The sequence below is a fragment of the Candidatus Schekmanbacteria bacterium RIFCSPLOWO2_02_FULL_38_14 genome (genome assembly GCA_001790855.1).
GTDB lineage: Bacteria > Schekmanbacteria > GWA2-38-11 > GWA2-38-11 > GWA2-38-11 > 2-02-FULL-38-14-A.
Genome location: MGDH01000028.1, coordinates 1 through 57671, shown reverse-complemented (window position 1 = coordinate 57671; position 57671 = coordinate 1). Strand labels below are relative to the sequence as shown.

Genomic DNA, 57671 nt, shown 5'->3' with positions numbered 1-57671 from the left:
GCAAAGTGGAGGTTTTCAAAGGAGAGAAATTTTAATTCTTTTATTGCTTTATCAATGGTGGTTTTTCCAGACTTGACATCTTTTAAAATATTTTTTAAATTTCCAGTATTCAATTAATAATTTTCTCCAGCAAAAAGGTTCAATGTTCCAAGGATTGAAGGGGTTGAGTAAAAATACAAAATAAAAAAAATTTAATTTTTGACTTTTGAGCTTCTTTCAAAGAAGTCCTTCCTGAAATTCACTTTTCAAATCTCTTCCCATGAGGTCTGAAATTGCCTGTTTAGGTTCTTTGTTTTTAAAAAGGACTTCATAGACCTGCTCACAAATCGGCATTTCTACATTATATTTTTTTGTAAGCCCTACAACGGATTCCGCAGTTTTAATTCCTTCAGCAACCATTTTCATATCCTTCAATATTTCATCCAGCTTCATACCTTTTGCGATTTTCATTCCTACAGAACGGTTACGGCTTAAGTCCCCTGTGCAGGTCAAAACAAGGTCTCCGATTCCTGCAAGCCCTGCAAAGGTTAGAAGTTTTGCGCCCATTGCAATCCCAAGCCTTGACATCTCTGCGATTCCTCTTGTTATAAGGGCAGCCAAGGTATTGTGTCCGCATTCAAGCCCTGCTGTTATGCCTGCGGCAATAGCCATAACATTTTTAATTGCTCCGCCAAGCTCAACGCCTGTCAGGTCATCGTTGGTATAAACACGGAAATATTTATTGCTCAGGATTCTCTGAACATATGTTCCTACAACATGGTCTTCCGCAGCAAGAACAGTAACAGTCGGAAACTTCTTGCCGACTTCTGCAGCAAAGGTTGGACCTCCCAGAGCTGTAAATTTAATGTCACTTCTTTCAGCAAAAATCTGATAGAATATTTTTGACATAGTAAGAAGCGTTATATTTTCTATCCCTTTTGAAGCGCTTACAAAAATTGTTCCGGGTTCAATATATTCTTTTGCCTGATTTAAGATATTCCTTACATATTGAGACGGGATTACAGAGACTATAATCTTGGCGTTTTTGCAGGCATCTTCAATGGAGTTTAATGGAATGATTTTTTCTGAAAGAGGTATTCCCGGAAGATAGATTGGGTTTTCATGTCTGAGCCTTATCTCTTCAGCAAGGTCTTTTTCATATACCCAGAGCTTTGCTTCAAAACCGTTGTCAGCCAGAACATTTGCCAGGCTTGTACCCCAGCTTCCAGCCCCAAGAACAGTTATGTTATCCAAAAGAGTTTCCTTTTTACTATGTTTATCAAGCGGAATTACAAAGTGTTTTTTGCTTCAATGCGTTTAGAGTATCTGGTATTTTAATACTTTTTTCAAAAATGCGGTTAAAATGCAAGTGAAAAAATATTTATTTCTAAACAGAGGCTATGAACAAGCAATGCAAATCAGTTAGCTTCTCAATTTTATTTATTTTAAATCCGTTATCAGCAAGAAGCCATTCTATGTCTTCAAGCGAGTAGCGGTTATGTTCTGAGAACCTTGTATAAAGTTTTTCAATATCTATATTCATTGGCAGGGACTGATGGAATTCAAGATATGCCTTAAGAGGCGACCTGACCCAGTCATAGATTAAGAAAATTCCTTTTTTCTCAGCGAGAGATTTTATTATTTTTTTAAGCAGCGGCACAGGATAATTGATATTGTGAAATGTGAAGTTAATTGTGATTAAATCAATGTCATTTCTTGGGAATCTGAATGATTTATCTACAATATCCTTTAATTCAAACTTTACTTTTGCGTTTTTGAAGACAAGTTTTTCCGCTGTTTTTATCATCACCTTGCTTGAATCATAGCCGTAGAGTTTTGCTTTGCTTAATCTTTCATCAATATCCTTTAGAAACAGCCCGGGTCCTGTTCCAAGGTCAAAAATAACCGGTTCTTTTGATAAATCTGGTTTAACTGTTTCATCAAATACTGACCAGAAATTCTCCCTGAATCGCATAGGATGGGTATTTATCATCATTTTGGACAGAAATTTCATATCGACATCTTTGCTGTACATTTTTTCTCCTTACTTTTTAGGATTACAGAGATTTAAGAAAGATTGCAGTGATTGAATTATGCAAATAATGCTAAAATATATTCTAATTATAATTCATTTGTAAAGATATGGTTTTCATACCATAAAAGTTTTACTGATATGGAATTTTAATAGCCTTTTTTGAGAGAATTTGACTTTTGTATGCCAAGTGCATATAAATGTATGCAAAATAGATACAGGAATAAAAAGTAAATCCAATGAAAGGATTAAATAAAAACTTGAAAGTCTTCATCCAGACCTATGGATGCCAGATGAATGAACATGATTCGGAGAAGATTGCTGGGATTCTGGAGAGCGCTGGTTACGGGTTTGTTCAGGAAAAAGAAAAGGCAGACCTGATACTCCTCAACACCTGCACTATAAGGGAGAAGTCCGAGCAAAAGGTTTTTTCTGAGATTGGAAGGTTGAAGAGATTAAAGAGAAAGAACCCGAACCTAAAAATAGGCGTATGTGGGTGCATTGCCCAGAGGGAAAAGGAGAAAATAATTGAACGGGCGCCAGAGGTTGACCTTGTGTTCGGGACATTGAATTTTTCAAAATTGCCTCAGTTTTTAAAAGAGCTTGGACAAAGAAAGAAAGTGGTTAACGTTGCGCCTTCCCGCGATTCTGAATCATCTGAGGATATTAACGAGGCTGGTTTGACACAGTCTTTTGGCATTGGTGCAAAGAGAGAGGACGGGGTTAAAGCGTTGGTAACAGTAATGGAGGGGTGCAACAACTTCTGCTCTTATTGTGTTGTGCCTTATGTGAGAGGACCGGAAAGGAGCAGGAGCGAGAAAGAGATTGTAGATGAAATAAAAAATCTTGCAAAGGATGGGTTTAGGGAAATTACACTGCTTGGACAGAACGTTAATTCCTATAAAGCAGAGAATGGAAATGGAAGAGATTTTATAAATCTTCTTGGGAAAATTAATGAGATTAGCGGAATTGAAAGAATAAGGTTTATTACATCCCATCCAAAGGATTTTTCTGTTGAGCTTATCAATGCAATGTCAGGGCTTCCCAAAGTTTGTGAACATATGCATCTTCCTGTGCAGTCAGGGTCAAATAAAATCTTAAAACTCATGAAGAGGAAATATACAGTTGAGGAATATAAAGAGAAAGTAGATATGCTGAGAGAAAGAATCCCAAATACAGGAATTTCTACAGATATAATTGTGGGATTTCCCAGTGAGACAGAAGAGGATTACAATGGCACTTTAAGGATTCTTGAAGAAGTAGAATATGACTCTATTTATTCCTTTAAATATTCTCCAAGACCCCAAACTGTTGCTTTGAGCCTGAAAGAGACTCTTTCTGATGAAGAAAAAAGCAAGCGGTTTTCAAAGTTACAGAATCTGCAAAAAGCAATAACGCTCAGAAAGAATAAGATGGAAGAGGGGAGGATTAAAGAAATTCTGGTTGAAGGGGAGAGTGCGAAAGGAGATGGAAAGCTGACAGGAAGAACAAGAGAAAATAAAGTTGTAAATTTTGAAGGGGACAGGAGTCTGATAGGCAAATTAGTTGAGGTTAGAATCAAGAAAGGTTATAGCAATAGCCTGTTGGGAGAAATTGCAAATAATACTGTACTCGGCAATATAAATACGCAATGTCATTGCGAGGAGTGAAACGGTTGCGAGGCAAAGCCGAAGCAAACCCTGAGCAGATTCCTTCGCTTCGCTCGGAACAAGCTCCACAATCTCAATAATACCAATAGCGAAAAAAGAGATTGCCACGCTCCCTGTGGTCGCTCGCAATGACAAAAGAAAAACATAACACAGTTTCTTCAGCCTTAGCTTTTGCCAACAACATTCTCAAGCCTTCCAATCCCGCTTTTTTCCTTAATTTTTTGAAAACATCAGGTCGTCATAGAATGCTTCTGCCTCGCTTTCAGTATCATCCGAGTCAATCCAGATGCAGATTTTTACCGTTTTTACAGGTTCTTCATTAAAAAGTTTTTTATAGTCCTCGCAAACATTTCTCTTCTCTGTTATCCACTCGCCGAGTTTTTCTTTTCCGCTTTCAACTACAACATTTTTTGTGTTACCTCTTTTAGGGCTTGTTGTCATCAGACCTTTAGGAGCATTGCTTTCCCAGAGATAAGAAATTATTTTACTGCGAAGTTGTTCAGGGAAACCACCGGGAAAGACAAGGTAGATGTTTCCTGCCTGGTCATCAGTGCTTTTCGATCTAACATCTCCATTCGGAGGAAGTTTGGACACCTTCCACTTCCATGAAAAATATGGATACTGTTTTATATCTATCTCTAAGGTTTTATAAATTCCAACTGATGTGCCTTTACTTTTTATATGAAACACTAAGTTGCCTGTTTCATGCTTTGCAATTGAGCAATCTACTTTGCCTTCATTTTCCTTTGCTTCCCAACCAGGAGGTATTACGTTTTTTGATATAGTTTTTGAAAAGTTGTCAATTATTATGCTTGAAGGAGTTAATGATGGAACTATTGGAGAATATGAGGTTAGTAAAAAGAGATATATGGTGGAAAAAATAACTATTAAAAAGGATTTTGAAAGTTTATTCATCTATTATTTACCCATTTTCATAGTTTGAAATTCTTTTACTTTTTTGAGAATTCCAGTTTTTACTTTTTCCCAGGTTAATTTTTTATCAAAAATTTTTATTCTCTTCACTTCAAGGTCATCATCTGCATCTTTAAAATACACCAACCCTCTCAATCCATGATAAATGTCAAATTATTCATATTTTTTTTGGGTAAATTTTAATATTTCTTCCAAAGAAAATATATTAAGTAAGTAATAAATATCAATACAATCTCTTCTGTTCCCTCTCTGAGAAACAGCGACCATTTTCATTGCAGCAATATCTTTTATTGAAGCGAGCAAAACCCCCTGAACATTAACAAATCCTTCTGGCATTGGATAATCATAGCAAAAAAAGACAGCTTCTTCCTGCTCATCTGCTTAAATCCTCAATCTCTTTTTTCAGAACACTATTTTCTGGTTCAACTTTTGAATATTTTTTAAAAACCTCTAATGCATTAACCTTATCACCTTTAGCTTTATAAACTAAACCAAGATTCCAATAAGCTTTATAAAACTTTGGATCAGTTTTAACAACTTCTTTGAATTCCTTTATAGCCTCATCAAATTCTCCTTTTAAATAATATACATTACCTAAATTTAGTTTTGCCATTATATTACTGTTATTATAGCCCAGAGCCTTCTTGAAAAAATCCTCTGCCTTATTATACACATTATCCATCAACTGAATCGCTCCAAGGTTATAATAGCTGTCAGAGAGCTTCTTTTTTATTTCTTTGGCTTTTACCGGGTCTTTCATTTCCTCATTCATTACTTCTCTCTGTTTTATGACCTTAATCAGCACTCTCCTGATAAGTTCATCATCAGGCTTCAGACTCAGCGCTTTTTCATACTCAATAACTGCCTCATCAAGCAGTCCCATTTTTTTATATGTTGTCCCGAGGTTAAAATATGCTGCATCAAGTTCCGGGTTAATTTTTATAGCAATCTCTAATTCTCTGATGCCGTCCCTGAAGTTGTTAAACCTTGAAAATACTGTTCCGAGATTGGCATGAGCCTTAACATGGTAAGGCTCTATCTCTATAGCTCTCCTGTAAGCAGCAATGGCTTCATTAAACATCTCCTTTTTTTCATAACCTACTCCTAAGTTCAAAAATGCTCTTGCATTTAGAGGAGATTTTTTAACAGTATCTTCCCAAAGGCTTATCCAGTCACTCCATACTAAATTCCGTTGGTATGTATCAATGGAAAAGAACAAAATAATTAATGCTGAGACAATAGTAATGAAAGGAATCCTTCGTAAAAATCCCCCCAGCCCTACTTCCTGCCTGCCGTCAGGCAAGGTAATAAAAGGGGGTGAGGGTGGATTGCTTCGGCTAAAGGCATAGAAGTAGGGGCGGACGTTCCTGTCCGCCCAAAAAGAGGGACGACACAGAGGTCGTCCCCTACAAAAGATTCGATAAAGAGACATGGAAAGGAAAATTGAAAACCCTATTGAAGGAAGATAAAGCCATCGTTCACTCATCACATCCTCAAGAGGGATAACTGACGTGGGAGAAATAGTTATAAAAAACCAGAGAATAGAAAAAGAAATCTCACTACGGTTTTTAAAACATATAAAGGCTAAGCAGAAAATAAATAAAATTATACCGGAAAAGCAAAGGGTAGTAAAATTAAAACTTGTGGTTAAAGGGAAATGACGGTCCACGTTAAGATTAACAGGAAGGAAAAGAAGCTTTATATAAGATATTGTTACGTTAATCTGGGTTAAAAAGTTTACATAAGGATTCCGTGTAAATGTAGGATGAAAAAAAGAACCGATAGTGTAATACCTCACAATAAAAGCCATAAGAATTATTGCAAAAAAAGGGAGATAAAAGATTTTATTTTTGAAAGCAGAAAACCATGAAAGAGCTTGCTCATTTTTATTAAAAAAGCAGAATTCATACAGGATTAAAACCACCGGCAAGGTAATCCCAATCTCCTTTGACCCGACTGAAAGTATATAGGAGAATATCATCAAGAAATAAAACAGGATTTTTTTATTGAAGCTAAAATCTGAATTCCTGAATTCCATGAAAAGATAAAATGACAACAGAAAAAAGGTTGTGCTCATCAACCCTGCCCGGCTTGAAATGTAAGTTACTGACTCCACATTAATTGGATGAGAAACAAAAATTAAGGCAGAAACAAACGGTATTAAAGGGATAGACGTAAAAATTAAGTTTAAAATTAAATAAACCAATATCCCATTTAAAATATGAAAAAACAGATTCACCAAATGATAGCCAAAGGGTTCAAGTTTGCAAAAATAGTAGTTCAAAGAAAAAGAAAGGTTTGAAACAGCTCTTGTAGGATTGGATAAGAGTATTTTGGGAATGTTATCTAAATGTCTTATTGAATAATTGGTTACGATTGCCATCTGGTCATCGTAATGAAATGGGACTTCTAAAGAATCTGAATAAATAGTAAGGGATAGTAAAATTATTAAAAAGGTATAAAAAATTAACAGTCTTTTCTTTTTATTTTCTGTTTCTGATTTCATCTCCGGAGTTACTCTCAAAGTTTAATTTATAAAAAACACTGCTGAATACTCCCCAGCTTGATGGGGAGATGAAAGCAGTCCTCGATTAATGAATTGATATATGCCATAATTAATTGCATGAGTCCAGTTAGAAGATGGAAACATGCAGTATATGATCTGAAATATCATTTTGTATGGATACCAAAATATAGGAAGAATTTGTTTACAAAGGAGCTTGAAGAATTTACCAAGAGAGTTTTCGAAGAGATTGCACATGATGATCAACTCGATTTAAGTTTTTAGATGCCCCCCAGCTTGCTGGGAGGGTAATTCACTTATAAAAAATATTTACTCTTAATTAATTATTAAACATATATTTATTTGGGTAATGTGATGTAATAGAAATATTGAGAAAATCCAGAGAAAGTCGTAAATGAAAATATGAAATTCTACCTTAGTTTTAACTAATTGATGATAAAGGAAAATCCCTTGACAATTAAAGAATTCTTTCTTACTCTAATTGAAAAAAATCAAAATTGTCAGTAATGAAAGGTGGTTAATTGTGAATCAGCTCTATAAAAATATTCTTTTATGGGCAATACTGATTATTTTTACCATTGTTCTCTTCAATGCCTTCAGTACCCCAAAAGATGATAAAAAAAAGATAAATTATTCTGACTTTATCAAAATGATTGAGCAGGGAAAGATTTCTGAAGTAACGATTCAGGAAAATAATATTGAAGGTAAAAAGGATGATGGTACAAGCTTCAAGACCTATACACCCAATGATGCGCAGCTGATAACAATGCTCCGGGAAAGAAATATCCGTATAACAGTTGAACCTCTGCCAACAAGCCCTTGGTATCTGGTATTCCTTTCATCATGGCTTCCAATATTAATACTTTTCGGGATATGGATATTCATGATGCGGCAGATGCAGGTAGGGGGGAATAAAGCTCTTTCGTTTGGTAAAAGCAGGGCAAAGCTTTTAACAGAAAATAAAAACAGGGTTACTTTCGAAGATGTTGCAGGTGTTGATGAAGCCAAGGAAGAGGTTGAGGAAATTATTGAGTTTTTAAAAGACCCGCAGAAGTTTCAGAGATTAGGGGGAAAGATACCAAAAGGGGTTCTGCTCATAGGTCCTCCCGGGACTGGAAAGACATTGTTGGCAAGAGCGATTGCAGGTGAAGCAAATGTCCCTTTTTTCACGATCAGCGGATCTGATTTTGTTGAAATGTTTGTTGGAGTAGGAGCATCAAGAGTAAGAGACCTCTTTGAGCAGGGGAAGAAAAATGCCCCGTGCATAATTTTTATTGATGAAATAGATGCTGTTGGAAGACACAGAGGCTCGGGTTTGGGAGGAGGGCATGACGAAAGAGAGCAGACTCTTAACCAGCTGCTTGTTGAGATGGACGGGTTTGCATCAAATGAGGGAGTGATTTTAATTGCAGCAACAAACCGCCCCGATGTTCTTGACCCTGCCCTGCTCAGAGCTGGCAGGTTTGACCGTCAGGTAGTTGTTCCAAGGCCTGATGTTAAAGGAAGAGAAGGAATACTGAAAGTACATACAAAAAAGATACCGCTTAACGGCAATGTAGATTTAAGGGTAATTGCAAGAGGGACTCCAGGCTTTTCCGGCGCAGATCTGGCAAACCTGGTAAATGAAGCTGCGCTTTATGCAGCAAGGGTTGGCAAGGAAAAAGTGGAAATGCCTGATTTTGAGCAGGCCAAAGACAAGGTTCTGATGGGTGTTGAAAGAAAAAGCATGATTATAAGTGATGAGGAGAAAAAGAATACTGCCTATCATGAGGCAGGCCATACTTTGGTGGCAAAGTTGATTCCCGGAACAGATCCTATTCATAAGGTTACAATAATTCCAAGAGGAATGTCTTTAGGATTAACTCAGCAGCTGCCAATTGATGAAAAACATACTTATCCTGCAGAGTATTTAAATAGCAATATTGCTATTCTTTTGGGAGGGAGGGCTTCAGAGGAGATTGTCTTATCCCATCCTACTACCGGTGCCGGAAATGATATTGAAAGAGCAACAGAGCTTGCCCGTAAAATGGTTTGTGAGTGGGGGATGAGCGTAGAGTTGGGACCTTTGTCTTTTGGCAAAAAAGAAGAAGCGATATTTCTTGGAAGAGAAATTACCCAGCACAGGGATTACAGCGAGGCTACGGCAGTAGCAATAGACAAAGAGGTTAAAAAGATTGTAATGGAAAATTTCAACAGGGCAAAATCCCTTATCCTTGAAAGAATTGATACTCTTCATGCTCTTGCAAAAGCACTGCTTGAAAAAGAAGTGCTTGAAGGTCCGGAGATTGATGAGATAGTAAATGGAATAAAAGCTGTTGCCCCTGTAGCCTGAAAGACTGGATAGCCCATCTTTTCCTATAATCAAACAAGAGTGAGGTTAAAAAACTCTAAATTCTAAATCCGAAATTCTAAACAATATCAAAATTCAAAATTCTAATGTTCCAAACCGTTTTGAATTTTGGACTTTGGTCATTTGAATTTGTTTAGGATTTAGTGCTTCGAATTTAGAATTTAATGAAATTAGGGAATAGCGGGACAAGAATGTCCCGCCTACCTGCCTGTCGGCAGACAGGTCGATAGGCGGGGTTTTCTAACCCCGCATTTTCTGAAGGGAAAGAGGCAAAGATAAAAGAGGTAAAGATAATGGGAAGATCTTTGTTGATAGGAGATAAGGTCTTTGATCTCGGGAAAAGAACGTTGATTATGGGGATACTGAATGTAACTCCGGATTCTTTCTATGATGGTGGAAAATATATGAATTCTGATATTGCACTGAAACATGCTCATGATATGGTTAAAAACGGGGCTGATATAATTGATGTAGGCGGTGAATCAACAAGACCCGGGAGCAGGAGAATTCCTGCTAAAGAAGAACTGTCAAGGGTAATTCCAATTATAAAAAAACTCAGGAAAGAAATTAATGTTCCCATTTCTATTGACACGTATAAAAGTGAGGTTGCAAGGGCGGCACTTGATTCAGGGGCTGATATTGTTAATGATATTAGCGGATTGAAGTTTGATGGGTCTATCTCAGAAGTCGCAGGGGAATTCAATTGCGCTCTTGTTCTTTCTCATATAAGAGGCACTCCAGAAGATATGCAAAAGAATATCAGCTACAATAATCTTATAAGTGAAATAAAAGATTCGTTGAGGAATAGTATAATAAAAGCAGAAAGCTCCGGAGTGAACCGTAATAAAATTATAATTGATCCGGGTATCGGATTTGGAAAGGGAGTCAGGGGAAACCTGCTTATATTAAAAAAACTTACTGAGTTTAAAGACCTCGGAAAGCCATTAATGATTGGCACTTCCAGAAAATCATTCATAGGAAGCCTTCTTTCAGCTGAAAAAGGGGAGAGACTGGAAGGCACATTGGCAACAGTATGTGCAGCGGTTCTTAACGGAGCGGATATAGTAAGAGTTCACGACGTTAAAGAAATTTCTATGGCTGTAAAAATTATTGATGCGATAAGGAATATCTAATATTGTAATTGATATTCTCATAAAGAGGATATAGATAGCGAAGTAAAAAATAATTAAAGAAATGTTTGCAGATGCGTTGTTAGCTGTTGCGAACTTTGCAAGAGATTTGAAGGTTGGAATAATTTATCAAAATTTAAATTGTTTTTGAATGGAGGTAAGAGTCTTGAAGCTTGGAGTTAATGTTGATCACGTGGCTACTTTGAGACAGGCAAGAAAAACAATAGAGCCTGACCCCGTATGGGCTGCCATAGAGGCAGAGCTTGCAGGAGCTGACGGGATAACAATCCATTTGAGAGAGGACCGCAGGCATATACAGGAAAGAGATTTGAAAATTCTAAGAGAAGTTATCAGGACAAAGTTAAATCTTGAAATGGCTCCAACCAAGGAGATGGTGAAAATTGCCTGTTCCGTAAGACCGGATACAGTTACACTTGTTCCTGAGAGGAGAGAAGAAGTTACAACCGAGGGAGGGCTTGACATTGCAAGTATGTTGGATAAGCTGAGAAGAACAAATGAGAATCTTAAGTTGAGCAAAATCAAGGTCGGTGTTTTTATAGACCCTGTTATAAAACAGCTTGCAGTCTGTAAAAAAATCAATTTTGACCATATTGAAATCAATACAGGAAAATATTCAGAGGCAAAAGATCCTGCTGTTGCGGAAAAGGAATTGATGGCAATCAGGAATGCTGTTGTTGAAGCACTTGATAATAATATTAAAGTTAATGCAGGACACGGGCTGAATTATAAAAATGTTATAGATATAGTCAGAATAGACGGGATAGAAGAGCTCAATATAGGACACAGTATAATTGCGAGATCTGTTTTTGTCGGGATTCGCAGAGCTGTAGAAGAAATGGTATTGACAATTAATAAGGCAAGTGAGAGTAGAGACAGATTAATTTAAAAAATTAATAATTTTGTGGAGGCAATTTGATAATGTCTAAAAAGTTTAACGTTGCAATAGCAGGTGCTACCGGAGCAGTAGGGAGTAAATTTATTTCAATACTTGAGGAAAGAAAATTTCCAGTTAACGAATTAAGGCTTCTGGCTTCAGAAAGGTCAGCAGGGAAAACTCTTAAATTTAACGGTCAGGATATAAAAGTAAGAAAGTTAGATAATGATTCATTTAAGGGCATAGATTATGCCCTCTTTTCAGCCGGGGCATCAAGGAGCCTCGAATTTGCCCCAAAGGCTGTTGAATCAGGGGCTGTTGTCGTTGATAACAGCAGTGCTTTCAGAATGGAAAAACATGTTCCTCTGCTCGTTCCCGAGGTTAATCCCCATGCCCTGAGAAAGCATTCCGGTATAATTTCAAACCCGAACTGCTCAACAATCCAGATGGTGGTTGTTTTAAAGCCTCTCCATGATTACGCAAAGATTAAAAGAGTAGTTGTTTCTACATATCAGGCAGTATCAGGTGCTGGCGGGAAGGCTCTGGAAGAGCTGATGAAACAGACAAAGGATATGCTTAATTTCAAAGAGGTTGAGAAGAAAGTGTTTCCTCATCAGATTGCATTTAACTGTATACCGCACATAGATTCTTTCCTTGAAAACGGCTATACAAAGGAAGAAATAAAAATGGTTAATGAAACGAAGAAAATAATGGGAGATGATTCAATAGCAGTTACAGCAACTACAGTAAGAGTCCCTGTTTTCCACAGTCACTCAGAGTCAGTGAATGTTGAGTTTGAAAGAGAGATTTCTCCTGAGAAGGCAAGAGAAATTCTCAAAAAAGCGCCAGGAGTAGTAGTGGTAGACAATCCATCGGAAAAGGAATATCCTCTGGCAATAAATGCTGCCGGAAAGGATCCAAGCTTTGTAGGGAGAATAAGAAGGGATGACACAGTTAAATATGGATTAAATATGTGGATTGTGTCAGATAACCTCCGTAAAGGAGCAGCTCTTAATGCAATTCAGATAGCTGAACTGCTTATTAAAGGAGATTATTAAAGCCTTATTGCAAAGGTCTAAAAAGGTGAAAGATCTTAATCTTGACAAGCGGTGGATACCTGTTCTATAAATTAAGAGGACAAAAAACATCCTGCTTTTAAGGTTTATGATATTAAAATAATCCACTTAAGTAAATATAAAGATGAATCTTGCCAACTGGATTACAATTATAAGAATTCTGTTTGTTCCTTTTTTCATAATTCTATTAGCTTATGGATGGAAATCCTACGCACTGCTGCTTTTTTGTCTTGCTGGAATTACAGATGGAGTTGACGGTTATATCGCAAGAACCAGGGGAATTAAGACCGAACTTGGTTCAATTCTTGACCCTCTGGCTGACAAGTTTCTTCTTATATCATCATTCGTTGTGCTTACAATTAAAAATCCAGTATTGATTCCGTTATGGTTTACAATTATTCTCATCAGCAGAGAACTCGTTATAGTCATGGGCGCAGTAGTCATACAATTTATAACAAACAATTTTAAAGCCAGTCCAACTATTATTGGAAAGGTTACTACTGCTTTTCAAATATCAACTGTATTTATTGCATTGGTGATTAACGGAGTTGAAGTTTCTATTCCTGTGAAGTTACTCAAAATATTTATTATTTTTACAACTATTTTAACAATAACCTCAGGTTTTCATTATATTTATCTCGGGACAAAGCAACTTAACGGGAAGTAGATATTATTTTTTAAAACTTATCCTTATTGGTATTCCTGCAAATTCAAAGTCATTCCTGATGTTTTTTTCCAAATAGCGGCAATAGTGCGTTGGTATTCCTTTTGGATAATTTACAAATATCTGAAATCTTGGAGGAGCTGTGTTTATCTGGTGCATATACTTTATTTTAACTTCTTTTCCCTGGAACATAGGGGGATGGTGTTTTAGTATCCAGGAGGAGAGGCGGTTATTAAGTTCAAAAGTTGGTATCCTTTTTGTCGCTTCTTTAAAGGTTTTGGATATCAGTGACAGGATACTTTTGATGCCATATCCTGTTTTTGCTGAAGTAAAAATTATATTTGCATAGTCAATATTGCCTAAGCGGTTTCTGATGAAATCAGCATATTCCTTCTTTGTTATTGTAGTTCTTTCATCTGCAGCTATATCTTTTAAGTTTGAAATACCGGCATTCTGAAGATGCTCAGGTTTTAGATTTTTATCTTTAACAATATCCCATTTATTGGCTACAAAAAGAAAACCTTTCCCTTCATTGTGGATTAGATTTGCAATCTTTAGGTCCTGGTCTGTTACACCTTCTGCGGCATCAACTACCAGGACAGCAACATAACATTTTTTCAGGCTTTTTATTGAATAATAGGTGCTACCCTTCTCAAGGGTTGTTTTTATCCTTGATTTTTTTCTGATACCTGCAGTGTCAACAAATAAAAACTCCTCATCTTCTGTTTTTAATGAGATGTCTATTGAGTCAACAGTTGTTCCCGGTGTCTCACTTACAAGAAAGCGCTGTTTCCCTAAAATGGAATTTATAATAGATGATTTGCCAACATTAGGACGCCCTAACACTGCAATCTTTACCAGCGGTTGCTGAGTATCCTGTTCTTTATGCGGGTCTGCACTTAAATAACTTATAATCTCATCAAGAAGTTCTCCAATTCCTAATCCGTGTATTGATGAAATGTAAAAAAAATTATTAATCCCTAGCTCATAAAAAGGGAGAGCCATTGCTTCATCTTTAGGGTTGTCAATTTTATTTACAACATAGATGATTTTTTTATTGGATTTTCTCAAGAGGTCTGATATCTCTCTGTCGATTGGATTAATCCCTTCTCTCCCATCCAGCAAAAAGATTAAAACACAGGATTCTTCTATTGCTGTTAATGTCTGTTCTCTTACTAACGTTTTAAGTTTTTCTTTCGGATTTAGTTCAAACCCGCCTGTATCAACAAGGAGGAAGCTCTTGCCTGACCAGAAGCATTTGGCATAGTTTCTGTCCTTTGTTGTTCCAGGAAAATCAGAAACTACTGCCTTTTTTTCTCCAAGAAGACGGTTGAACAGAGTTGATTTGCCAACATTTGGTCTTCCAACTATGGATACAATATTGTCAACCATGGTGTATTAGATCCATTAAGTTTCCTGTAGCTTGCAGGCTGTCCAAGAATGGTCATTGCGAGGAGCAAAGCGACGAAGCAATCTCATTTTTAGTTTTCAGCATTCAGTTGTCAGCTATCAGCTTTATGATTAGATTGCCACGCTCCCTTCGGTCGCTCGCAATGACGAAAGGAAATTGTCGGACAGTCTGCCTGATTCAGGGTTATTTCCAACTATAATGTTAATAAATTTATTATTTATTCTATCGCTGATCCTGAAAGAATGATGCAGAAGCAGCGTAAGCCGTTTATTCTAAGAAAAGTTTATAGCCTTGGAAAAACAGCTGGTTGCAAAAATGAAAAAAGTCCCGATTTCTCAGGACTTAAAACATTTAGCCTTCTGAAAATGACAAAAGAAAAACTTAACAATTTGATATCTAAGCTTAAGGTTTAGGCTTTTTCTGAAGTATTAACCATTTTTTTAAGCTCTTTACCTGCTCTGAAAAATGGAACTTTCTTGGCAGGAACATAAACTTTTTCTCCGGTTAATGGATTCCTTCCTTCTCTTGGGTCTCTTTTTCTTATGGTAAATGACCCAAAGCCTCTTATCTCTACCTTGTCAGCTTTTTCCAGTGCCTGCTTAATGTTTTCAAAAATACAATTCACTACCCTGTCTGTCTGTTTCTTGTTAAGAAAGCTGACTTTTTCCGAGATTTTTTGAATTAAATCGGTTTTTGTCATACTTTTACACCTCCTCAGAGAGATTTAATTCATATGTCCTTGTTTTTGCCAGAGAGAGCTTTGATGCTTGTATCTAATTGTCCCTGGCTCTCCAGATACTCGTCTACCTCACCTTTTACCTTGGCTTCCGTTAGACTTCTTATACTTAATCCTATCTTTCTTTCAGATGTGTCTATTCTTATTATCTTAGCTTCTATTTCTTGGTCTATTGAGACAGCATCTTCAGGCTTTGAAACGTTTTCTGTGCTGAGTTCTGATATATGGATTAAGCCTTCAATTCCATCCTCAAGCTCCATAAAGGCTCCAAAATTAGCAAATTTTGTAATTTTCCCTCTGACAACATCATCAACCCTGTATGTTTCAGGCACTTTTTCCCACGGGTCAGGCTGAAGCTGCTTGAATCCGAGAGAAAGCCTTTCGTTTTCTTTGTCTATACTAAGCACTTTTGCTTTTACAGTTTGACCCTTTTTAACAACCTCTGATGGGTGTTTAAGTTTTTGAGACCATGACATATCAGAGATGTGAACCAACCCGTCAATCCCTTCCTCAAGCCCAATGAATACTCCAAAGTCTGTAATGTTTCTAGCATTTCCCTCAACAATTGACCCGATAGGATATTTCTTTTCAATTAAATCCCAAGGATTTGGCTCGCACTGTTTAATCCCAAGAGAAATTCTTTTATTCTCAACATCAATATTTAAAACAACTGCCTCTATATTGTCTCCCATTGCCAATATTTTGGATGGGTGGCGGATTTTCTTTGTCCATGACATTTCAGAAACGTGAATCAATCCTTCTATTCCTGTTTCAAGCTCTATAAAAGCACCATACTCTGTCAGGCTGACTACTTTACCTTTGACCCTTGAGTCAACAGGGTATTTTTTCTCTATGGTTGTCCATGGGTCTTCTGTTATCTGCTTTAGACCAAGAGAAACTTTTTCATTTTCTTTGTCAATTTTTAAGACCTTTACATTAATTTCATCTCCAAGAGCAAACATTTCAGAGGGATGGTTTATTCTTCCCCATGTCATATCTGTTATGTGGAGGAGACCATCAATGCCACCAAGGTCAATGAATACACCGTATTCAGTAATGTTTTTTACAGTTCCTTTTATTGTCTGATTTTCCTTAAGGTTTTCAAAGAGGTCAGCTTTCTTTTCTTCCCTTTCTTCTTCCAAAAGTTTTCTTCTTGAAAGAACAATGTTTCCTCGTTTTTGGTTGATTTTAATTATCTTAAGGGGAAGAATTTTTCCTATTAATTTGTCCAGATTCTTCACAGGACGCAAATCAATCTGTGAACCAGGAAGAAAAGCCTTGATGCCGATATCAACAGTTAATCCGCCTTTAATCCTTGAAATGACCTTTCCTCTTATAATTTCATTCTTTTCGTAAATTCTTGTAACTTCATCCCATATTTTTATTTTCTCAGCTTTTTCTTTTGACAGTACAATCTGTCCATTTTTGTCTTCTATTTTATCCAGGTAAACCTCGACTTCATCTCCAACTTTTAAAGACGGAAGTTCACCGCTTTCACTCCTGAATTCATTTATAGGAATAATTCCTTCTGATTTATAACCAATATCAACAAGAACTGTATCCGAGTTTATCCTGATAATTGTTCCTTTAACAACTTTTCCTTCTTTGAATTCCTTCATGGTTTCAGCATAAAGCCTTTCCATCTCTTCATGTAAAATATCTTCGCCTTCAGGGATGGGAGCTTTTTCCTCTGCAGAATCATTTTCCTCAGAGTCTATGCTTCTGGTTTCTGATATCTTTTTCTTCTTGCTTTCTTTCAAAGGCATGAGAATTAATTTACCTCCTAATGTCTTAATGAACCATATTCTTTTTTTTTAGTTTATTTAATTTTTTTTTGCAATGTCTTAATAATGTTTTTAGCACCTCATCAGGTGTCATTTTACTCGTATCTATATAGATTGCATCATCTGCTTTTTTTAACGGGGCTATTTTCCTTCTGCTATCATTATGGTCTCTTTTTTCAACCTTTCTGATTGTATCTTTCAGAGAAGACTTTAACCCCTTCTCTTTTTGTTCTAAATATCTTCTCTTGCTCCGTACCTTTAGTGATGCATCGAGAAAGAACTTTATTTCTGCATCAGGGAAAACAACGGTGCCAATATCTCTTCCATCCATCACTATTCCACCGGTTTCTCCTGCTTTTCTCTGTATACCTAATAAACCTTCCCTCACTCCTTTCTTAGCAGAAATCATAGAAGCTGCCTGACCTATTTGTTCACTTCTTATATCACTTGATACATCCCTGCCATCAATGAACAGTCTGACAGCGTTATTTTTTTTTTGGAATTTCAAGGTAGTATTTTTAGTCAATTCTGTCAATTCTTTTTCTTTGTTTAAATCTATTTTTTTTTCAATAGCCTTAAGTGCTAATGCTCTGTAAATAGAACCGCTGTCCACATAAATGTAATTAAGTTTTTCAGCCAGAAGTCTTCCTGCAGTACCTTTACCAGCCCCTGCAGTGCCGTCAATGGCTATTATAGGCTTTTTTCTCAATGGATTACCCTTTCAGCTTTTCACAACACTTTCCAATATATTAAAAAACCCCGGGAATGAAGTATCTATGCATTTTACATCGTCAATATGGGTTTCTGAGTCTGCCAGTAGTGCAGCTATTGAAAAAGCCATTGCTACTCTGTGGTCTCCGAAGCTGTTAATTTTAGTTCCTCTGAATTTTTCAGCCCCTTCGATTGTTACCTCTCCTTCCCCTTCTACTGCATTGATTCCCATATTTTTTAACCCTTTTACCATTGTAGCAATTCTATCGCTTTCTTTGATTCTCAGTTCCTTTATTCCGGTGATATGAGTTTTTCCTTTTGCCAGAGCTGCAGCAATAAAGATAATTGGAAACTCATCTATTGCCCTTGGAGCTATTTCCTCATCAATGGAAATTCCGTGAAGTTCTGATGTTGAAGCTGAAATGTCAGCAACAAGCTCACCATTTTTTAAACTCATATTTGATATTTCAATCCTTGTTCCCATCTCTTTCAGGATATCCAAGATGCCTGTACGGGTAGGATTAATACCAACATCTTTTATAGTGACTGAAGAATCTTTGAGAAGTGAAGCAGCCACCAAAAGGAATGCAGCAGATGAGATATCTGAAGGGACAAAAATTTTTGTTCCTTCAAGATTTTGCCCTCCGTCAACAGCTATTATTTCTTTGGATTTGGAGATTTTACCTCCGAATGAACTCAGCATAATTTCAGTATGGTCTCTTGTTAAAGCAGTTTCTGTGATTCTTGTTGTTCCTTCAGCAAATATTCCTGCTAAAATGATGGAAGATTTAACCTGGGCACTTGGAACTGGCATAGTGTAACTTATTGATTTGAGTTTTTCTCCTTTTATGGCAAGGGGTGCAAAACGGTTATTTGCCCTTCCTGATATTTTAGCCCCCATCCGGGTAAGAGGGATAATCACCCTGTCCATGGGTCTTTTCAAAAGATACTGGTCACCAGTCAGCACTGAGAAAAAAGACTGTGCTGAAAGAACTCCTGTAAGAAGCCTGATAGAGGTTCCTGAATTGCCAAGGTCCAGAACATCCTGAGGTTCTGATAGGTCCCTTAGCCCTTTTCCTTTTACGATTACGCTTTCTTTTGTAAATGAAAACTCAATCCCCATGTTTTTAAAAGCGGTCACAGTCCTGATGCAGTCTTCACAGGGAGAGAGATTATGGATCTCTGTCAATCCTTTGGCAACTGAGCCCAGAATAACAGCGCGGTGTGAGATAGATTTATCTCCGGGAACTTTTATGAATCCTTCAATTTTTTTTACAGGTGAAATTATCATAAATTCTTAATTTAATTTTCTGCGGATATTTTGTGCCTTTGAAAATTCATTCCTGATTTTTTTCCACTCTCCTCTTTTGATTAAACTCTTAATATTTTCAAGATAAGCAATAAAATAATCCATGGAGGCTAAAATCTGATTTTTGTTTTCAAAAACTATATCATGCCACATCAATGGATTGCTCTTGGCAATCCTTGTAAAATCCCTGAAGCCTCCACCTGTATAAGAAAAAATATTTTTGTTTTTGCAGTTGAGGCTGGAAATCGTATTTATCATGGAAAACGCCAATACATGAGGCAGATGGCTTACAGAAGCAAAAATTGTGTCGTGTTCTTCGGGAGTCATTAACACTACTTTGCTTCCAATTCTTTTCCAGAGATTTCTTACAGACCTTAAAGAGGCAGAGTCGCTTTTTGCGGTTGGAGTAAGAACTGTTTTCATTCCTGCGAACAGATTTTCATCAGAAAATTTGGCACCTGAATGTTCTGAACCTGCTATCGGGTGGCCACCAATGAAGAATATATCATCTGGCAGGATTTTTTCGATTTCGTACATAATAGACATTTTTACACTGCCTGTATCCGTTATAACAGTTCCTTTGTCAAGAACAGGCAGAATATCCTTTACTATCCTGGCTATGCTTTTTACCGGGGTTGCTATTATTACCAGTTTGATATTTTTGAATCCAATTCTCTTGGACTTGAGGTTATATGCATAATCTATTATTTTAAGTTTTTTAGCCACAGATAAGTTTTTCTGGTCAATGTCTATCCCTAAGATTTCTTTGGCTATCTTTTTCTTTTTAATTGCTAACCCCAAAGAACCTCCTATGAATCCGAGTCCAACTATAGCTATTTTATTAAATAAAAATTTCATTGTTATCTTTTCTTATTTCTTGTTATCATTTCTGCCTGCCTGCCAGTAGGCGCAAGCAGGAATCCATGGTTCGACAGGCTCACCATGCATCCTGAGCTTGTCGAAGGACTGGGTTCCCCGTATCAAGTACGAGGCAGGTTTCTCAAGTGCGATCGGAAACTCCCAAAATTTTGTTTTAATAAATTAATGAGATAAAACCTTTTTTAGTGCACTGATAAATTTGTTGTTCTCCTTTGGCAGCCCGATTGTAACCCTTATAGAGTTAGGGAAGTTATAGCTTCTCATGGGCCTGACTATTACACCTAATTTTAAAAGCTTATTTGAGAGGATTGTGCAGTCCTGCTCGCAGTGAACTAATATGAAGTTTGCCGATGTTGGCACATAGGATAGCCCAAGCCTCTCAAATTCATTATAAAGATAGGCTTTACCTTCCTCATTATTTTCCAGACTCCTTTTTACGTGAGCTTCATCAGAAAGGCTTGCAATGGCTGCAACCTGTGCTAATGAGTTAACGTTAAATGGCTGACGGATTTTGTTCAAGAGTTCAATTACTTCCTGATTTGCTATGCCATAGCCTATGCGTAATCCTGCCAGACCATAAATTTTTGAAAATGTTCTGAGAATAATGAGATTATTTCTGGTTGACAGGTACTGAATTGAATTCGGGTAGTTTTTGTCTGTTACATATTCCATATAAGCTTCATCCAAAACCACAAGTACATCTTCAGGCACCAGGTTTAGAAACTGTTCGAATACCTCATCATTGACAATAGTTCCTGTAGGATTGTTCGGGTTAGCTATGAATATTATACGGGTGTTTTTGTTTATACATTCAGCCATACCAAGAAGATTATGGGTGTAGTTTTTAAGCGGAACTATTATTTTTTTTGCCCCTACTGCCTGAACTATCATCTGATAAACAATAAATGCCTGGTCCGCAATAACAGATTCAGACTGTGGGGTTAAAAATGTTCTGGCTATAAGCTCTATAATTTCATTCGAACCATTTCCTATGATAATATTTTTTTCAGAAACTTTCAGATAGCTTGAAAGTATCTGCTTGAGATAATATGTAGTGCTGTCAGGATATAAATGAATCTTTTTTAGATATTTTTTTATAGTTGCCAAGGCTTTTGGAGATGGCCCGAGAGGATTTTCGTTTGAAGCAAGTTTAATGGAATCCTTAATCCCAAATTCCCTTTCTACATCTTCAATGGGTTTTCCCGGGTAATATGGGTTTAACGTCAAAATATTAGAAGGCACTAAATGTCTCATGAGCGCAAATTCTATTCAAAAAGCTTTTTTTGTCAAATAGTTTATAAGAGTTTTCTGAAATCTCTAGTTGACACACCATAGATTTTACATTAGTTAAGTTTGAAAAAACATAGCGAACGAATCAACAAAAAAATGTTCCATACATTTGGATATTTCCTGCATTTTGCTGCAGGGAGCTTGAAATTGACAATTTAATAATAGTGAAAAATAAATGACAAAAATAAAAGATACTGTTCTTGTTTTTCTTTCTAGTTCTCTTCTGATACTTACTTTTCCTAAATTCGATATATCTTCTTTTGCATGGATGGCCTTTGTTCCATTTTTTTATGTCCTTATAAATAAAGGACCTGTTAAGGCTTTTTTTGCTGGATGGACATGCGGAACTTTATTTTTTCTTGGAACTATTTACTGGATAATAAACACAATGATAAATTATGGACATATTTCTGTTGCAGTCAGCCTGATGATTCTTCTTGTATTCTCAGTATATCTGGGGCTTTTCTTTGGATTATTTGCTTATATTGTTTCCTACATAGAGATTAAGCTTAGTCTCCTGGCATGGGTTCTTGCGCCATTTGTGTGGGTCTGCACAGAGCTTCTGAGGACTCATCTTTTCACAGGATTTCCATGGGTTCTTTTAGGGTATTCCCAGTACAGAAGTTTGAACCTGATTCAAGTTGCTGATGTAACAGGGGTTTACGGGATTTCTTTTATAATAGTGGCAGTAAATTCCTGTATTTTTTTAATTCTTTCCAAAATGAAATTCAAAAAAAGGAGTGTTGGTGATTTTTTTTCAAGTGATAAAATTGTTATATCCTATCTTATCTTGGTAGTATTGATGCTGATTTGTTTTTTTAACTATGGTAAAAAACAGATAGAAGAATTTTATTATCATAGCAGTACAACAGAAAAAACTATAAAAAATAAATTGGTAATTGCTGTGATACAGGGGAATATTGAACAGGATAAGAAATGGGACAGAAATTACCAGGAAGAAACAATAAAAAGATATCAGAAGTTAACAGATAAAGCAATAAAAGGAGGAAATGTTGACCTTGTTATCTGGCCTGAAACTGCTACTCCGTTTTACCTGCAGTCAGAGGGAATATACTTGGACTATTTATTGAATTATCTTAGAGAAAAAAAAGTTTATTTGCTCACCGGAAGTCCTGCTTATGACAATACTCAGAAATATGAAACTGAAAGCTTTAACAGCGCATTTCTTCTCTCTCCTGATTTTAAGATTCTTAAAAGATATGATAAAATTCATCTTGTTCCTTTTGGCGAGTTTATTCCTTTTGAGAGGATATTAAAGATTAATCTTTTCCGTGATATTATTGGAGATATCGGGTCATTTACATCAGGAAGAGAAGAGACTGTTTTTAGTTTTTCAAAAGGAAAATTCGGGACTGTTATATGCTTTGAGATAATATTTCCTGAGCTTGTCAGGAGATTCATAAAAAAAGGTGGTGAGTTTATGGTGACTATTACAAATGATGCCTGGTTCGGCAAAAGCGCAGCTCCTTATCAGCATTTTGCCATGACAGTTTTCAGAGCAGTGGAAAATAAGGTTTATATTGCAAGGGCTGCAAATACAGGAATATCAGGCTTTATAAACCCTGTTGGGGAGATTATATGCAGTAGTGGTGTATTTGTTGAAGGGTATCTGAAAAATGACATTTACCTTATGGAAAATAAAACAATTTATACCTTGTACGGCGATATTTTTGCCTGGATTTGTGTTCTGGTTTTAGCTGCTTCAGTTATCGTTGTCAAAATGAAGAAAAAGGATTGCTTTTTATAGACTATTCAGATAGAAATTTTTTGGTTTTTTATACAGGGTTAAAATGAGATAAGTTTCCAGCTGATAAATTAAAAAATGAATTCAGAATTTGATGAGAAGGGAATGATTCTTAAAAAAAACAAAGCAGGATTAAAGATAAATTATTTTTTCATTTGGCTTGTTTTGCTTTCAATACTGCCACTAAACACGTTCAGCCAGACAATAGAAGATGAAAAACAAGCAGTTCCATCTTTTGTTCTGATAGCAAGGGATATCAAGCCATCAGTGGTCAATATTTATACCACAAAACCTCTTGAAAAAGGGAATTTGAAAATTCGAGGCAAAAAATTTAAAAATAAATTTTGGATTAATGACTTGCCAGACAAAGACATTGATAAGCCTTTTGATGATAGCGACAGGAGGAATCTTGGCTCAGGCATTATTATTGATAAGGACGGCTATATTGTAACCAACAATCATGTCATAGCAAATGCAGATGATATCAAGGTTTCTTTAGAGGGTGGGAAAGAATTTGATGCTAAAATAATTGGAAAAGATTTTATAACTGATTTGGCTTTAATAAAAATTGATAAGGCTGAAAACCTCACAGTTCCAAGGTTTGGAGATTCTGACAAGATTGATGTAGGGGAATGGGTAATGGCAGTAGGAAGCCCTGTAGGGCTGGAACAGACAGTAACAGCAGGAATTGTAAGCGCAAAAAACAGGTCTATCGGTGTTAGCCCGTATGATGATTTTATCCAGACTGATGCTTCTACTAACCCCGGAAGCAGCGGGGGACCGTTAATAAACACAAGAGGAGAGGTTATTGGAATAAACACATTGAATTTAAATGGCCTTCAGGGGCTGGGGTTTGCAATTCCAACAAATACGGCAAAAGAGATAATTAAGCAGCTTAAGGAGAATGGAAAAGTGACAAGAGGATGGCTGGGTGTGTTGGTGCCAAGGATTCTTCAGGGAATAAAAACACTATCAGGATTGCAGGATGAAAAAGGCGCTTATATTGAGAAAATCAGAGAAAATGGTCCAGCTTTTAAAGCAGGATTAAAAGCCGGTGATGTTATAGTAAAATTTAATGGCAGGGAGATTAAAGAAAAAAATGATTTACCAAGAATGGTTGCAGATACAACTCCCGGGGAAGAGGTTGATGTTGAAGTATTAAGAGACGGGGAAGAGAAGATTTTAAAAGTTAAAATTGAAGAATCAGAGGGAAGAAAAAACAAAAAACCCGGCGAAACAGAAAATGTTGATATTTAACTTTCAGTAGCAATTAAGAGAAGATGAGATACTATTTTGTTCATAAGGAAGAGAATATATATGTCACCAATGATTATTGACGGGAATGCAGTTTCAAAAGAGATAAGAGATAAAATAAGGAATGAAATCGAACAGCTTAATCCTATATACAAAAGGCCTCCCGGCTTAACCGTTATATTGGTCGGAGATGACCCGGCATCGCAGATTTATGTAGGCAGAAAAAGCAAGGCTTGTTCTGAAGTTGGAATTTGTTCAGAAGTGAAAAGGCTGCCGGGCGATGTTTCTGAAAGTGATGTAGTAAGTTTGATATCAGATTTAAATAAAAATGCAAAAGTTGATGGAATCTTGGTACAACTTCCTTTGCCGGGGCATATAAATGAAAACAAAATAGTGGATGCAATAAGCCCGGAAAAGGATGTTGACGGGCTCCATCCTATTAATATGGGAAATCTGGTATTAAACCGGGCTTTTTTGGAACCTTGTACTGCCGCAGGAATAATAGAACTTATACTGAGAACAGGGAGCGAAATAAAAGGCAAGCATTCTGTTATAGTTGGAAGAAGCAATATTGTCGGAAAACCAACAGCGCTAATGCTTCTTCACCAACATTCTACGGTCACCATTTGTCATTCAAGGACAAAAGACTTAAAAGAGATTACCAGACAGGCTGATATATTAATCGCTGCTATTGGGAAGGCAAAGTTTATTACAGGAGATATGGTAAAAGATGATGCAATAGTCATTGATGTCGGAATAAACAGAATAGATGGAAAACTTTTTGGAGACTGTGACTTTGAGGAAATAAAGAATGTGGCAGGCGCTATAACTCCGGTTCCTGGAGGGGTTGGCCCTATGACGGTAGCAATGCTTTTAAAAAATACATTAGTTGCTTATAAAAATAATTGTGAAAAATAGAAAAACAGTTAAGCCCTGAATTTAAAACTATAAACTCCGTCAGATTTATCATGGCTTTCCAATTGGTAGCTGAAAGGTAAATGTTGTTCCTTTATCTTCCTCGCTTTCAACGCTTATTTCTCCTTTATGGGCATCAATTATAGATTTTACTATTGATAGCCCGAGCCCTGTTCCTTTTATATTGCTTACTTTCTGACTTCTGTAGTACTTGTTAAAGAGGTTCGGCAAATCTCCCTTTGAAATGCCGATTCCTGTGTCTGAAATACAGGTAAAAATTGAACCATTTTTCTCAAAGGCTGAAATTTTTATTTTTCCTCCGTTTGGAGTAAATTTAATGGCATTGCTGAGCAGGTTTTCAAGAACTCTTTCCATCTGCAGGCGGTCGACCCATACAGAAGAAAAGCCAGATGGAATTTCTGTTTCAATCTGCAGCCCTTTTTCAGTTGCAAAAAAGGAAAAAGTATAAGCAGTTAATGAAAGAAGCTTATCATAATTAACTTCATCGAAATTCAATTTTAACATTCCTGCATCGATTATGGAAACACTCAGGAAGTCTTCAATTATTCTGAGAATTCGTTTTCCGCTGTCGTTTATCATCTTTAAAAAATTTGCTTCAGTATCATCATCATGCTTCTGTATTTTTTCAATAAGATAATCAGAGTTTAAAATAATTGCATTCAGAGGGTTTTTAAGATCATGAGTAAACATTGATATGAATTCAGTTTTTATTTTTTCTGTTTCCTTCTCTTTTGTTATGTCATTGAATACTAAAACATAACCAATCAATTCTTTAGTGTGCTCGTCTTTTAAAAGCGAAAAGCTTATTTTATAGATGTTGTTTTTATTAAAGACAAACAAGAGGTCTTCTTCAGAGTTATTACCAGAAAAAAGAATTTTTTCTATTTTCTGTATATTTTCTTTGTTCTCAGTGAGTTCTGAAAGTCTCTTGCCCAATACTTTTTCTTCTTTAATAGAAAAAATATCTTTAGCCACATTATTTATTGTAAGAAGCTGAAGGTTTTTGCTAAGCACCAGAATACCTTCATTCATACTTTCTATTATTGTTCCGGTCTTGCTTTTTTCTCTGATAATTTCTTTTAAAAACTGGTCTTCAATATTTTCTTTTTCTTTCTCAAGCTCTTTGATTTTACTCTGATATAGTTTCTTTGTTGTGAGAATATTTGAAATTATTTTATGGAGTTGATTCGTGGGTGAATATCTGTAAAGAGTGGAATCTCCTGCTTTTTCTGATTGCAGAACACCGCTGTCAACTAAATCTTCAAGGTCCTGTAAAATCTCATCTTTTTTTCTGCTTATCCACTGGCTGATTCCTTCAGCAGAGTCAATGGTTCCAGAATTTTCATTGAAAAAACTCAATATCTCTATTTTGTTGAATGTGTTGGCAATTTCTTTTATAAACTTATCAGATGTAATATGCATCTTATATCTTAATCTCTTCTTCCTTGTCTTTTCCTTTAAGTTTTTTTAAAGTCCTTTCGTATTGTTCCATATTAGCAAGGATATCTTCTATTTTTAAATCTGTTTTTTTGGGGGAACCGCTCATTACTCCCTCTCTTCCTTCAAATTTTGTTTTTATTTTGATTCCTTCATCTGTTATAATATATTCATGTATACCCTTATCATGGTTTGACCCTCTGAATTTAAGCACAGAAAGAGCTCTCCTTACCTCGCTTTCCATTTCAACATATCTTAAGGAGATTAGAGTTGGTATAAGCCCAAAGAGCTCCTGATTGGCAATCCTGAAATTCCCAAACATTTCTGTGACTTCAAGAGTTAATATTGAAGCGGCTTTGAAGGTTGAAAAGAGGTCTATCAGGGTATAGATGTAATCCCGCAAATAGGATTCGTCTGAGATACTGCTCATTAAATCTGATAAACTGTCAAGGACTATTCTTCTGACTTTCATCTGGTTAAAAGTTTTTTTGATTGAGTAAAGCAGCTCATCTACAATCAAGTCTGTCGGGGAACGGTACAGTATTTCAAGCAACCCATCTTTTAAGGCATCTTTTAGGTTTATGTTATATGAAAAAGCCATATTTACTATATCTTCAGGCTTGTTGTGGAGAGTTATAAAAATGCCAGGCTCTCTGTTTTTAAACCCTTCATTTAGAAACTGAAGACCAAGAGTTTTTTTGCCTGTTCCGCTGCTCCCCGCAACAATTGTTGCCATTCCTTCTGTTAAACCTCCGGAAAGCATTTTATCTAATCCCGGTATTCCGGTACTGATTTTTTCATGAGAAGCAGTTTCTATATCTTCTACCTCGTAGTCTCTAATCTGGCAAGATGGGAATATCTGAATACCCTTTGAGTCGAAAACAAAGGGATGTTTTCCTGAAATATGATCCTGTCCACGGCTTTTTATAATCTCAATAAAACGTTCTCTCTTGCGGCTTCCCTTTGCATCATAGGAAACTTTAATAACAGTATCCACTATATATTCCTCAAGAGATATTCCATTTTCGCCTGTAGAATCAATCTCTCTGGTCAAAAGAATCGTTGCAGGTTTTGTGGTGAGGCTGTAAAGAAATTTATTTAAAATTTTTCTGAGTTCAATATCTTCATCTGTAATTCTTCTGAAGTGGCTTAAAGAGTCTATAAGAATCCGTTTTATTTTTAATTCTTCAAAAAAACAGTGAAAGTGGCTCTCAGGATTATTAAGCATATCAATTATTGCTTGCGGGGAGGTTGGAAGTATTTTGAGTTTTCCCTGATTTTCGGGTTCCTTCAGGTTCCATCCAAAGTTTGAAGCATCCCGGTAAAGCATTTTGGGCTTTTCTTCAAGGGTTACTATCAAGCCAGGCTCATTATATTTAACAATTCCATTATAAATAAACTGCATTCCTATTGTTGTTTTACCTGAACCGGCAGGACCTTCAATGAGTATGCAGTTTTCCCTGAGCAAGCCGCCGTATAAAATTTCATCCATACCAGGAATGCCTGTGGGAACTAAATCCATTGTTTTTTTGAGCCCTTTATTTGTGAATTTGTTTTTATAATATGGAATATGGTGAGAAAATCAAGAAAAACTTTATTTTGTTCCGGGATTTAGACAAGACCTATAAGCAGGACATCTTTGGTTGAAGTTGTAACTTTGAATTTATCACTTATCCTTTCCCCAACAACCCACATTATTTCTTCACTGGAAACAAGAAGAGGGATTTCTTTTCTCCTGCATTGAGGAAACTTTATGTCAATTAAAAATTTTTTTAATTTTTTTTGTTTATCCATTCCAAGAGGGATAAAAATATCACCATCCCTTTTGTTCCTAATGGTTAAGGGAAGTTTAACTTTCTGGTAATCGAATAATCCGAGATTTTTATCTTTTGTAATAAATTTTACAGAATTTTTCTGAAGAACAACAGTGTTTAAGGTTTTATTCAAATACAAGAGTTTTGTTCTTCCTGGCACTGCCACTTTTGTTTCTTTGAGGGATTGAAATTCTTTTTTATCTGATTTTGAAAAAATTATTTTATTGTAGAGTTTCTGGGCTTTAATTTTACCTGGAAGATTTAGAGAAGCACCTGTCCTGCCTTCAGTAATTAATGAAAAAACCTTGTCTGTATGGGAAAAGGATAGATTTGTGATATTGCTGTTTAATCTCCATAAGGCTTTTCTGATTATTCTGTAAACAATTGGAACAGGGATGACTTTCATTAAATTAATATTTAAAATTAATTCATTGATGTCTTGCCTGTTTAGTTTAGTTGTGGACCAGAGGTCATTAGAGCCTTTGGTGAGAATAAATTTAAAAAATTCTTCAGCCTGTGTCTCAAGATAGACGTCTTCTGCTGAAAGTATCTGGGCAGTATCTGCGATTCTTTTTCTGATTTGAGGGTTAAAGGAATTTTCAAGTAACGGGATAAGTTCAAGGCGAATTCTATTTCGCAAATAATTTTTTTTTACATTGGATGAATCTGTTACAAATTTTATTTTCTTTGAGCTGAGATATGTTTCAACTTCTTTTCTTGTTATATCCATCAATGGCCTTATTATAGAATATTTCTGATTAAAAAAATCCATTCCTGCGATTCCTGATACTCCGCTTCCCCTGATGAGGTTTATTAAAACAGTTTCAACCCTGTCATCAAGGGTATGTCCCAAGGCGATTTTTGATGCGTTTATTTTATTTTTCAACCTTTGAAGAAAATCAATTCTTGCTGTGCGGGCTGCTGCCTGAGTTGATGTTTTGAGTTTTTTCTTAAGTGCCTTGATATCTCTTTTTTCTATAGTGAAGGGAAGTAATAATAATTCTGCTGTTTCCCTGACAAACTCTGCATCCCTTTCTGATTCTTTTTCCCGCAGGAGATGGTTTAAGTGGGCTATATGAATGGATATGTTAAGGTCTTTTTTAAGGGAGTTTAAAATATTGAGAAGGCAAACTGAATCAGCCCCACCTGAAACTGCAACAATGATTTTATCTCCGGGCTCAAACAGATTATATTTTTCTATAGTCTGTCTAACTTTTTTTAAAATCTGGATGTCAGATGGAATCATTTGTAAATATAATTGTGAAGAGTGATATCTTTCAACTTTTAGCTGAGATTATCTCGCTTATCTCTCAATGACAATAAATCAGGTTTCTCAAGAACTCAGTAAATGTCATTGAAGAAATTCTTATTGGGTTAAACAACAAAGTTTAAATTTCAAATCAAGACAAAAGGTGTTTAATAAATATAAAAAAAATTATACAGAAGGGATTTTAAAAAAACAAGAAATAAAAAAGCCCCGGATAAACCGGGGCTTTTAATAAAACTTTTTTGTCACGGAACTTATTGTATAGTGAGAGTTCCTTTCAGCGTCTTAAATAGTTTTCCACTGTATTTTGTTGGCATGTTAGAGAGCGTCCAAGTATAATTATAATTACCAGTTTTGTTGGTAATTGTATCAATTTTACTTTCAACGCTGTCAAGGAGAGAGTTCATATTAACTGTAATAGTCTTTAATTTGCCTTTAACAGCTGTTGGGTCGACTTCAGCATCACCCTCTAATGATGCGCCCTTACTATCTGTACCATTATAGTGGAATGAGTTATCTATTATAGTTAAGCTAGAAATTTTACTCCCTGCTTTGTTAGTTTTTATTGTTAAATCTGCAGTCAGGACAAGTTCTCTTACATCACCAGCCACTTTTGATGTATATGTTTGAGTCAGTGTAGCGTTTGTAGTACCTTTTTTGAGTGCACTGTAGACAATCGTCATATTTGGCCTAGAACCCGCTGTCCCAGTAAGGTTTTTAGTAACTACTCCTTTAGCAGAAGGTTTTGCCAGCGTAAGTTTTTTCGTCCCCTGCTTAACGAATTTTACAACGAATTGTTTGCTTGCTGCCGAAGCCATTGTTGTAGATAATGTAAATACTACTGCCAAAACAAGAATACCCAATAAAACAAATAATTTCTTTCTCATTTTCCACCTCCTAAATTTTTTTTTTAAAACCTTTTATCTTAAACTATTTAAAACAAACTCACCTTATCAGATTGGTTTAAACCACCTCCTTAATTAAACAAAATTTTGTAATTATTAATTCGATAACTTGAAGCATATAAAAACTTTGTCCCTAATTAAAGCTGAATGCACAGCTTTTGTCAACTTTTTTAAATACTATAGAGGATTTTCTAATGATTTATTAAATAAACCCCTTATAAATTTCATAATAATTATTTTCTGTGATTATGTCAATACTTATTTTGAGATTCTTTTAAAAGCTCTTTGCAAAGTTTAATATTATTACAGATTTTATTTTGTGGAATACTATCTTATAAGCTGGATTAATGTCAACATTTATTTTAGGAATGTCAAGCCAAAATAGAAATGTCCTGTTTTTGCCAATTTAGAAATGCCCTAATTTACGGATGCTATAGCACTGCATGGATATATTAGGGGATATCATTATGAAATGGGGAGAGATGGGAAACCGGTACGGGAGAGGATAAAAAACAGTTTTGATTATGTAAAAGTTGACCGGTATGCAACCCCTGCATTTTTAAAGGATAAAGATAAAATATATCTCTTTGTTGGACAGCAGGATGGTAAAATAAATATATTTATTGCTGATAGCCTGAATTCAAAACCTCTGTTTTTTTATAAGAAGGGTTATCTTATAAGTGATTAAAAAAATAACGGTAAGATTATTATTTGTTGACACAGTTTTAAAAAGAATATTATAAATGAACACCTAATTTATCATTTTGAAATTGAGTAGTTAGCGTATTCTTCACAGCTTGTTTGGAGGCTCTATGCAACTTGCTGCGGGGAACTTTAGATGGAATTTAGCACAGGATTTACACTATTTTTTATTAATAAGAAAGGTGAGAGACTTTTAGTATGAGTAATAAAGAAAAAAGCATAAACGGAGTTCCATTCCTTGACCTTGCAACACAATACAGAGCCATTAAAAAAGAGATTTGGGAGAGATTTGATGAGGTTTTGGAACTGCAGAATCTGATTTTAGGTCCACAGGTTGAAGAGTTGGAAAAGGCTGTTGCTGATTATTGCGGTGCAAAATTTTCAATAGGAGTCGGTTCTGGCAGTGATGCCATTCTTTTATCGCTTATGGGTTTTGATATAGGCAACGGAGACGAAGTAATTACAACTCCCTTTACCTTTTTTTCAACTGCGTCTGCAATTTCAAGAGTTGGCGCACGTCCCGTTTTTGTTGATATAGATATTGATACATTCAATATTGATCCAAACAAGATTGAGGAAAAGATTACCAAAAGGACAAAGGCTATAATTCCGGTTCATCTTTTTGGGCAGTGTGCTGATATGGAGGCTATTGTTGCAATTGCAAAAAGATATAATCTGAAAATTATAGAAGATGCCGCGCAGGCAATTGGGGCAGAATACCAGACTAAAGATTCCAACCGGGTGAAGGCGTGCAGTATAGGAGATACTGGGTGCCTTAGCTTTTATCCTTCAAAAAACCTCGGTTGTTTTGGCGAGGGAGGGATGATTACTACCAATGATGAAAAATTGTCAAAAAAGCTGAAAGCCTTAAGAGCGCACGGTTCCAAGGAAAGATATTATCATTACATGATTGGGGTAAATAGCAGGCTTGATACAATGCAGGCTGTAGTTTTGTTGGTTAAGATTAAATACCTTGATGAGTGGACAAAACTGCGTAATAAAAAGGCTCAGGTTTATAATGAAGGTCTTAAAGGTATTGTAAAAACCCCTTATTGCAGGAATGGTAATTTCCATGTTTATAATCAGTATGTAATAATGAGCAGTAAAATAAAATTGATTGAAGAAGTATTCAGGGAAGGAAGAATTGGATATGGAAGATATTATCCTCTTCCTCTCCATATGCAGAAATGCTTTGAATATCTGGGATATAAAAAAGGAGACTTTCCTGACTCTGAACTTGCCTCTGAAAAAGCTCTGGCTCTTCCAATCTATCCTGAATTAGGCAATGACCAGCAGGAGATAGCGATCCGGGCTATAAAAAAAGCAGTATAAAAGTGAAAAACATGAACAGGTTTTCCAAGTTAAATCTCAAGAAAATCAAAAAGTACCCAATAAAAGACAGAAAAAATTTGGTTTCTGTAAAAGACTTTGCTTGTTTAAAGAGAGGTAAAAGCGTTTCTTCGTTGATTGAATCAATGCCAGATATTTTGGGAGGGAAGGACCTGAAGTATCTTATTGATGGTGTCTTAAGGGCAAAAAAATATAATAAAACGGTTGTGTTAGCTATGGGGGCGCATGTAATTAAATGTGGTCTTTCACCATTAGTAATAGAATTGATGAAGAATGGAGTTATAAAAGCTATAGCGATGAATGGAGCAGGAGCTATTCATGATTATGAGATTGCTTTGATTGGCGGAACTTCTGAAGATGTTGAGTCCCAGATAGAAGAAGGTTTTTTTGGAATGGCTTTAGAAACAGGGAAGGCATTGAATAAAGCTGTTAAAAATGGAGCGTCAAAAGGCACAGGTTTTGGAAAGGCTCTTGGAGAAATAATCAAAAAAGAATCTTTGCCATATAAAGATTTAAGCATTGTTTATAATGCACTGATTCTGGGCATCCCTGTTACCATTCATGTTGCAGTAGGTACTGATACTATTCACATGGACCCTGATGCTGACGGGGAGGCAATCGGAAAGGCAAGTCTTTTAGATTTCAGAGCTATATGTTCAGTGGTAAGCACACTGGATGGTGGGATATGGATTAATATGGGTTCAGCTGTAATACTTCCAGAAGTGTTTTTAAAAGCAGTTACAGTATGCAGAAATATCGGGATTAAATTAGAAAATTTTCTTACAGTTAATATTGATATGATATCACATTACAGACCTCTTACTAATGTTGTCAGAAGACCAACATTAAAAGGTGGCAAAGGTATAAATTTAATAGGACAGTATGAGATATTATTCCCTTTACTTGCAGCTGCCATTCTTGAAAGACTTAAAGGTGAAGGTTGATACTGCGGAATGACAACCAACCGCGAGGATTAAAAAAAAGAAAATGGAAAAATTAAGAAATTTACTAGCAAGAAGAAATAAAATTAAAATTTTAGTCATTGGCGATATTATGCTCGATGAGTATATCTGGGGGAAGGTAGACCGCATTTCTCCTGAAGCTCCTGTTCAGATAATAAAGGTAGATTCTAGAAATTATGCCTTGGGTGGTGCAGCAAATGTAGCTCACAATCTTATAGATATCGGGGCTAAAGTGGAACTGTGCTCTGTTGTAGGGGATGATGCGAATGGAAATCTTTTAAAAGAACTTATTTTAAGAGCTGGAATTGGGAATAAAGGGATATTTCTAGATAGTAAAAGAAAAACAACTTTAAAGACAAGAGTAGTTGCCCATGACCAGCAGGTAGTAAGGATTGATCAGGAGACTACAGCTCCAGTAAAAAAAGAAGTCCATGAAAAAATTCTTTCTTTTATAGACAGGAAAATAAAGTTTTTTGATGGGGTAATTCTGTCTGACTATGCCAAAGGGCTTCTGACTGAGGATTTCATTGCGAAGTTGATGAAAATTTTTAAAAGAGAAAAAAAAGATGTTGTTATAGACCCAAAAGGCAGAGATTACAGAAAGTACCGAGGAGCCACAATAATTACGCCGAATCTAAAGGAACTTGAGCTTGCGTCAGGCACAGAATTAGACTTTTCACACAGGACTTGTAGCGATGATGAGATATATAAAGCCTCTGAGAAGATAATGAAAAAAACTCATTGTGACATGCTGGTTATAACCCGCGGTAAGGATGGAATGTCAGTATACAGAAAAGGAGAAAAAGCAGTTAATTTAAAAGCAGAAGCAAAAGAGGTTTATGATGTCTCAGGTGCAGGCGACACAGCAATAGCGGCTCTTGGTTTTGCATATTTTTCAGGCGTTGATGTTATAAACTGTGCCAAGCTTGCTAATATAGCCGCAGGGATAGTTGTAGGAAAAGTTGGAACAGCCATTGCTTCAAAAGAAGAAATTTTAAAGAAAATAGATGATTTTACTCTGGTGAAGAGACTGTTGACGGATAAAGAACTTCCATCAACCGTAAGCAGACTTAAGGCTAATAATAAAAAAATTGTATTTACCAACGGATGTTTTGACATTCTTCATACTGGTCATGTCTTTTTACTTCAGAAGGCTAAATCTTTTGGTGATGTTCTTATTGTCGGACTTAACAATGATGAATCGGTTAGGAGGCTTAAGGGAGAAAAGAGGCCTCTTGTTTCTGAAAAAGAAAGAGCTCTTGTTTTATCTGCCCTTGACTGCGTGGATTATGTTGTTTTGTTTTCAGAGGATACACCATTGAGATTAATCAACGAAATAAAACCTGATGTTCTTGTCAAGGGTGGGGACTATAAGCTTCGCGAGGTAGTCGGGCATAAAGAGGTAGGGGCTTATGGCGGAAAAGTAGAACTGATTCCTATTTTTCAAGGATTTTCAACTACACAGTTAATAGAGAAAATAACAAACAAATACAATAATTCTTAGAAACTAAATATGCATAAAATAATTATTGCTTTTGGAACAAGACCAGAGGCTATTAAATTAGCTCCTGTAATTAAAAAACTGGAAGAGGATAAAAAGAATTTTAAGACACTAGTCTGTGTTACTGCTCAGCACAGAAAAATGCTGGACCAGGTGCTTAGCCTTTTCAAAATAAAGGTTAAGCATGATTTGAATTTAATGAGAGACAACCAGAGCTTAGATGGAATAACCCAGCTGATATTGAGCGGGATTTCCAAAGTTTTAAAAAAAGAAAAACCTGACTTGGTTATAGTACAGGGAGATACAACAACAACCTTTGCTTCGTCTCTTGCTGCATTTTATGAAAAGATAAAAATTGCCCATATTGAAGCAGGTTTGAGAACTGATAACAAATATAGCCCGTTCCCTGAAGAGATAAACAGGAGAATGACAACAGTTGTAGCAGATTATCATTTTGCTCCTACAGAAACATCAAAAACGAATCTTATTGATGAAGGAATAGATTCAAAAAGAGTTTTTGTGACAGGAAATACAGTAATAGACGCATTGCTGATGACTGTTGATATGTTAAAAGGTTCAAAGGTTAAAAAGTTCAAAGGGTTAGCAGGAATTAATTTCAATAAAAAAATCATTTTAGTTACTGGTCACAGAAGAGAGAGTTTCGGAAAAGGGTTTGAGAATATCTGTAAAGCTTTGAAAAAAATTGCAGATAGAAATCAAGATTTGACAATCATTTATCCTGTTCATTTAAACCCAAATGTTAGAAAACCGGTAAACAGAATTCTTGGCAATGTCCCGAATATAGAACTGATTGAGCCACTGGACTATAAGCCTTTTGTTTGTCTTATGATGAAATCACATCTGATTTTGACTGATTCTGGCGGGATTCAGGAGGAAGCCCCAAGCCTAGGAAAGCCGGTATTGGTAATGAGGGATACTACTGAAAGACCTGAGGGAATCAGGGCTGGCACAGTCAGGTTGGTAGGTACTGGCGAGAACGAAATAGTAAAAAAAACTCAGAGACTGCTTGATGGAGAAAAAGAGTATAATAGGATGTGCAAGGCTCATAACCCCTATGGTGACGGAAAAGCGTCTAACAGAATAGTATCAATTTTAAAAAGAAGCTTAAGATAATGAAAAAAATCTGTGTTCTTGGTTTAGGCTATATTGGTTTACCAACAGCAAGCATGCTGGCAACAAAAGGGTATGATGTACTTGGTGTAGATTATTGATAGGAAGATAATAGATACTATCAATATGTTAAGGTTAATAAAACTTTTAATATGGCTGACTATAGATACGGTTTTGGAGAAAAGTGATATTCTGGTTATTCTTGTAAATCACAGGGAATTTTATAGTATAGACAGGGAGAAACTTAGTGGAAAAGTGTTGATTGATGTGAAAGGAGTTTTTAAATGAAAGGAGTTATTTTAGCAGGAGGTCATGGTACCCGTCTTCATCCCCTGACAAAGATAACAAACAAGCACTTGCTTCCTGTGTTTGACAAACCAATGATTTATTATCCTTTGCAGGCTTTGATTAATGCAGACATTGATGATATTTTAATAGTTACAGGAGGGAATCATGCTGGTGATTTTTTAAAACTCCTTGGAAACGGAAAAGAATTTGGTCTAAAACATATTAACTATACATACCAGGAAGGTGAGGGAGGGATTGCAGAGGCTTTGAGATTAGCAGAGCATTTTGCAAAGGAGCAAAAAATATGCGTCATTTTGGGAGATAATATAATTGAAAAGAACATAAAAATACAAGCGGAATCCTTTAGAAACCAAAAAAATGGCGCAAAAATATTACTAAAGGAAGTTCCTGATCCTGAACGCTTTGGTGTTCCAGAATTGTCAGGAAATAAGGTTGTTGGCATCGAAGAAAAACCAAAAATCCCAAAATCTAAATTTGCAGTCACAGGAATCTATATGTATGATAACACTGTATTTGAGATTATAAAAAAGCAAAAACCATCAGACAGGGGAGAGCTTGAGATTACGGATGTAAACAATGAATATATAAAAAAAGGTGAGATGAAATGGGAGATATTGGATGGATGGTGGACTGATGCTGGTACATTTGAGTCATTAAGAAGAGCAACAAATTTAGTGGCTGAAACAGGAGCAAATAGGTTGAGGTGAATATTATTCACAACTAAAAGGATAGCTATATGAAATTACTTGTTGCAGGCGGAGCAGGATTTATAGGCTCAAATTTTGTCAGGCATATAATTAAAAAATATAGCAATTATTCAGTTATAAATCTTGACCTTCTTACTTATGCAGGGAATTTAGAAAATCTTGATGATATTAAAAATTTTCCAAATTATAAATTTTTAAAAGGTAACATAGCTGATGAAAAGCTTGTTAATGAAATTACAATCAATGTAGATGCAGTGGTAAATTTTGCAGCTGAATCCCATGTTGACAGAAGCATTGAAGGGCCATCTGTCTTCATAAAGACAAACGTTCTTGGCACCCAGGTTCTTTTAGAGGCAGCAAAAAAAAATAAGGTAAAAAGATTTATGCAGATATCAACTGATGAGGTGTACGGGACTCTAGGAGAAACAGGTTGTTTCTCAGAAAATTCTCCAATTCAGCCTAACAGCCCGTACTCAGCAAGCAAAGCAGGAGCGGATTTAATAGTCAGAAGCTATTTTGAAACATATGGATTTCCTTCTATTATAACAAGATGTTCTAATAATTATGGACCAAATCAGTTTCCTGAAAAATTCATACCTCTACTCATAACAAATGCTTTTGAAGGCAAAGAATTGCCTATTTACGGAGACGGTCTTAATGTAAGGGACTGGATTCATGTGAAGGATCACGGTGAGGCTATAGATGTTGTTCTTCATAAAGGGAAAGATGGAGAGGTTTATAACATTGGCGGTAATTGCGAGAAGAAGAATATAGATATAGCAAAACTTATTTTAAATAAAACTGGTAAGGGGGAATCCTTAATCAAGTTTGTCAAGGATAGACTTGGTCATGACAGGAGATATGCTATAGATTCAACCAAAATAAAGAATGAATTAGGGTGGAGTCCTAAGTATGACTTTGGGAATGGAATTTCAGATACAATAAACTGGTATAAAGAAAACAGGAATTGGTGGTTAAAAATAAAAAGTGGTGAATATATGCGATACTATGAAAGGATGTATAAAAACAGATAAGCGATATGAAAGTTTTGCTTTTAGGTGCAAAAGGTATGCTCGGTTCAGAAATAGCAATGTGTTTAAAAAGTTCTTTTAACGTTATTCCTTATGGAAAAGAGGAGCTTGATATAACTAATGAATTTTTAACAAGAAACAAGATAAAAGAAATTTCTCCTGAAATTGTTATCAATACGGCTGCTTATACTGACGTAGAGGGATGTGAAAGAAATAGTGAGCATGCTTTTAAGGTAAATGCGCATGGAGTTAAAAATATAGCTGAATCGTGCAGAGAATTCGGTTCTAAAATTGTGCATATCAGCACTGATTACATTTTTGATGGAACTAAAAAACCCCCCTATGATGAAGATGACCAGCCAAATCCTCTCAATGTTTACGGAAAATCAAAACTTGAAGGAGAAAATTTCATAAAAAAGACTTGTGAAAACTTTTTAATCATCAGAAGTGAATGGCTTTATGGAATGAGAGGAAGAAATTTTGTGAGTTTTGTAATTGATACGGCAGCAAAGGAAAATAAACTAAAAATTGTAAATGACCAGGTTGGTTCACCTACGTACACAAAAGACCTTTCAGAAGCAATCAGAGCTCTTTTGAAAAAAGATTGCAAGGGAATATACAATGCTGCTAATAGTGGGAAATGTTCGTGGTATGAATTTGCGCGTAAGATAAAAGAATTTAAAAAAATCAGAACAGAAATTCTGCCCATTGCATCAGATGAATCCAACAGGGTTGCCAAAAGACCTGCGAATTCTGTTTTGAACTGTAATAAACTTAAAACTAATACCGGATTTGTATTCAGAAACTGGACTGAAGCGTTAAAAGAATTCCTTGAAAGTGCATAGTAAGTGGATTTCCCCTAGCTTGCTGCGGAAAGATTCAAAAGTCATGTTTTTAAAAAAAAACATTCTTGTCATAACCCTTTCTCTGCTGTCATTATTTTTTCCATACTACACAATGGGAGGAGGTAATGACAAACTCCAGTTTAAAGCATTTGAGGAGCTATTTTTCAAAAATGCCTCTTTTGTTGGAAGCAAAACTTGTTTTCCGTGCCATCAGGAAGAATATCTCCAGTGGGAAAAGAGCCGTCACTCAAAGGCTTTTCTTTCATTGACCTCCAGGGGAAAAGAATATGAATCTAAATGTGTAATATGCCATGTCCTTGGCTTTGGGTCTGAGTCAGGGTTTAAAAACATAAAAGAAACACCGACGCTAACCAATGTTCAATGTGAGTCATGCCATGGACCCGGAAGTCTCCATATAGTTTGGAAAGATGTAAAAACATTTTCTGAAAAAATCTGTGCCGAATGTCATGATTTAAGCTTAAATAAAGAAAAAGGTTCGCAATGTGATGAGTGCCATCCTGATTTTGCAAAGCATATTAATAAAATTCAAAGAAATAAAACTATCCTGAAAACACCATCAAAAGAAGTCTGTCTTGAATGCCATAATGAAGAAAATGACAGAAATTTTAATTTTAGCATGAAGCTTAAATCAATCTACCATATGCCCATTCTTGCTCAGATTGATGAAGAGTTGAGAAAAGAAAATAAAAATGTAGTCCTTCTCAAATCAGCGCCAGAAACTAAAATGTCTTCATATGTTGGGGATAAGGTATGCAGAGACTGTCATAAGAATGAATATAATTCATGGAGTAAAACAGGGCATGCGAAAAGTTTTGAGACACTCGTGAAAACAAACGAGGAAAAAACCGTTCGCTGCCTGAGATGCCATACTACAGGTTATGGAAAGGCTTCGGGGTTTATAGATGAAGAGAACACACCTTACCTGAAAGAAGTTGGGTGTGAAAGCTGCCATGGACCCGGCAGAGACCATCTTGATGCAAGCCCGGACAAAAAGTTATCCTCTCTTACCGGCATTACAAAAGATTGTCCTACCTGCGGTATGCCGCGTACATGTAAACGATGCCATACTATACGCCAGGATCCCGATTTCAACATTGATAAAGACTTGGAATTAATAAAGCATGGTGTAAAGTGAATAGTCGTCACTGCTTCACTTCGTTTTCATTGTAAACACTCCATCCCAATCATCTGGTGGAGGGGCTGATTTAAAAGCAATACATCGCTCTAAATAGATTTTGGAAGGAATGTCATCCGGGTCAATTTTCAGAGCCTTCTGAAACTCTTCTATTCCTTTTTCCCAGGACCGCTTCTTGTAAGATTTAAGCCCTGTATGAAAAATTTCAATAACATCAGATTTATCAGAAGATAATGGTTTCTCATCAATCAATTCAAAAATTTTAACAGGTTTAACCTTTCCCTTTACTCTAACACAGTCAAGTTCCCGCGTTACAAATTCATTTTCTAATGTGCTGAGAGTAAATTCACTTATTATTATATTTATCCCATAAGTCCTGGTTAATCCTTCGAGCCTTGATGCCAAATTTACTGAATCTCCCATTACCGTGTAGTCAAACCGGCTGTCTGAACCCATATTGCCAACTACTACCATGCCTGTATTGATTCCGATTCCTATCTCGACTTTTGGTTTACCCTCCTGAATCCATTTTTCCTGAAGTTCTTTAAGCTTTTTTATCATTCCCAAAGCTGAAAGGCATGCTCTTAGAGGATGGTCTGGTAAGTCAACTGGCGCTCCCCAGAATGCCATTATGGCGTCACCGATAAATTTATCCAGTGTTCCTTTGTGGATATTGGTTATAACTTCTGTCATAGCATTGAAGTATTCATTTAAGAGTTTTACGAGCTCATCCGGTTTTAGTTTTTCAGAGATAGTTGTAAAACCCCTGACATCAGAAAAAAGTATTGAAAGGATTTTTTCCTCGCCTCCAAGTTTTAATTTTGATGGGTCCTTTATTATTTCCTGTACCACCTCAGGGCTTAAATACTGCTGGAAAGCTCCTCTTATCTTTCTTTTTTCCTTTTCCTCAGTAAGAAAGCGGTAGGAGGTTATTACAATGTAGGAGGATAATGTTGTTAATGTTGGAAACACAGCATTTATCCATGTGCTGTAAAAGATGAAAAGCGTGACGGTAAAAAGAAGATAAATAAAAATCATTCCTGTTGAAAAAAAAGTACTGTTAAGAGGGGATAGCTTTGGAAGTATTACAGAGGATATTACTCCTAAGATTAAAAGAGCCAGCATTTCAAAGATAAAGGCATTTGCAGGACGATTTAAGAAATTCTGGTGGATTATGTTTTCTATTACTGTTGCCTGCTTTTCAACTCCAAACATTATTTGAAATGGTGTTGCCCATTTATCTCCTAAGCCGGTAGCAGCATATCCGATCAAAGCAACTTTTCCTGAAAACTCTTCTTTTGGAAATTTTCCATCAAGGACATCAGAGAAAGAGTAATACTTGAAAGTATTCTGTGGTCCATTGAAGTTGATAAGATATCTTTCTCTTTCATCTGTTGGAATAAAAATTTTATCTAGCTTAATCCCTTGACCAAATATGATTTTCAGCTTTTCAAAAGGAATATCAAGATATGCCCTTGCTATTTCAAGCCCAAAAGGAGGATAGTAAAAGTCTCTGTATTTTACTACCAGAGATTCCTTTCTAGAGATTCCATCAAGGTCTGTTATAATTGCCTGTGCATTTCCTACTGATAGAACTTTTTCCATAAAAGGGATAAGTGGTGGCAGAACAGTTCTGGCTTCAGGGGGTTGCAGAGCATTTTCTATAAGACCAGGGTCTTCAGTTAAAAAGTAAGAGAAGCGGCTCAAATTCTCTAAAACATCATTTTCTGCGGCTTTTGATTCTTCAACCCTTGATTCCGGGTCAAGGGCAACAGCCAGCACCACATTTCCTGCTTTTTTAAAGGAATTTCCGAGGAGATTATCATTGTCAATTGCTTCTAACGAATTTATTATCTTTTTATAAAACACTGATGAATCTTTGTTCAGAGATTGAAGGTTAAGTTTTTTAAAAGACTTCTCCAGTTCGTTTAATTTTTTTTGTTCCTGTGTTATCTGAGGCTCACTGAAAATAATATCAAAACCTATTACTTTAACTTTAGCATCAATGAGAATATCAATTAGTTCTGAAAATTTTGCTCTGTCCCATGGCCATCTACCAAGTTTTGTTATACTTTTATCATCAACTGCAATTATCTTTACTTCATTTCCTGGATTCTTTTTCCCTCTGAGCTTAAACAGTGTGTCAAGCCAGGTTAATTCAAGTCTTTCAATCAGAGTAATATTAGTTTTTGGACCATGAAGAAGGCAGATTACAAACAGTAGTAATGTGGCAACAATCCCTATTTTAGAACCTGAAAGTTTAAAGCCATTTTTTTTCATAAGAAAATATTACTTTCTACAACCATACACTGTCAATATATCAGATTCTCGGCTACTTTTAAAACAGTTCTGCAACCAGCTTTCAAACTTTTTCTAAATACCTGAGAAGAAAACCCTGGATTCCATCTGCAGTCAAAAAGTTCATCAGAAACAATCATAAGACTTGCAAAAGGGATTTTTCGAAATGCTGCAACAGAGCACAGGGCTGTAAATTCCATATCAACTGCCATTGTTCCTTGATTTGCAAGATTTATTACTTTATCCTTAGTTTCACGATAAGGGGCATCAGTTGTCCATATTTTTCCTTTCTTGATATCTAATCCTTCTTCAATAAAAGTTTTTTCTAATACTTTGATTGTTTTTTTATCAGGAAGAGGAATTTCATTGTCTTTAAGGTAATGTTGTGATGTTCCTTCCCCGCTTATTCCTTTTTCAGGTATAAAAAAATCTCCTATTTTTAAATTCCTGCTTAGCGAACCACAGCAGCCAACCATTAAAATCTTTTTTCCTCCGCAGGCTATCACTTTTTCTATGATTGCACTTGCCATTGGGGCGCCCATTCCAGGTCCGACAAGCGCTATTTTACCTTGTGAGTCTTTTAAAATTGCAAGAAGGGTTATGTCAAATCGCCTGAACCTTGTTACTTTCCATTTACTCAGTCTCAACAGAATTCCTGCAATCTGCAGTGTGGGAGTAAAGATAACTCTTTCGGGAAGTTCAGGGTCATTCCTGTTTTTAACCGGGCTTATTATTGTATCATCCACTTTAGCTCCTCTTGTCATTTGACATTATAACATCAACTCATTATAGTTCATAGAAAAAGATAATGGAAAAATATGATGAATCACAAAGTAAGCGTCATTATACCTACCTATAATAGAACTTTTTATTTAGCTGAAACTTTAAACTCTGTTCTGTTACAAACCTATAAAGATATTGAACTTATTGTTGTTGATGATGGCTCGTCAGATAATACAGAAGAGACAATAAAAAACACAAGCCAAGAAATTAGATATTTCTATCAGGAAAATCAAGGAGTATCTGCTGCAAGAAACAAAGGGGTGCTCAACTCACAGGGAGATTTTATAAGCTTCCTTGATTCAGATGATTTGTGGAAAAAAAGAAAATTAGAAAAACAGATGGACTTTTTCAGAATGAATAAAGAAGCAAAGATATGCTACACAGATGAAATATGGATTAGAAAAGGGAGAAGAGCAAACCAAATGAAAAAGCATATAAAATATTCTGGTGATATTTTTGAAAGGAGTCTGCCTCTTTGCATAATAAGCGCATCATCTGTTATGATAAAAAGAGAAGTTTTTAATAAAATCGGGCTTTTTGATGAGTCTTTGCAAGTGTGTGAAGATTATGACCTGTGGCTTAGAATAAGCAAAGAGTTTCCTGTCTGTTTTTTAGACGAGAAACTAATCATAAAAAGAGGAGGTCACCATGACCAGCTTTCTAAAAAATACTGGGGAATGGATAGGTTTAGGATAAGCGCGCTGGAAAAACTTTTATCAAATGGAGGGTTAACACCTAAACAGAGAGATGCTGTGTTAAGGGAACTTGAGAGGAAATGTAGAATTTTTGCAGATGGATGCTTCAAGAGAGGAAAGATTGAAGAAGGTAAAAGATATGCGGGAATACCATTGGAATACGTATTAAATCCTAAATTCGAAATCCTAAATTCTAAACAATATCTAAATCCAAAATCCTGATGTCCAAAACTGTTTTGAATTTAGAATATTTGAATTTTGAATTTGTTTAGGATTTAGATATTAGGATTTAGTATTTAATTTAGAGCCTTAACTTAAATAATAATGATGGAATAATGATAAAAGTAACTTTTCCTGAAAAAGTAAGATTAGAAAATATTGATACAGAAAATGATACCTTTTCCATGTCTTTTCCAAGAGAAATTGAAAAACTAAAGGCATCAATCAGAGAAATCGGTTTACTTACGCCTTTAATTTTAAGGGGAAAAGATGCAAATAGTCCATTGCAAATCATTTCAGGCTATAAGAGAGTAATTGCCCTGAATGAGCTTGGAATCGATTTTGTCCCTGCCCATATTTTTAAAATTACGGAACTTGATGATGAGCAGGCTTTACGACTTAGCCTCCTAGAAAATCTTCATTCCCGGGAGATAAACTGTATTGAGATTTCTAATTTCCTTTCTAAGCTAAAGGAAAAACTAAATATTGAATCAGAAAAAATAATTGAAGTTTATTTACCATTGCTTGGACTTGCGAAGAGCCTCCTTATCCTTAATAAATATCTTTCATTGCAAAATCTTTTGTATGGTTTCAGAGAATTAGGAATTGCAAAAAAATATAATGTAAAAATATTATCAAAACTATCTTTTTTATCATATAAAGATCAGGAACCTATTCTTGAATTGGTGAAAAAACTGGAACTTGGGTTTAATTTAGTTAATGAATTGCTTACTCTTTTAGAAGAAATTGCAGGAAGAGATAACATCAGCATATCTGATTTGATTAAAGGCAAAAGCATCAATGAAATTCTTATAAAAGATAAGGTTAGCAGGGATCAAAAAGCAGAGCTCATCCTATCTTTCTTAAAAGAAAAAAGATACCCTCATATTAAAGAGTTTGAGAGAAAAATAAAAAATCATATTAAACATCTTAATCTCCCAGATGAAATATCAGTTGAACTTCCTGAGAATTTTGAAGGTGACAGTGTTACCATGAGGTTAAAATTTAATAATAAAGAGGGTTACCGGAAGATATTAGATGTTCTTATAAAAATATTTGATTCAGAAGATTTAAAGAAGATAATGGAAATGATATAAAATGATGGATTGAAGTGGTTATGTAGAGGTTACCCTCTGGGGTAATGAAAGATTATCCCAAAACACTTCTTGAATTTGAGACAAGGTTCAATTCTGAAGAAGCTTGCCGTGACTATCTTTTTAAGTTGCGCTGGCCGAATGGTTTTTGTTGTCCACGCTGTAAGCATGAGACGGTAGCCGTAACCCCTTGACACTTTGGTTTAGAACGATAAAGAATTATAGGTTTGGGCAGTAAGCACCTTTGGAGGAAAACTGTCGGAAAAATGAACAGATTTTAAAGAAAAAATATATAAAAAAAAATACTAACATATTGATTTTAATTGTTATCCTATTTTATGTTTTAAAAATAACAAAAATAATATAAAATAATATGTTGGATTTTTGAACACTTTTAAAAAGTCAAGGCTCTTTATTCTTTGAATGTTTTTCTCTTTAAATGCAATTTCTGCATATAAATCAAGTAATTAAATAATTAACTGAAACAAAAGATTTTTTGGCATAATAATTGCATATTAATTGACTGATTGATTGTTTTTAACAGTTAATTTTTTTAAATTTTATTAGACAAAAACAAAAAAAAGGGGGGGGAGAAATGAAAAGACTAATATTAAATTGTATGTTTTTCTTAATCTTTGTTCTAAGCGGAACAACAGATGCAACGATTTTAACTGACCATTTTGGAATTACTTTGAGTGTTGATGGAGGCGGGAATTTTAATAATTTATGGGCTCCAACGTTAAACACTTCAACTGCTAATTATGTTGTAGCAGATTGGGCAACTTCTGGACCTCCTATTCCATCAGGAGGAGAGGCTTTTGATGTTGAGGCTATGTATTTTGACAATGACGCCACCTATGCCTATTTTGCAATTGTCACCTCTATGCCTGCTACAGGGTATCCTGGAAGCATGTTTGGCTGGCCTACTCATTATTTTAATCCAGGCGATATTGCTATTGATATTAATTCAGGTTACCCTCCTGCTTCTGACTTTGTATATGAATATGGAATTAAAACCATTGGAGGTAGTGCTGGGAGAATTGAAAGTGGCGCCACTTGGGTTTACGATCAAGGCTCTGCAGGGTATCCAAATGGCTATCCTCCTCAAGGAGCTACACAATACACAAAATTTAATGTAGGTTCAGGGACACATGAGGGTGATGCAACCATTTTTGAATATGTTAATGCAGGTCTGACTGAAAAAGGCTGGGCTACCTGGGTCATTGGGGCTAAGGTTTTTCTTTCAGATCTTGGGAACCCGGGTAACGGCACAACACTCGTTACACGATTTTCTCCTGACTGCAACAATGATTTATTATTTAGCCCTGCAACGTTGTCAGGAGGAAATTTCGATATTAATATGGTCGTCCCCGTCCCAGAACCTTCTACACTTCTGCTTTTAGGTTTTGGATTAATGGGAGCAGGAATTTTTGGAAGAAGGGCTTTAAAGAAGTAAAATTATAAAAATCTTTTAATAAAAAAGCGGTGGTTAAGAAAATTAATCACCGCTTTTTTTTTGTTTTAAATAAAATTAAAATTTTCCTATGAAGCAGCAATTTATTAATACCTTGACAACAGGCAAAATTTGATGGTAAATTTAATTAAAATTGGTAGCCAATTCTTTTAAAAATGATAAGATTTTTAAAACCTGTATTCCTGTTATTCTTTGCCCTGACAACTCTTTTGTCTTTCTCTCCGAGAGATGTTATCAATGAAACCTTTGCTAATCAATCTAAAGACAATGGCGCATATGAAAAAGAAAATACTAAAAATAATCTTGTCAGGGTTATCAATATCAGAAAATATTCAGGTGAGAATTATACCAGAATAGCTATAGACCTTGAAAGAGAGGCAGAGTTTAAATATCACAGAATAAAAAGCCCTGACAGGGTATATGTGGATATATCCGGAGCCTGGTTAGACTCGAAAATTAAAAATAATTTTATTTCCATAGGGGACGGGATTTTAAAAAAAATCAGAAGCGGTTATTTTGAACCAACAACAGTGAGAATAGTTATGGAATTGGAAAGTCTGGAAACATTTAAAGTATTCAGACTTAAGAATCCTGACAGGATTGTTCTGGACTTTTATGGAAGCGATGAAGCAGTTGGCAAAGCAAATTTTGACAATAGTGAAAAAACAAGGGATAGTCATCTTACCCTTCCTGAACAATTGGGTTTAAAGATTAAGCGGATAGTGATTGACGCTGGTCACGGAGGGAAGGATACAGGCGCTATCGGACGAAACGGGCTTGCTGAGAAAGACGTGGTTCTTGATGTTGCAAAGAGGTTAAAAAAAACGATAGAAGAAAATTTCCATTGGGAAGTTATTATGACAAGAAACAGCGATGTTTTCATTCCTTTAGAGGAGAGAACGGCAATAGCAAACGTAAAAAAAGCTGACCTTTTTATTTCAATCCATGCCAATGCAAGCAGAAGAAGGGAAGCAAAAGGGATTGAGACATATTTTTTAAATCTTTCATCAAGCGCTGATGCAATGGAAGTCGCAGCAAGGGAAAACGCCATCTCTATGAAGAATATGAGCGACCTTCAGAGAATACTAAATGATTTACTTCTTAATACAAAGATAAATGAATCAAGCAAATTAGCAGGCATTGTGCAGAAAAATCTTGTTGAGACTGTTAATGAAAATTTTTCTGACACAAAAGATTTGGGAGTAAAGCAGGCTCCTTTTTATGTGTTAATCGGAGCAAAAATGCCAAGCATACTTGTTGAAATTTCCTTTATAAGCAATCCTGAAGAAGAGACTTTGCTTGGTTCTGAGAAATACAGGACAAAAATCAGTGAAGGTATTTTTACAGGCGTGAAATCTTATGCAGAGAGCTTAGGTGTTGTACTCGGTATGGTTGATGGGATTTAGAAATTTAGAACCCCGTGCTATATGTCGTTCCCGCGAAAGCAGGAATCTAGAATTTGTAGGGGCAGGTCTTGCACCTGCCCTAATGATGGGCAACCGCAAGAGTTGCTTTTAAAATTTAAAATGGAAAAAAGCAATCCATATAACAGGATATGAAGTGACTGACTCCAAAAAGAAATCAGATTTTAAAAAAGACAAGGTCAATTACTATAAGGAGATTATTGCCAGAGAAAAGGAGGCTATCAGAGAGAGGCATCTCAACGGAGCAACCGGAAGGGAAATTGTTGAATCTCTGTGCCGCCTTTCAGACAGAATAATAACTGAGCTCTACGAATTTGCTTCAAAAAGCTATTCTGAAGACCCTTCAAAGCATTCAAAGTGCGTCATAGCGGCTGTAGGCGGATACGGAAGGGGGTCTCTGAGTCCGTTTTCTGACATTGATGTTATGTTTCTTTATCAGAACAGGGTTGATGAATTTATACAGACGGTAAGCGAGGACATATTCCATATCCTGTGGGATTTAGGCTTTGATTTAGGCCATAGCTGCAGGTCAGTTGGAGACTGCTTAAAACTTGCTGAAAACGATTTTAAAACCATGACATCATTGATTGAAGCAAGGTTTATAACAGGTGATAAGGATTTATTTGATTCCTTTAGTAAAACTTTTAACATCAGGGTTCTTCACAGAAAAGGCGAGTTTTACCTGAGGCAGAAAGTTCTTGATAGAAACAAAAGATATTCAGAGTCAGGAAGGACTATTCAGGTTTTAGAACCAAATATCAAAGATGGTCCAGGGGGTTTAAGGGATATTCACACAATATACTGGATAGGAAAGGTTGTATATAAAGTTGACTGTATAAAGGCACTGGTGCCGTGCGGATGTTTGAGCCAGGAAGACCATGAGGCTATTGAGAGAGGGCTGAACTTTTTGTGGAGAGTGAGAAATGACCTGCACTACCTTTCATCAAGAAAAAATGATATTCTGGGTTTTGAGTTCCAGACAGAAATCGCAAAACATCTCAGATACAAGGATGAGGGCAACAAGCCTGCTGTAGAACATTTTATGAAAGATTATTATTTTCATGCAAAGATAAATTCGCAGATTTGTACTGATTTTATTAAAAAGACATGCAAGAGCGATGCAGATGGAAGAAAAATATTTTCTGTTTTCCGCCAGAGAAATCTTGAAGAAGGTTTTGTCCTGATAAATGATTCCCTTTATGTTGCCAGGAACAATACAGATGTGTTCCAGAACTCACCAGTCAAGCTTCTGCAGGTTTTTGAAATAGCTCAGAATCATGGATACAATATCAGCGATTCATTGCTTCAGACAATGAAAAAAGAGGTGACAAAAACAGATGGTGAGTTTAAATGGGGGAAGGAAGGAGGCAGGCTTTTCCTGAGCATCCTGAATTCAAAAAAACAGATTTCAAGAAAAATAAGACAGATGCATGAAACAGGGGTGCTTGACAGATTTATTCCTGAATTTGGCGAGCTTGACTGCCTTGTCCAGTTTGATATCTATCATCATTATACTGTTGATGAACATACTTTGATAGCTTTGGAGAAGCTTGATGAGCTTGAGGAACAGAATCCGAGAGAATCAATATTCTGTAAGGTTTACAGGGAGATTGAAAGAAAAGACCTTTTGAGACTGGCAGTCCTGCTGCACGACATAGGAAAGGTTGGCGGAAAGGGGCATGTTCCAAGAAGCGCTGATATATCAAGAAAGATATTAAACAGAATGGATATAAGCCCTGATGATATGGAAAAAGTCTTAACACTTATCGGGAATCATGTGCTTATGATGCATACTGCTGAAAGAAGGGATTTCCTTGAAGAGAAAACAATAAAAGAGTTTTCTAAAACAGTTGGCGACCTTGAGACTTTAAAGATGTTAATGATACTGACGTATGCAGATGTTAATGCTGTGTCGCCATATGCATGGAATGAGTGGAGAAGTGAACTGGTAAGCAGGCTATATTTTAAAACATATAAATATTTTACAAAGAGGCTTTATGAGGATATAGATTATACTGCTGAATACAGGGAGAAGATAAATAGTATAATTGAAAAAGTGATAAATAAATCAGAAGGGACATTGACTAGAGAACAGGTTGTTGAGTTTTTTGATACCCTGCCTGAAAGATACATCACCGGAACGCTCGCAAGCAGGATATATACTCATTATAAGCTTCTCAGAGAAATGAAGGGTAAAACAGTTACAAGTTCTGTTATTCATAACAGCAAGGTCGGGTATTCAGATTTTCTTGTTTGCTTTGAGGGAAGGATAGGGTCATTTTCCAAGACCTGCGGAGTTCTTACATCAAAGGGGATTCAGATACTCGGAGCAGAAATTTATACCAACAGCGAAGGAGTTGCAGTTGATACGCTTCAGTGTTCTGACCGCGAAGGGAAGGCTGCGGAAGATGATGAACTGTGGATGGAGATTGAAGAAGATTTGGCGCTTGTTCTTGAAGGAAAGAAGAATGTAGAAGAGATGGTTGAGCGGCAAAGAAAATATATAATGAGAAAGAGGTATGGAGCAATAAGTGTGCCGACAGAGATTAAGATTAACAATGAAGAGTCTAACTCCTACACGATAATCGAAGTTCACGCTCAGGACAGAATAGGGTTATTATATGATGTAACCAGGATACTGGCTGAACTCAGGCTCGATATTAACCTTGCAAAAATAGTAACAGAGGGTAACCAGGCTATTCAGATTTTTTATTTAACTGATGAGGAACATAAGAAAATCAGGGAGCTGGAACGTTTACAGGAAATAGCCTCAACAATTAAAAAATTTTTTGAACCAAAAGAAAAAAGAGAGGTGAAAGAAAATGTCAGGTCATTCTAAATGGAGCACAATAAAACACAAGAAAGCTAAGGAAGATGCTAAGAAGGGGAAGGTTTTCACCAAACTGATTAAAGAAATTACTATTGCGGCAAGGATTGGCGGCGGAGATATAGAAGGAAACCCGAGGCTCAGATCTGCAGTTGCAGCAGGAAGAGCAGCGAACATGCCTCAGGACAACATTACGAAGGCAATAAAAAAAGGAACAGGAGAGCTTGAGGGAGTACATTATGAAGATTCAGAGTACGAGGGTTATGGTCCTGGAGGAGTCGCAATCCTTGTTACTGTTACAAGCGACAACAAAAACAGAACAGTTGCTGAACTAAGGCATGTATTCACTAAATATGGTGGAAACATGGGTGAGGCTGGGTGCGTTTCATGGATATTTGATAAAAAGGGGCTCCTTCTTGTTGATCAGGGAGTAGCCAAGGAAGACGAGATGATGGAGCTGGCACTTGAGGCAGGCGCAGAGGATTTCAGGCATGAGGACAAGATGTATGAAATAATTACAAACATTGATAATTTTGAAAAGGTGAAAGATGTTTTTAAAAATAAAAAGATAAACTGTTCCCTTGCTGAAATTACAATGGTTCCAAAATCCACTGTTAAACTTGAAAGTGAACAAGCCAGAAGGATGCTTCATTTGATGGAAGCGCTTGAAGACCACGATGATGTTCAAAAGGTCTATGCGAATTTTGATATATCTGCTGAGGAAATGGAAAAATTATAAAAGCGAAACTCAAATGGATTTTGCTATTTGAACTTTTAACAATAACTTATAAAAAGGTTTTAAATGAAGGTTCTCGGAATAGACCCCGGCACAGTGAGAACAGGCTATGGCTTGGTTTTGGCTGAAGAGAAAGAGCAGAACCTGCTCTATATCTGTTCCGGAGCAATAAAGACATCCTCAAGAGAGGATTTCTCACAAAGGTTGAAAAAAATTTATGATGGCATTTTATCAATCATAAAAGAACATTCGCCTGATGCTGTTGCGATTGAAGAAATTTTTTTTGCCCACGATGTAAAGGCTGCGCTGAAACTCGGGCATGCAAGCGGAGTGGTTTTACTTGCGGCTGCGAATCTCGGATTGCCTGTTTTCAAGTACTCATCCACTCATATAAAAAAAGCAGTTATGGGTTATGGCAGGGGGGATAAATACCAGATACAAAAAATGGTACAGGCGATTCTCAGACTTTCTGATATACCGGAACCTGAAGATGCAGCAGATGCGCTTGCAGTTGCTATCTGCCATATCCACAACGCTTCTCTGAGGGAAAGGTTAGAGAAAAGTTATGATCGCTACGCTTAAAGGAGTGCTGGAACAAAAAACTCCTAATGCAATAATAATAGATGTCAACGGAGTTGGTTATCATGTGCTTATACCGCTTTCAACCTTCTATATGCTGCCAAAAGAGAAAGAGAAGGTTTTTATGGAGATTCACACCCATGTGCGAGAGGATGCAATTTCTCTTTTTGGTTTTTTTACATTTGAGGAAAAGGTGCTGTTTGAGCACCTGATAGGTGTTACCAAGATAGGTCCAAAACTTGCAATCAACATACTTTCAGGAATCGGCTCTTCTGATTTAAAAAAAGCGATTGTGGCTTCAGACTTTGCTACGCTCAGCAATGTACCCGGGGTTGGCAGAAAAACAGCTGAGAGGCTTGTTTATGAACTGAGAGAAAAAATGCAGTTGCTGCCTCTGGATAAAAAACAGGTTGCGGAGGGTAAGGTTTCTGCCGGGAACCATATTGTTGATGATGTCATTTCTGCTCTTACAAACCTTGGATATTCTAAAATAGAGGCAGAAGAAGCTGCGAATAAAGCATTCAAAAGATGCGATACCAGCGGAGAATCAGTTGCAGTTGAAGAAGTACTGAAGGAATCATTGAAGGCAATGGCGAAACATATTTAGCAAGTTATCGTTTGAACTTGATTTGGCATTTGGGCTTTGAAATTTGAACTTAAAGAATAAATATGGACCAGCGGATAATTTCAAAAAAATTAGTTGAAGAAGACAGGAGCCTTGACCTGAATCTCAGGCCCGCTTCCCTGAATGAATACATTGGGCAGGAAAATGTTAAGGAAAATCTGAAGGTGTTCATTCAGGCGGCAAAAGCAAGAAATGAGCATCTTGACCACTGCCTTTTCTGGGGTCCTCCGGGTCTTGGCAAAACTACCCTTGCCTACATCATAGCAAAAGAAATGGGGGTAAATATCAAAACAACTTCAGGACCTGTTCTTGAAAAGCAGGGAGACCTTGTTGCAATTCTATCTAATCTTCAGGAATATGATGTTCTGTTTATTGATGAAATCCACCGTTTAAACCGCGCAGTTGAGGAGACACTCTATCCTGCTATGGAGGATTTTCAGGTGGATATAATCATCGGGCAGGGACCCTCAGCAAGGTCAATGAAACTTAAGCTTCCCAATTTTACTCTTATAGGTGCAACAACAAGGACAGGTTTGCTGACTGCTCCTTTGAGGGGAAGATTCGGAATAAAACACAGGCTTGAATATTATAACCATAATGAATTAAATACAATTATTAAAAGGTCTGCTGGAATATTGAAAATAGAAATTTCTGATGATGGGGCATGCGAGATAGCTAAAAGGTCTCGAGGGACCCCAAGGGTTGCAAACAGGTTTCTCAAAAGAGTAAGGGATTTTGCAGAAGTAAAAGGAGACGGGCGGATTGATATTGATGCTGCGAAGAATGCGCTTGAGATGCTTGAAATAGACGAAAAGGGGCTCGATAGCCTTGACAGGAAATTATTAATAACAATTATAGAAAAGTTTAATGGAGGTCCTGTTGGAGTAGGAACTATCTCTGCTGTTGTGAGCGAAGAAAAGGACACAATTGAAGATGTTTATGAACCATTCCTGATTAAGGAAGGATTTTTAGAGAGGACTCCACGCGGGAGAATGGTTACAAGACTCGCCTATAAACATTTAGGAATACCTGTCCCTGCTAATGGGCAGAGGGAAATGTTTTAAAAGCTATAAGCTATAAGTTGTAAGCTGTAAGTAAAAAAATAAAATTAAAAAAGCTTATAGCTTACTGCTTATAGCTTTTTTGATTACTCATCAAGTCCTTCCTCAGCAACGACCTCTGACATTCCCTTTCCCTTATATGCATCATATGCATTCAGAATATGCAAAGCCCAGCCAAAGAATGGTATCCAGCAAATTGATTCACTGCTCCGGAGCTTTCTTCCTTCGTTATATTCAAGTCCTATTCTTGGGCCAAGGCAGAGGCTGTAAACACAGGGTCTAAATCCTCCCCGTTTTGAAAGCTCTTTTTCATCAAAAATATCCTTTTCATTTTCTTTAAGAATTGAAGATGGAGAAGAACTGCTGTCGTTATCCTGTACCTTTTCTTCAGTTTCTGTGGCAAAAACCAAAACCGGAGTTAATAGCTTGCAAAAAAGAACTATGATAATGATAATAGAAAACTTTTTCATAAATTGTTGTCACCCAAGTATAAACGAGAAAATGTTGATTTAAAATTTCTACTGCTTTGATGGAGACTCAATTCTGATATTGTCCCTATCTATAGCGATACGAAATCCTATTATATGAGATGAGAAGTCTTTGTCGTTTATCATACGATTTCCTGATCTGCACAGCTTTGCAGGATATAGCCAGGAACCACCTCTGTGAATGGCTTTAACAGAACTTGGAGAACCTTTGGGATTATATTCGGTTCTTGAAAGATATCCTCTAACTCCATCCTCAACCCATTCACTCACATTACCGTGCATATCATAAATGCCCCACTGATTTGGCATTCTTGTTCCCATAGGGTGTGTTTCTCCTGCTGAATTGTTGTTAAACCATGCATATTCGCTCAAGAATTTTTCTTCTTTGCCGGAGAAAAATGCTGTCTGCGTTCCAGCCCGGCAGGTATATTCCCATTCTGCTTCGGTAGGTAGCCTGTAATGGAGACCTGTTTTTTTGTTAAGGCGCTTAATAAACTCTTGAACGTCATTCCATGAAACATTTTCTACCGGTAAAAGTGGATTTCCTTTAAAATGTGAAGGATTTTTATTCATAATTTCTTTCCATTGGGACTGCGTGATTTCGTATTTGCTTATATAGAAAGAATCTATGTAAACCGTATGCTGCGGTCCTTCGTCTTTATCCCTTCCTTCTTCATTTTCCGGTGAACCCATAGTAAAGTTTCCGGCCTCAAGCAACATAAATTCAATTCCAGTATCATTATCTGTATATGAAAAATGGAATCCATCAGCAGGATTAATTGGTGTGAATTGCAGAGGATATTTAGTCCCACACCCTATAACCAGCCCTAATAAAATTATGGTTATATTAAAAAATAGTTTCATAGCTTAAAAAGAAAAGGCTCTACCTTCTCATTTTACAAGATAGAGCCTTTTTCTACCCAAAGGATTTTATTTATTTTATGATTTTAACAGCCTTTGCTTTAACAGTTGAAGAATATTTTCCAAAAACGAAGTAGTTCATTTCTTCGGTTTTGAAGCGAGGAGATATAATTTGATCTGCGCCCTCAAAATTTTCTATAGCTTTATATGCTGCTGCTTGCTCACATAAAGTTTTACCGCTTCCCAAAAGGCCCGAAAGTCCAGACACACCAGGGAAATTACCTGTTTTCTCAGCACCAATATTAAATATTCCAAGGATTGAGAGTACTTCTGCTTTTGCTTCAGTATCTCCTAAAATCTCATACTTGGCATCACCTTTAAGATCAATACCTACGCCTGAATTAACCATTGAATTATAACTGTGACCGCATCCCCATGCTGAAAAGAGAGTTACCATAATAAGAATACTTAAAAAATTAATCTTTTTCACGACGTCCTCCTTTTTCAAAATCTAATTAGTTTATTTTACTTAGTAGCTGTTTAAAGAGACGGAAATTTAATATATAATTTCACCTCCTTTCATATTAAATAGTTTACTAGATAGAACTATATTATATTGAATTAGCTTCAATTATGTCAATAATTTATTTGACGTTACTGGCAATACCCCAAAATTTTAATGACATTTTCCCGAAGTTAAGCTACCTGCCTGCCGGCAGGCAGGTAGCTGGTATTTTGGCTTAGTTGTCCATAGTTGGATCAGAGATTTTGTAATCTTTTTAAGTACTTCTAATAGGCCGGCAGCAAAGGTATAGAGAAAAAATCTCATTTTTTGAGATATTATTAGAAATTTTTAACTATATTTAAAAAAAATAACATAAAATAAATTTGAGGAGCTTTTGTCAATAAGAGTGTAAATTCATTTAAGCGGCTTTCCTTTCAAGACACACTTTTTTGTTTTCCCTTATACCATTGACGAATCGTTCACCTGCACAAACACTCTCCAATAACCAGTATCCTTTAAGAGTGCGAAACCTCTTTTCTGCAACCCGAAGAAGCTTCCATATCATTGCTGTAGCATTTTCAACTTTTTTGAACCTTCTTGCAGCATCAGTCCTTAACCGTATTGAGCTGAAGGGTGATTCTACAACATTAGTCGTGCGGATATGCACCCAGTGTTCTTTTGGATATAAATAAAAAGCCACCATTCTTTCCCAATCAGCGAGTAATTTCTCACAAGCTTTCTGATATTCTTTCTTGTAACGATTAATAAATTCATCCCTTAATTTTTCGCACTCCTGAAGTGTCTCTGCATAAGGAATTGCTCCCAGATAACCGGAAGCTTCATTTCTCACTCTTTTGGGCATTGCATCAAGAACATTTGTTATCTTGTGATTCCAACACCTCTGCCCATCTCCTTCAGGATGTATCTCTCCAAGAGCAGACCATATACCAAGGTGTCCATCTGCTATGGTAAGCTGTGCAAGGCAAAGACCTCGCCTTTTAAGATCGCGTAATATTCCAAGCCATGATTCCTTGCTTTCACGGTATCCACTCTCGCAGGCTAATAACACCTTCTCACCTGTTGTTAATACTCCTATTACTACTAACAATACTGCCTTCTCCTTCTCCAACCCAGCTTTTACAAAAATACCATCAGCCCACTGATAGACTATCTTAACCCCTGTTAAATCCCTGTTTCTTCCATTCTTCATACTCAATCTGCCACTTAGCCTTCAACCGGCAAATGGAGGCTTTGGACAATGGAGCCCCTTTTCCTAATAAACCTCGTAATGCCAACTCAAAATCACCACTGGCTAATCCATGCAGGTAAAGCTCTGGTAACATCTCCCCTAATTCCTTACTGCGACGTTTAAATAACGGCAATATTTTGCTCTCAAATCCTTCTTGATTGCGTAACCTCGGCCTTTTTACCCTTACAGTGCCATTCATCATCGCAAATCTACGACACTTGCCATATCCATTCCTATAGGATTGAACAGCATCAATCCTCATCTTTCTTCTCTCAGATTTGCCTCTGCCTAAAAATGCTGAAACCTCTTCCTCTAAAATCTCCTGTATA

50 protein-coding genes and 1 pseudogene (1 of these 51 running past the window's edge) are annotated in these 57671 nt (G+C 36.2%); 28 read left to right on the top strand and 23 right to left on the bottom strand.

Translation table 11 applies throughout. From position 1 onward, the window contains the following. From A3H37_04930 to A3H37_04920, 3 genes are all read right to left on the bottom strand, one after another. Positions 1-113: the beginning of a 1-(5-phosphoribosyl)-5-amino-4-imidazole-carboxylate carboxylase gene (locus A3H37_04930; GenBank protein ID OGL49287.1), read on the bottom strand. 652 nt of this gene lie to the left of the window's left edge; the window shows 113 of its 765 coding nt (coding positions 1-113); its start codon is at positions 111-113; the stop codon falls past the left edge of the window. A gap of 103 nt (positions 114-216) precedes the next feature. Next, positions 217-1269, bottom strand: coding sequence for a glycerol-3-phosphate dehydrogenase (locus A3H37_04925; protein ID OGL49286.1), 1053 nt, complete (start codon positions 1267-1269; stop codon positions 217-219). Positions 1270-1366: 97 nt separating this feature from the next. After that, positions 1367-2014, bottom strand: coding sequence for a hypothetical protein (locus A3H37_04920; GenBank protein ID OGL49285.1), 648 nt, complete (start codon positions 2012-2014; stop codon positions 1367-1369). Between the two features lie 236 nt (positions 2015-2250). Here A3H37_04920 and A3H37_04915 point away from each other — a divergent pair, with 236 nt between their 5' ends. After that, positions 2251-3660, top strand: a complete 1410-nt coding sequence (locus A3H37_04915; GenBank protein ID OGL49284.1) for a tRNA (N6-isopentenyl adenosine(37)-C2)-methylthiotransferase MiaB — start codon at positions 2251-2253, stop codon at positions 3658-3660. A 213-nt stretch (positions 3661-3873) separates the two neighbouring features. Here the strand turns inward: A3H37_04915 and A3H37_04910 are convergent, their stop codons facing one another. The 3 genes from A3H37_04910 to A3H37_04900 form a co-directional block, all read right to left on the bottom strand. Next, positions 3874-4575 carry a hypothetical protein gene (locus tag A3H37_04910; protein ID OGL49283.1) on the bottom strand — a complete coding sequence of 234 codons (702 nt, stop codon included), beginning with the start codon at positions 4573-4575 and terminating at the stop codon, positions 3874-3876. A 171-nt stretch (positions 4576-4746) separates the two neighbouring features. Further along, positions 4747-4929 carry a hypothetical protein gene (locus A3H37_04905; protein ID OGL49282.1) on the bottom strand — a complete coding sequence of 61 codons (183 nt, stop codon included), beginning with the start codon at positions 4927-4929 and terminating at the stop codon, positions 4747-4749. Between the two features lie 37 nt (positions 4930-4966). Further along, a complete protein-coding gene (locus tag A3H37_04900) occupies positions 4967-7099 on the bottom strand; it encodes a hypothetical protein (GenBank protein ID OGL49281.1) in 2133 nt (710 codons plus the stop codon). 93 nt (positions 7100-7192) lie between these two features. Between A3H37_04900 and A3H37_04895 the strand changes: the two genes are divergently transcribed. The 6 genes from A3H37_04895 to A3H37_04870 all read left to right on the top strand — a co-directional run bounded on the left by A3H37_04895 (position 7193) and on the right by A3H37_04870 (position 13235). Beyond that, a complete protein-coding gene (locus A3H37_04895) occupies positions 7193-7381 on the top strand; it encodes a hypothetical protein (protein ID OGL49280.1) in 189 nt (62 codons plus the stop codon). A gap of 259 nt (positions 7382-7640) precedes the next feature. Continuing rightward, the gene (locus tag A3H37_04890; protein ID OGL49292.1) at positions 7641-9449 is read left to right on the top strand and encodes a cell division protein FtsH; all 1809 of its coding nucleotides are present in this window, start codon (positions 7641-7643) and stop codon (positions 9447-9449) included. A 311-nt stretch (positions 9450-9760) separates the two neighbouring features. After that, positions 9761-10600: a dihydropteroate synthase gene (locus tag A3H37_04885; GenBank protein ID OGL49279.1), complete on the top strand. Its 840-nt coding sequence runs from the start codon at positions 9761-9763 to the stop codon at positions 10598-10600. A 148-nt stretch (positions 10601-10748) separates the two neighbouring features. Further along, complete coding sequence (locus tag A3H37_04880; GenBank protein ID OGL49278.1) at positions 10749-11504, top strand: pyridoxine 5'-phosphate synthase; 756 nt, start codon at positions 10749-10751, stop codon at positions 11502-11504. Between the two features lie 32 nt (positions 11505-11536). Continuing rightward, a complete protein-coding gene (locus A3H37_04875; protein OGL49277.1) occupies positions 11537-12550 on the top strand; it encodes an aspartate-semialdehyde dehydrogenase in 1014 nt (337 codons plus the stop codon). 142 nt (positions 12551-12692) lie between these two features. Beyond that, on the top strand, positions 12693-13235 hold the full coding sequence (locus tag A3H37_04870) for a hypothetical protein (protein OGL49276.1): 543 nt from the start codon (positions 12693-12695) through the stop codon (positions 13233-13235). Positions 13236-13238: 3 nt separating this feature from the next. On the opposite strand, the gene A3H37_04865 is transcribed toward A3H37_04870, so the two are convergent. From A3H37_04865 to A3H37_04835, 7 genes are all read right to left on the bottom strand, one after another. Then, entirely contained in the window at positions 13239-14624 is a 1386-nt protein-coding gene (locus A3H37_04865) for a ribosome biogenesis GTPase Der (GenBank protein OGL49275.1), read from the bottom strand. Between the two features lie 428 nt (positions 14625-15052). Then, on the bottom strand, positions 15053-15343 hold the full coding sequence (locus A3H37_04860; protein ID OGL49274.1) for an integration host factor subunit beta: 291 nt from the start codon (positions 15341-15343) through the stop codon (positions 15053-15055). A gap of 29 nt (positions 15344-15372) precedes the next feature. After that, on the bottom strand, positions 15373-17115 hold the full coding sequence (locus A3H37_04855; protein ID OGL49291.1) for a 30S ribosomal protein S1: 1743 nt from the start codon (positions 17113-17115) through the stop codon (positions 15373-15375). 55 nt (positions 17116-17170) lie between these two features. Beyond that, positions 17171-17872: a cytidylate kinase gene (locus A3H37_04850; protein ID OGL49273.1), complete on the bottom strand. Its 702-nt coding sequence runs from the start codon at positions 17870-17872 to the stop codon at positions 17171-17173. A gap of 12 nt (positions 17873-17884) precedes the next feature. After that, entirely contained in the window at positions 17885-19165 is a 1281-nt protein-coding gene (locus A3H37_04845) for a 3-phosphoshikimate 1-carboxyvinyltransferase (protein OGL49272.1), read from the bottom strand. 6 nt (positions 19166-19171) lie between these two features. Next, the gene (locus A3H37_04840) at positions 19172-20041 is read right to left on the bottom strand and encodes a hypothetical protein (GenBank protein ID OGL49271.1); all 870 of its coding nucleotides are present in this window, start codon (positions 20039-20041) and stop codon (positions 19172-19174) included. A 183-nt stretch (positions 20042-20224) separates the two neighbouring features. After that, positions 20225-21316: a histidinol-phosphate transaminase gene (locus A3H37_04835; protein ID OGL49270.1), complete on the bottom strand. Its 1092-nt coding sequence runs from the start codon at positions 21314-21316 to the stop codon at positions 20225-20227. A 211-nt stretch (positions 21317-21527) separates the two neighbouring features. On the opposite strand from A3H37_04835, the gene A3H37_04830 reads away from it, so the two are divergent. The 3 genes from A3H37_04830 (at position 21528) to A3H37_04820 (ending at position 25289) form a co-directional block, all read left to right on the top strand. Continuing rightward, positions 21528-23120, top strand: coding sequence for an apolipoprotein N-acyltransferase (locus tag A3H37_04830; GenBank protein OGL49269.1), 1593 nt, complete (start codon positions 21528-21530; stop codon positions 23118-23120). Between the two features lie 75 nt (positions 23121-23195). After that, on the top strand, positions 23196-24374 hold the full coding sequence (locus tag A3H37_04825; GenBank protein OGL49268.1) for a hypothetical protein: 1179 nt from the start codon (positions 23196-23198) through the stop codon (positions 24372-24374). A 60-nt stretch (positions 24375-24434) separates the two neighbouring features. Further along, complete coding sequence (locus A3H37_04820) at positions 24435-25289, top strand: bifunctional 5,10-methylene-tetrahydrofolate dehydrogenase/5,10-methylene-tetrahydrofolate cyclohydrolase (GenBank protein ID OGL49267.1); 855 nt, start codon at positions 24435-24437, stop codon at positions 25287-25289. A gap of 48 nt (positions 25290-25337) precedes the next feature. Here the strand turns inward: A3H37_04820 and A3H37_04815 are convergent, their stop codons facing one another. From A3H37_04815 to A3H37_04800, 4 genes are all read right to left on the bottom strand, one after another. Continuing rightward, positions 25338-26729, bottom strand: a complete 1392-nt coding sequence (locus A3H37_04815) for a hypothetical protein (protein OGL49266.1) — start codon at positions 26727-26729, stop codon at positions 25338-25340. Between the two features lies 1 nt (position 26730). Further along, positions 26731-28266 (bottom strand): hypothetical protein, encoded by a 1536-nt coding sequence (locus A3H37_04810; protein ID OGL49265.1) that lies wholly within the window; start codon positions 28264-28266, stop codon positions 26731-26733. An 89-nt stretch (positions 28267-28355) separates the two neighbouring features. Then, the gene (locus A3H37_04805; GenBank protein ID OGL49264.1) at positions 28356-29804 is read right to left on the bottom strand and encodes a tRNA lysidine(34) synthetase TilS; all 1449 of its coding nucleotides are present in this window, start codon (positions 29802-29804) and stop codon (positions 28356-28358) included. Positions 29805-30079: 275 nt separating this feature from the next. Then, positions 30080-30712 carry a hypothetical protein gene (locus A3H37_04800; protein ID OGL49263.1) on the bottom strand — a complete coding sequence of 211 codons (633 nt, stop codon included), beginning with the start codon at positions 30710-30712 and terminating at the stop codon, positions 30080-30082. 490 nt (positions 30713-31202) lie between these two features. On the opposite strand from A3H37_04800, the gene A3H37_04795 reads away from it, so the two are divergent. From A3H37_04795 to A3H37_04755, 9 genes are all read left to right on the top strand, one after another. Next, on the top strand, positions 31203-31418 hold the full coding sequence (locus A3H37_04795) for a hypothetical protein (GenBank protein ID OGL49262.1): 216 nt from the start codon (positions 31203-31205) through the stop codon (positions 31416-31418). Positions 31419-31630: 212 nt separating this feature from the next. Further along, complete coding sequence (locus A3H37_04790; GenBank protein ID OGL49261.1) at positions 31631-32764, top strand: transcriptional regulator; 1134 nt, start codon at positions 31631-31633, stop codon at positions 32762-32764. A gap of 11 nt (positions 32765-32775) precedes the next feature. Next, complete coding sequence (locus A3H37_04785; GenBank protein ID OGL49290.1) at positions 32776-33726, top strand: hypothetical protein; 951 nt, start codon at positions 32776-32778, stop codon at positions 33724-33726. A gap of 28 nt (positions 33727-33754) precedes the next feature. Further along, positions 33755-35248 (top strand): hypothetical protein, encoded by a 1494-nt coding sequence (locus A3H37_04780; protein OGL49260.1) that lies wholly within the window; start codon positions 33755-33757, stop codon positions 35246-35248. Positions 35249-35257: 9 nt separating this feature from the next. Next, entirely contained in the window at positions 35258-36379 is a 1122-nt protein-coding gene (locus tag A3H37_04775; protein ID OGL49259.1) for a UDP-N-acetylglucosamine 2-epimerase, read from the top strand. Positions 36380-36660: 281 nt separating this feature from the next. After that, entirely contained in the window at positions 36661-37392 is a 732-nt protein-coding gene (locus A3H37_04770; GenBank protein OGL49258.1) for a spore coat protein, read from the top strand. Between the two features lie 29 nt (positions 37393-37421). Next, positions 37422-38426: a dTDP-glucose 4,6-dehydratase gene (locus A3H37_04765; protein OGL49257.1), complete on the top strand. Its 1005-nt coding sequence runs from the start codon at positions 37422-37424 to the stop codon at positions 38424-38426. A gap of 5 nt (positions 38427-38431) precedes the next feature. Then, positions 38432-39268, top strand: a complete 837-nt coding sequence (locus A3H37_04760) for a dTDP-4-dehydrorhamnose reductase (GenBank protein OGL49256.1) — start codon at positions 38432-38434, stop codon at positions 39266-39268. A 43-nt stretch (positions 39269-39311) separates the two neighbouring features. Beyond that, positions 39312-40424 carry a hypothetical protein gene (locus A3H37_04755; GenBank protein OGL49255.1) on the top strand — a complete coding sequence of 371 codons (1113 nt, stop codon included), beginning with the start codon at positions 39312-39314 and terminating at the stop codon, positions 40422-40424. 15 nt (positions 40425-40439) lie between these two features. Here A3H37_04755 and A3H37_04750 read toward each other — a convergent pair whose 3' ends face one another. Then, positions 40440-42704 (bottom strand): hypothetical protein, encoded by a 2265-nt coding sequence (locus A3H37_04750; GenBank protein OGL49254.1) that lies wholly within the window; start codon positions 42702-42704, stop codon positions 40440-40442. Between the two features lie 32 nt (positions 42705-42736). Continuing rightward, positions 42737-43468 (bottom strand): hypothetical protein, encoded by a 732-nt coding sequence (locus tag A3H37_04745; GenBank protein ID OGL49253.1) that lies wholly within the window; start codon positions 43466-43468, stop codon positions 42737-42739. Positions 43469-43540: 72 nt separating this feature from the next. Between A3H37_04745 and A3H37_04740 the strand changes: the two genes are divergently transcribed. From A3H37_04740 to A3H37_04700, 9 genes are all read left to right on the top strand, one after another. Further along, complete coding sequence (locus A3H37_04740) at positions 43541-44422, top strand: hypothetical protein (GenBank protein OGL49252.1); 882 nt, start codon at positions 43541-43543, stop codon at positions 44420-44422. A gap of 113 nt (positions 44423-44535) precedes the next feature. Beyond that, positions 44536-45516: a hypothetical protein gene (locus A3H37_04735; GenBank protein ID OGL49251.1), complete on the top strand. Its 981-nt coding sequence runs from the start codon at positions 44536-44538 to the stop codon at positions 45514-45516. Between the two features lie 616 nt (positions 45517-46132). After that, complete coding sequence (locus A3H37_04730; GenBank protein ID OGL49250.1) at positions 46133-46969, top strand: hypothetical protein; 837 nt, start codon at positions 46133-46135, stop codon at positions 46967-46969. Positions 46970-47142: 173 nt separating this feature from the next. Continuing rightward, the gene (locus tag A3H37_04725; protein OGL49249.1) at positions 47143-48393 is read left to right on the top strand and encodes a hypothetical protein; all 1251 of its coding nucleotides are present in this window, start codon (positions 47143-47145) and stop codon (positions 48391-48393) included. 154 nt (positions 48394-48547) lie between these two features. Beyond that, positions 48548-51250, top strand: a complete 2703-nt coding sequence (locus A3H37_04720; protein OGL49248.1) for a [protein-PII] uridylyltransferase — start codon at positions 48548-48550, stop codon at positions 51248-51250. Then, complete coding sequence (locus tag A3H37_04715; GenBank protein ID OGL49247.1) at positions 51234-51977, top strand: transcriptional regulator; 744 nt, start codon at positions 51234-51236, stop codon at positions 51975-51977. Before A3H37_04720 ends, A3H37_04715 begins: the two co-directional genes overlap by 17 nt. Positions 51978-52040: 63 nt before the next feature. Continuing rightward, positions 52041-52556: a crossover junction endodeoxyribonuclease RuvC gene (locus tag A3H37_04710; protein OGL49246.1), complete on the top strand. Its 516-nt coding sequence runs from the start codon at positions 52041-52043 to the stop codon at positions 52554-52556. Further along, positions 52540-53160, top strand: a complete 621-nt coding sequence (locus A3H37_04705) for a Holliday junction DNA helicase RuvA (GenBank protein OGL49245.1) — start codon at positions 52540-52542, stop codon at positions 53158-53160. The genes A3H37_04710 and A3H37_04705 overlap by 17 nt, the downstream gene beginning before the upstream one ends. Before the next feature lie 62 nt (positions 53161-53222). Beyond that, positions 53223-54242, top strand: a complete 1020-nt coding sequence (locus A3H37_04700) for a Holliday junction DNA helicase RuvB (GenBank protein OGL49244.1) — start codon at positions 53223-53225, stop codon at positions 54240-54242. An 83-nt stretch (positions 54243-54325) separates the two neighbouring features. Here the strand turns inward: A3H37_04700 and A3H37_04695 are convergent, their stop codons facing one another. The 4 genes and pseudogenes from A3H37_04695 to A3H37_04680 form a co-directional block, all read right to left on the bottom strand. Further along, positions 54326-54709, bottom strand: coding sequence for a hypothetical protein (locus A3H37_04695; protein OGL49243.1), 384 nt, complete (start codon positions 54707-54709; stop codon positions 54326-54328). A 48-nt stretch (positions 54710-54757) separates the two neighbouring features. Continuing rightward, positions 54758-55591, bottom strand: coding sequence for a hypothetical protein (locus tag A3H37_04690; protein OGL49242.1), 834 nt, complete (start codon positions 55589-55591; stop codon positions 54758-54760). A 70-nt stretch (positions 55592-55661) separates the two neighbouring features. Beyond that, positions 55662-56078 carry a hypothetical protein gene (locus A3H37_04685; protein OGL49241.1) on the bottom strand — a complete coding sequence of 139 codons (417 nt, stop codon included), beginning with the start codon at positions 56076-56078 and terminating at the stop codon, positions 55662-55664. 433 nt (positions 56079-56511) lie between these two features. Next, positions 56512-57670: pseudogene (locus tag A3H37_04680) on the bottom strand (hypothetical protein). Position 57671 lies beyond the last annotated feature (1 nt).

What these genes read in the sequence shown, in the direction of transcription:
- A3H37_04915 (OGL49284.1), top strand. Translation starts at nt 2,251, where the DNA reads ATGAAAGGATTAAATAAAAACTTGAAAGTCTTCATCCAGACCTATGGA.
- A3H37_04870 (OGL49276.1), top strand. Translation starts at nt 12,693, where the DNA reads ATGAATCTTGCCAACTGGATTACAATTATAAGAATTCTGTTTGTTCCT.
- A3H37_04765 (OGL49257.1), top strand. Translation starts at nt 37,422, where the DNA reads ATGAAATTACTTGTTGCAGGCGGAGCAGGATTTATAGGCTCAAATTTT.
- A3H37_04805 (OGL49264.1), bottom strand. Translation starts at nt 29,804, where the DNA reads ATGATTCCATCTGACATCCAGATTTTAAAAAAAGTTAGACAGACTATA.
- A3H37_04740 (OGL49252.1), top strand. Translation starts at nt 43,541, where the DNA reads ATGATGAATCACAAAGTAAGCGTCATTATACCTACCTATAATAGAACT.
- A3H37_04910 (OGL49283.1), bottom strand. Translation starts at nt 4,575, where the DNA reads ATGAATAAACTTTCAAAATCCTTTTTAATAGTTATTTTTTCCACCATA.
- A3H37_04710 (OGL49246.1), top strand. Translation starts at nt 52,041, where the DNA reads ATGAAGGTTCTCGGAATAGACCCCGGCACAGTGAGAACAGGCTATGGC.
- A3H37_04820 (OGL49267.1), top strand. Translation starts at nt 24,435, where the DNA reads ATGTCACCAATGATTATTGACGGGAATGCAGTTTCAAAAGAGATAAGA.
- A3H37_04695 (OGL49243.1), bottom strand. Translation starts at nt 54,709, where the DNA reads ATGAAAAAGTTTTCTATTATCATTATCATAGTTCTTTTTTGCAAGCTA.
- A3H37_04690 (OGL49242.1), bottom strand. Translation starts at nt 55,591, where the DNA reads ATGAAACTATTTTTTAATATAACCATAATTTTATTAGGGCTGGTTATA.
- A3H37_04800 (OGL49263.1), bottom strand. Translation starts at nt 30,712, where the DNA reads ATGAGAAAGAAATTATTTGTTTTATTGGGTATTCTTGTTTTGGCAGTA.
- A3H37_04900 (OGL49281.1), bottom strand. Translation starts at nt 7,099, where the DNA reads ATGAAATCAGAAACAGAAAATAAAAAGAAAAGACTGTTAATTTTTTAT.
- A3H37_04865 (OGL49275.1), bottom strand. Translation starts at nt 14,624, where the DNA reads ATGGTTGACAATATTGTATCCATAGTTGGAAGACCAAATGTTGGCAAA.
- A3H37_04880 (OGL49278.1), top strand. Translation starts at nt 10,749, where the DNA reads ATGGAGGTAAGAGTCTTGAAGCTTGGAGTTAATGTTGATCACGTGGCT.
- A3H37_04840 (OGL49271.1), bottom strand. Translation starts at nt 20,041, where the DNA reads ATGAAATTTTTATTTAATAAAATAGCTATAGTTGGACTCGGATTCATA.
- A3H37_04810 (OGL49265.1), bottom strand. Translation starts at nt 28,266, where the DNA reads ATGGATTTAGTTCCCACAGGCATTCCTGGTATGGATGAAATTTTATAC.
- A3H37_04705 (OGL49245.1), top strand. Translation starts at nt 52,540, where the DNA reads ATGATCGCTACGCTTAAAGGAGTGCTGGAACAAAAAACTCCTAATGCA.
- A3H37_04715 (OGL49247.1), top strand. Translation starts at nt 51,234, where the DNA reads ATGTCAGGTCATTCTAAATGGAGCACAATAAAACACAAGAAAGCTAAG.
- A3H37_04700 (OGL49244.1), top strand. Translation starts at nt 53,223, where the DNA reads ATGGACCAGCGGATAATTTCAAAAAAATTAGTTGAAGAAGACAGGAGC.
- A3H37_04875 (OGL49277.1), top strand. Translation starts at nt 11,537, where the DNA reads ATGTCTAAAAAGTTTAACGTTGCAATAGCAGGTGCTACCGGAGCAGTA.
- A3H37_04905 (OGL49282.1), bottom strand. Translation starts at nt 4,929, where the DNA reads ATGCCAGAAGGATTTGTTAATGTTCAGGGGGTTTTGCTCGCTTCAATA.
- A3H37_04735 (OGL49251.1), top strand. Translation starts at nt 44,536, where the DNA reads ATGATAAAAGTAACTTTTCCTGAAAAAGTAAGATTAGAAAATATTGAT.
- A3H37_04825 (OGL49268.1), top strand. Translation starts at nt 23,196, where the DNA reads ATGAATTCAGAATTTGATGAGAAGGGAATGATTCTTAAAAAAAACAAA.
- A3H37_04885 (OGL49279.1), top strand. Translation starts at nt 9,761, where the DNA reads ATGGGAAGATCTTTGTTGATAGGAGATAAGGTCTTTGATCTCGGGAAA.
- A3H37_04755 (OGL49255.1), top strand. Translation starts at nt 39,312, where the DNA reads ATGTTTTTAAAAAAAAACATTCTTGTCATAACCCTTTCTCTGCTGTCA.
- A3H37_04760 (OGL49256.1), top strand. Translation starts at nt 38,432, where the DNA reads ATGAAAGTTTTGCTTTTAGGTGCAAAAGGTATGCTCGGTTCAGAAATA.
- A3H37_04725 (OGL49249.1), top strand. Translation starts at nt 47,143, where the DNA reads ATGATAAGATTTTTAAAACCTGTATTCCTGTTATTCTTTGCCCTGACA.
- A3H37_04830 (OGL49269.1), top strand. Translation starts at nt 21,528, where the DNA reads ATGACAAAAATAAAAGATACTGTTCTTGTTTTTCTTTCTAGTTCTCTT.
- A3H37_04860 (OGL49274.1), bottom strand. Translation starts at nt 15,343, where the DNA reads ATGACAAAAACCGATTTAATTCAAAAAATCTCGGAAAAAGTCAGCTTT.
- A3H37_04750 (OGL49254.1), bottom strand. Translation starts at nt 42,704, where the DNA reads ATGAAAAAAAATGGCTTTAAACTTTCAGGTTCTAAAATAGGGATTGTT.
- A3H37_04730 (OGL49250.1), top strand. Translation starts at nt 46,133, where the DNA reads ATGTTTTTCTTAATCTTTGTTCTAAGCGGAACAACAGATGCAACGATT.
- A3H37_04770 (OGL49258.1), top strand. Translation starts at nt 36,661, where the DNA reads ATGAAAGGAGTTATTTTAGCAGGAGGTCATGGTACCCGTCTTCATCCC.
- A3H37_04790 (OGL49261.1), top strand. Translation starts at nt 31,631, where the DNA reads ATGAGTAATAAAGAAAAAAGCATAAACGGAGTTCCATTCCTTGACCTT.
- A3H37_04845 (OGL49272.1), bottom strand. Translation starts at nt 19,165, where the DNA reads ATGATAATTTCACCTGTAAAAAAAATTGAAGGATTCATAAAAGTTCCC.
- A3H37_04775 (OGL49259.1), top strand. Translation starts at nt 35,258, where the DNA reads ATGCATAAAATAATTATTGCTTTTGGAACAAGACCAGAGGCTATTAAA.
- A3H37_04835 (OGL49270.1), bottom strand. Translation starts at nt 21,316, where the DNA reads ATGAGACATTTAGTGCCTTCTAATATTTTGACGTTAAACCCATATTAC.
- A3H37_04785 (OGL49290.1), top strand. Translation starts at nt 32,776, where the DNA reads ATGAACAGGTTTTCCAAGTTAAATCTCAAGAAAATCAAAAAGTACCCA.
- A3H37_04795 (OGL49262.1), top strand. Translation starts at nt 31,203, where the DNA reads ATGGGGAGAGATGGGAAACCGGTACGGGAGAGGATAAAAAACAGTTTT.
- A3H37_04920 (OGL49285.1), bottom strand. Translation starts at nt 2,014, where the DNA reads ATGTACAGCAAAGATGTCGATATGAAATTTCTGTCCAAAATGATGATA.
- A3H37_04815 (OGL49266.1), bottom strand. Translation starts at nt 26,729, where the DNA reads ATGCATATTACATCTGATAAGTTTATAAAAGAAATTGCCAACACATTC.